Origin of the sequence: Klebsiella sp. D-Nf1 (assembly GCF_002810515.1) — a bacterium.
Lineage (GTDB): Bacteria > Pseudomonadota > Gammaproteobacteria > Enterobacterales > Enterobacteriaceae > Klebsiella > Klebsiella variicola.
This window is the reverse complement of record NZ_PIOK01000001.1, coordinates 1,537,395-1,593,572: the sequence shown is the minus strand read 5'-3', so window position 1 is coordinate 1,593,572 and position 56,178 is coordinate 1,537,395. Positions and strand designations below refer to the sequence as shown.

Genomic DNA, 56,178 nt, shown 5'->3' with positions numbered 1-56,178 from the left:
TGGATGTGGCTCAGCAGGCGGCGCTGGATCGGCTGTTACGTGAGCTGAGCGCGGCGGGTATTGCGGTGGTGATGAGCAGCCACGATCTCAACCATACCCTGCGCCATGCCGGACAAAGCTGGTTGCTCTGCCAGGGCGAAACCATCGCCTGCGGAGAGACCGCCGAGGTGCTGAATGAGGAAAATTTAACCGCTGCCTATGCGATCCCGTTCCAGCGCGTGGAGGTGGCCGGTCATATTATGCTCATCGCGTCACAGTAGCACGCAGTCACCTTGTCAGTGTATTGATAAACAAGCTAAATTATTGCGATAAAGAGACTAGGGACAGAGGGATCATCTGAAATGCGCTTCTGGTTCATGTTGGCGGCGGCGTTAATTTTAGCCGGCTGCAGCAGCCATCGGGCACCGCCGCCGAATCCTCGGCTGGCTGACTCCATCACGGTGGTGGCGAATCTGAACGAGCAGTTGCGTAGCTGGCGTGGCGCGCCGTATCGCTACGGCGGCATGACGCCGCGCGGCGTTGACTGCTCCGGCTTCGTGGTGCGCACGTTTCGCGATAAATTTGCCCTCCAGCTGCCGCGTGAAACCCGCGAGCAGGCGGAAATCGGCACCCGTATCGATAAGCGCGATCTGCTGCCCGGCGATCTGGTGTTCTTCAAAACCGGCTCAGGGGAGAGCGGTTTGCACGTTGGCATCTACGATACCGACAACCAGTTTATCCATGCCTCCACCAGCCAGGGCGTCACCCGTTCCTCGCTGGATAACGTCTACTGGAACAAAAAGTTCTGGCAGGCGCGGCGTATCTGACGTCATTCAGAAGCAAGAGGGAAGCGAGCGCTTCCCTTTTTTATGCCGATAACCCTGCACTCCGCCCGTGTTAATCCGCTGTTCGAGGCACTACACTGAAGGAAGGAGGAACCATGACCCTTTCTTTTACCACCCACTGGCGGGATGAACTGCCGGATTTTTACACTTCCCTGTCACCGACGCCGCTGGATAACGCCCGACTCATCTGGCGCAACGCCCCACTGGCGCAACAGCTGGGGGTGCCCGACGCCCTGTTTGCGCCTGAAAGTGGGGCCGGCGTCTGGGGCGGCGAAGCGCTGCTTCCGGGCATGTCGCCGCTGGCGCAGGTTTACAGCGGCCATCAGTTTGGCGCCTGGGCCGGCCAGCTGGGCGACGGACGCGGGATCCTGCTCGGCGAGCAGCAGCTGGCGGATGGCCGCCGTTACGACTGGCATCTGAAAGGCGCTGGCCTGACCCCCTATTCGCGGATGGGGGACGGCCGCGCTGTGCTGCGCTCGACGATCCGGGAAAGTCTGGCGTCAGAGGCGATGCACGCGCTGGGGATCCCGACGACGCGCGCCCTGGCGATGGTGACCAGCGATACGCCGGTCTACCGCGAGCGCGTGGAGGCTGGCGCGATGTTGATGCGGGTGGCCGAGAGCCATGTCCGCTTCGGCCATTTCGAACACTTTTACTATCGCCGTGAGCCGCAAAAGGTCCAGCAATTGGCCGACTATGTCATTCGCCACCACTGGCCGCAGCTGCAGGATGAGGCAGACAAGTATCTGTTATGGTTCCGTGACGTTGTCACGCGTACCGCACAGACCATCGCCAGCTGGCAAACCGTGGGCTTTGCCCATGGGGTGATGAATACCGACAATATGTCAATTCTCGGTCTGACCATCGACTACGGCCCGTATGGCTTCCTTGACGATTTTCAGCCGGACTTCATCTGCAACCACTCGGATTACCAAGGGCGCTACAGTTTTGAAAACCAGCCGGCGGTAGGGCTGTGGAATCTGCAGCGTCTGGCCCAGTCGCTGTCGCCGTTTATCAGCGCCGAAGCGCTGAACGCGGCGCTGGATGATTATCAGCACGCCTTGCTGACCACTTATGGCCAGCGGATGCGCGATAAACTCGGCCTGTTCAGCCAGCAGAAAGGGGATAACGACCTGCTGGACGGGCTGTTTGCCCTGATGATCCGTGAGAAGAGTGACTATACCCGAACGTTCCGCCAGCTGAGCCACAGCGAACAGCTCAGCGCCGCCTCGCCGCTGCGCGACGAGTTTATCGATCGGGCGGCTTTCGACAGCTGGTTTGCCGAGTATCGTGCGCGCCTGCGTGATGAACAGGTGGATGACGCGCAGCGCCAGCAGCGGATGCAGGGCGTAAATCCGGCGCTGGTGTTACGCAACTGGCTGGCGCAGCGGGCGATAGAGCAGGCCGAGGCGGGCGATATGGGCGAGCTGGAGCGCCTGCATGCCGCGCTGGCTGACCCCTTTACCGATCGCGAGGACGACTACGTCCGCCGCCCACCGGACTGGGGGAAACGTCTGGAAGTCAGCTGCTCGAGCTAACTCGCCTCGCCCCGCGCTCAGCGGGGCGCTTACTTGGTCAGAATTAACTTCCCGGCATGGGTCTGGCGCAGCAGATAGCGCTGGCCGCCATGTTCGATGACTACCCGTCCTTCGCTACCTAACAGCACCCGACTGCTAATCTGCCTGTCCGTCGCCACGGGATAGGGGGCATTGTCTTTTGGTTTTTCAGCTGTGGCAGTGTTATCCATACGCGTCATAGCTCTCAAAATAAAAATCAAAGCAACAATGATAATCATTATCAATAATGTTGTTTTTGACGGCAAGCGTTATTTATCGTGTTACCGGATTTGGTAGGGGAGTCACCGAAGGAAATTGCCCGCCGCAGGCGCGACGGGCGGAGCGGTTACAGACGGGTAGCGGTGGCGGCGGCCAGCTCGCTCAATAACCTTTCGCTGTCATCCCAGCTCAGGCAGGGGTCGGTGATCGACTGGCCCCAGGTCAGCGGCTGGCCGGGGACCACTTTCTGGGTGCCTTCCTGCAGGAAGCTCTCTGCCATAATCCCGGCGATGGCGGTGGAGCCCGCGCGAATTTGCTGACAGATATCGGCGCACACCTCCAGCTGACGGCGGTGCTGCTTCTGGCAGTTGCCATGGCTGAAATCAACGACCAGCTGTTCCGGCAGATCGAATTCACGCAGCGCCTCGCCAGCGGCAGCGATATCCTCGGCATGATAGTTTGGCTGTTTGCCGCCGCGCATAATGATATGCCCGTACGGGTTGCCGCTGGTCTGGTAAATCGTCATCTGCCCCTGCTTGTCCGGGGAGAGGAACATATGGCTGGCGCGGGAGGCGCGGATGGCGTCCACCGCGATGCGCGTATTGCCGTCGGTGCCGTTTTTAAACCCGACCGGGCAGGAGAGCGCTGAGGCCATCTCACGGTGGATCTGGCTTTCGGTGGTGCGCGCCCCGATGGCACCCCAGCTGATGAGATCGGCGATAAACTGACCGGTCACCATATCGAGAAACTCGGTGGCCGTCGGTACCCCCAGCTCATTAACCTGCAGCAGCAGGCGCCGCGCCAGCTCGATCCCGTGGTTGACCCGGTAGCTGCCGTTGAGATCCGGATCGGAGATTAAGCCTTTCCAGCCCACCACGGTACGCGGTTTTTCAAAATAGGTGCGCATCACGATCTCCAGCTGCGGCTGGTAGCGCTCGCGCATGCCCTGCAGGCGGCGGGCATATTCCATCGCCGCGTCGGTATCGTGAATGGAGCAGGGGCCGATAATCACCAGCAGGCGGCGGTCTTCGCCGTTGAGGATTTTTTCAATTCGGCGGCGGGAGGCCGAGACGTGGGCGGCCACGTCGGCCGTGACGGGATGGCGCTGGGCCAGTTCCGCGGGCGTTACCAGGCTTTCAATGCGCGCGGTACGCAATTCGTCTGTTTTATTCATTGGGGTCTCAAAAATCTGTTTCTTCCGCGGCGAAAATGCCGGGAAGTGATGCGCATCACGATAAACCAATCCCTGCTTATTGCAAGAGCAGGGCATGATCCTGTATAGGCCACGGGTGATAGCATAAACAAATTTTTAATAATGTACTAGTGTGTTAGTACATTCTGCGATTCAGCCCCATGATGTCCATGATTTTTGTCGCAATTTCCTCAACAGAATAATTGGTACTGTTCAGGCACGGGATTTTATTTTTGCGATACAGGGCCTCCACTTCGGTCACTTCCATTCGACACTGACGCAGAGAGGCGTAGCGGCTGTTTTCCCGACGCTCTTCGCGGATCGCCGCCAGCCGTTCGGGGTTGATGGTCAGGCCGAACATCTTATGCTGCAGGGGTTTCAGCGACGCCGGCAGCACCAGATTGTCCATATCGTCGGCGATAAACGGATAGTTGGCGGCGCGAATTCCGTACTGCATGGCGAGGTACAGACTGGTGGGCGTCTTGCCGCAGCGCGACACGCCGAGAAGGATCACCTGGGCCTGATCGAGGTTACGCAAGGAGATGCCATCGTCGTGGGCGAGGGTGTAATCGATGGCGGCGATACGCGCATCGTATTTGATCAGGTTCCCGGGGTTCAGGCCGTGAGTACGGTGGGCCACTGGCGTCGGGTCGAGGTTGAGCTCCTGCTGCAGCGGGGCCACCAGCGCCTGCACGATGTCCTGACAAAAACCTTCGCTTTGCAGGATAATGTCGCGGATTTCCGGGATGACGATGGAATAGAACACCAGCGGACGAATGCCCGTTTGCTGATAGATGGCGTCGATCTGCTCCTTCACCGCCCGCGCGCGGCTGACGTTTTCGACAAACGGCAGAGTCACGCTGCTGATGGCGACCGGGAATTGCGACATCACGGCATGCCCCAGCACTTCTGCCGTAATGGCGGTACCGTCAGAAATATAAAATACGTGGCGATCTACAGCACTTTCCATTTTGACCATCCGGTATAATGAGTTTAATTGCCTGAATACGGATATTAAATTTAAGCATATCCCTGTTTGATTTGTCTCTTGTTAAAATTGAAACGCTATTTTTGTTTTTTATGAAAAGGGTGGTTCATTTTCTTTTTTTTGCCGTTATTTCCAGCGTTTTTCGTCATAATTCCTAAAAATCATTAAGTTAACTATATCGCGGGAACAGTCCGAAAATTGAAAAAATAATTTGCTTGAACGATTCACCGTTTTTTTCAGCACCATAAATATGTCAGGATAATCCTGCAGTCGATCGTGAAATTTTTTTCACTGGTATTAAATCACAAAAGGATTGTCTCGATGTCCAACAATGGCTCGTCACCGCTGGTGCTTTGGTATAACCAACTCGGCATGAATGATGTAGACAGAGTTGGGGGCAAAAATGCCTCCCTTGGTGAAATGATTACAAACCTGTCCGGTATGGGTGTCTCCGTGCCTAACGGGTTTGCCACCACCGCTGATGCTTTTGATCAGTTCCTGGACCAAAGCGGTGTTAACCAGCGCATTTATGCACTGCTGGATGAAACCGACATTGACGACGTTTCCGCATTAGCGAAAGCGGGCGCGCAGATCCGTCAGTGGATCATCGACACCCCTTTCCAGAGCGAACTGGAAAACGCGATTCGCGATGCTTATGACCTGCTGTCCGCCGATGACGCCGAGGCCTCATTTGCCGTGCGCTCTTCCGCCACTGCGGAAGATATGCCGGACGCCTCCTTCGCCGGGCAGCAAGAGACATTCCTCAACGTGCAGGGCTTTGACGCCGTGCTCGTTGCCGTGAAGCACGTGTTTGCCTCACTGTTTAACGATCGCGCGATCTCCTATCGCGTGCATCAGGGTTACGATCACCGCGGCGTGGCGCTTTCCGCCGGGGTACAGAGGATGGTCCGTTCCGATCTGGCCTCCTCCGGCGTCATGTTCTCTATTGATACCGAGTCCGGCTTCGACCAGGTGGTGTTTATCACCTCGGCGTGGGGCCTCGGCGAGATGGTGGTGCAGGGCGCGGTGAACCCGGACGAATTCTACGTCCACAAGCCGACGCTGGCCGCTGGCCGCCCGGCTATCGTGCGCCGCACCATGGGGTCGAAAAAGATCCGTATGGTTTACGCGCCGACCCAGGAGCACGGCAAGCAGGTGCGTATCGAAGATGTGCCGCAGGCGCAGCGCGATGTTTTCTCGTTAACCAACGAGGAAGTCGAAGAGCTGGCGAAGCAGGCGGTGCAGATCGAGAAGCACTACGGCCGTCCGATGGATATCGAGTGGGCGAAAGATGGCCACACCGGTAAGCTGTTTATCGTCCAGGCGCGTCCGGAAACTGTGCGTTCCCGCGGCCAGGTGATGGAGCGTTATACCCTGCACGCTCAGGGGCAGATTATCGCCGAAGGGCGCGCCATCGGCCACCGTATCGGCGCCGGCCCGGTGAAGGTGATCCACGATATCAGTGAGATGAACCGCATTGAGCCAGGCGACGTGCTGGTTACCGACATGACCGACCCGGACTGGGAACCGATCATGAAGAAAGCCTCGGCGATCGTCACCAACCGCGGCGGACGTACCTGCCACGCGGCGATTATCGCCCGTGAGCTGGGGATCCCGGCGGTGGTCGGCTGCGGCGATGCCACCGATCGCATTCAGGAAAACCAGAACGTGACCGTCTCCTGCGCCGAAGGCGACACCGGCTATGTTTACGCCGAGCTGCTGGACTTCAGCGTCAAGAGCTCCAGCGTCGGCGAGATGCCGGATCTGCCGCTGAAGGTGATGATGAACGTCGGCAACCCGGATCGTGCGTTCGACTTCGCCTGCCTGCCGAACGAAGGCGTGGGGCTGGCGCGGCTGGAATTTATCATCAACCGTATGATTGGCGTTCATCCGCGCGCGCTGCTGGAGTTTGACGACCAGGAGCCGGGCCTGCAGAACGAAATCCGCGAGCTGATGAAAGGCTACGATTCGCCGAGAGAGTTCTACGTCGGCCGTCTGACTGAAGGGATCGCTACCCTTGGCGCCGCCTTCTACCCGAAACGGGTGATCGTGCGTCTTTCGGACTTTAAATCTAACGAATACGCCAACCTGGTGGGCGGCGAGCGTTATGAGCCGGAAGAAGAGAACCCGATGCTCGGCTTCCGCGGCGCCGGACGCTACGTTTCCGAAAGCTTCCGCGATTGCTTCGCGCTGGAGTGTGAAGCGATGAAGCGCGTGCGTAACGACATGGGGCTGACCAACGTTGAAGTGATGGTGCCGTTTGTGCGTACCGTCGCCCAGGCGAAAGCGGTGGTCGAAGAGCTGGAGCGTCAGGGGCTGAAGCGCGGCGAGAACGGGCTGAAGATCATTATGATGTGTGAGATCCCATCGAACGCCTTGCTGGCCGAGCAGTTCCTCGAGTACTTCGACGGCTTCTCCATCGGTTCGAACGACATGACCCAGCTGGCGCTCGGTCTGGATCGCGACTCCGGCGTGGTCTCTGAGCTGTTTGATGAGCGCAACGACGCGGTGAAAGCCCTGCTGTCGATGGCGATCCGCGCAGCGAAAAAACAGGGCAAATACGTCGGCATCTGCGGCCAGGGGCCGTCTGACCATGAAGATTTTGCCGCCTGGCTGATGGAAGAAGGGATCGACAGTCTGTCCCTCAACCCGGATACTGTGGTGCAAACCTGGTTAGGTCTGGCGGAACTGAAAAAATAAGTTCGCCCTGACAGCACATCCCCGGCAGCGATGCCGGGGATTTTTTTTGCCTGTTGCAGGCTGTCCGCTGTGGCGATGCGCAGGACAAAAAAAAGCCCATCGTGGGAGATGGGCAAAGACTACACACAGCAATTCGTTGTTTCACTCAGGGGATTTCCATGCTTATAAATCAAGGTGTTGATTTATAACCGTGAGCTAATAGTAGGCAGCGGGGCCTTTGCCGTCGATCAGATTCCTCTCAATAGTTAAATTGTTGTGAAGGACCGGGGGAGGAAAGCGAGGGGAATGGCGCTCAGGGCCAGCGCGTTGCCGGCGATCAATAAATTTTGCTTAACAATAGGCGGGCAAGGAAACAGGCGGGTCTCCCCGCCTGCCAGGGCATTACTTGCGCCCAGCCTCCAGCTCGCTGAGTTCTGCGAGGACGACGTCAGGGTCTTTCGGCGGCGGCGGCACTTCGTGTACCCAGGCGTCATACAGACGCCAGGAGACGGCCAGCAGCACCGGGCCGATAAACAACCCGATCATGCCGAAGGCGATCAGTCCGCCAATGACGCCGGTGAGGATAAGGATCATCGGCAGATCGGCGCCCATACGGATAAGCACCGGACGGATCACGTTGTCCATGGTGCCGACCACGCAGCTCCACACCAGCAGCACGGTGCCCCAGGTGGTGTCCCCGCTCCAGTAAAGCCAGATAATCGAGGGCACCAGAACCAGCAAAGGCCCGAGCTGGACCAGACAGGTAAAGATCATCACCACGGTCAGCAGGGCGGCGTAGGGCACGCCGGAGATGGCAAGACCAATCCCGCCCAGCACCGCCTGAGTGAGGGCCGTCACCACCACGCCCAGCGCCACGGCGCGTACGGCCTGGCCGGCCAGCAGCACCGCGGCATCGCCGCGTTTGGCCGCGAGGCGTGTAGCGAAATAGCGGAAACCGTAGGCCACCTGCTCGCCGCGCCAGTAGAGCAGCGCGCTGAACAACAGCATCAGACCGCAGTAGACCAGCAGCTTGCCGATGTGCGCCGCCTGACCGACGAACCAGCTGGTGGTGGTGCCAATATACGGGCGAACCTTGGCCATAATCGCTGAGCCGCCCATATCCAGCAGGCCGTGCCAGGCGGAGTACAGCTTATCGCCGACCAGCGGCACGCTGTTCAGCCAGGCGAAATCCGGCAGCGTCACATTTCCACTGCTGATAAGTTTGATCAGCGGGACGCTGTTATCCACCAGGCTGTTGACCAGCAGAGCGATAGGAATAACGAATAGCAAAAACAGCAGCAGGGTCATCGCCAGCACCGCCAGCATCCGTTTGCCGAACAGCACGCGCTGCAGACGCAGCAGCACCGGCCAGGTGGCGATCACCACCGTACCGGCCCAGGCGAAGGACAGAATAAACGGCTGCACAACCCACAGGCAGGATATGATAATCAGGGCCAGGAACAGCACCGACAGCAGTATTTGCGGAATGTCCCGAGGCTGATGGGGGTTTATCATAGAGAAATTTTACCTTTCCAGTCGCGCCAAAAAGCTGGCGCCGCGTAAATCCATGTACTGATAATAATATCAATAATATTGCCGGGCTGATTTTGCACAGAAAACACGTGGGCGCATATGAAAAAAATGTGATAAAAAGTTGAATGCGCTACGCAAACGTTTAGTTAGCACCAACACAATATTTTCAAACACAACATAGTCAGGCAGGGTCAAGTGTGATGATCCCACAAATTTCTCAGGCACCAGGGGTAGTTCAGCTGGTGCTGAATTTTTTGCAGGTACTGGAGCAACAGGGTTTTACCGGCGATACCGCCACCAGCTATGCCGACAGGCTGACGATGGCCACCGACAACAGCGTCTATCAGCTGCTGCCGGATGCGGTGCTTTTTCCGCGTTCTACGGCGGACGTGGCCTTGCTGGCGCGCGTCGCCGCCGAACCGCGCTTTACATCGCTGGTCTTCACGCCGCGCGGCGGTGGCACCGGCACCAACGGCCAGGCGCTGAACGGCGGGATTATTGTCGATATGTCCCGCTATATGAATCGCATCATTGAGATTAACCCCGAAGAGGGCTGGGTGCGCGTTGAAGCCGGGGTCATCAAAGATCAGCTGAACCAGTTTCTTAAACCCTATGGTTACTTCTTTGCACCTGAGCTTTCCACCAGCAACCGCGCCACGCTGGGCGGGATGATAAACACCGACGCGTCCGGACAGGGATCGCTGGTGTACGGTAAAACGTCGGATCACGTGCTCGGTCTGCGAGCGGTGCTGATGGGCGGCGATATCCTCGATACCCAGGCGGTGCCGGTGGCGCTGGCGGAGACGCTGGGCAACACCCCATCGACGATTGGCCGGATCTATAACACGGTCTACCAGCGCTGCAAGACGCAGCGTGAACTGATCATTGATAAGTTTCCTAAACTTAACCGCTTCCTCACCGGGTACGATCTGCGTCATGTCTTTAACGATGAGATGAGCGAGTTCGATCTGACCCGTATTTTAACCGGTTCGGAAGGCACGCTGGCGTTTATTACCGAAGCGCGGCTGGATATCACCCGCCTGCCGAAGGTGCGCCGCCTGGTCAACGTCAAATATGACTCCTTTGACTCTGCGCTGCGTAACGCGCCCTTTATGGTGCAGGCGAAAGCGCTGTCGGTGGAGACTGTCGACTCCAAGGTTCTGAATCTGGCGCGCGAGGATATCGTCTGGCACTCGGTAAGCGAACTGATCACCGACGTGCCGGATAAAGAGATGCTCGGGCTCAATATCGTCGAGTTTGCCGGGGATGACGCTACGCTGATTGACCAGCAGGTCACCGCCCTGTGCCAGCGGCTGGATGAGCTGATGGCCGGCAGCGAGGCGGGCGTCATCGGCTGGCAGGTCTGTCACGATCTCGATGGCGTAGAGCGTATCTACGCCATGCGCAAGAAGGCCGTCGGCCTGTTGGGCAATGCCAAAGGCGCCGCCAAGCCTATTCCTTTCGCTGAAGACACTTGCGTACCGCCTGAGCATCTGGCGGATTACATCGTCGAGTTCCGCGCGCTGCTCGACAGCCACGGGCTGAGCTACGGCATGTTTGGCCACGTTGATGCCGGGGTGCTGCACGTGCGTCCGGCGCTGGACATGTGCGATCCGCAGCAGGAGGTGCTGATGAAGCAGATCTCTGACGACGTGGTGGCGCTGACGGCGAAGTATGGCGGCCTGCTGTGGGGCGAACACGGCAAAGGCTTCCGCGCGGAGTACAGTCCGGCCTTCTTTGGCGAGACGCTGTATGCCGAGCTGCGGAAGATCAAAGCGGTCTTCGATCCCGATAACCGCCTGAACCCAGGGAAAATCTGTCCTCCGGAAGGCGTCGATGCGCCGATGATGAAAGTCGATGCGGTGAAGCGCGGCACCTGGGATCGGCAGATCCCCATCGCGGTGCGCAGCAGCTGGCGCGGGGCGATGGAGTGTAATGGTAACGGGTTGTGCTTCAACTTTGACGTCAAGAGCCCGATGTGTCCGTCGATGAAAGTCAGCAACCAGCGCATCCACTCGCCGAAAGGGCGCGCGACGCTGGTGCGTGAATGGCTGCGCCTGCTGGCCGACCGCGGCGTCGATCCCAACCAGCTGGAGAAGGCGCTGCCGGAGCAGGGCGTCAGCCTGCGTTCGCTGGTGGCGCGCACGCGGAACAGCTGGCATGCGCGTAAAGGGGAATATGACTTCTCGCACGAGGTCAAAGAGGCGATGTCCGGCTGTCTGGCCTGTAAAGCCTGTTCGACCCAGTGCCCGATTAAAATCGATGTGCCTGAGTTCCGTTCGCGCTTCCTGCAGCTGTACCACAGCCGCTATCTGCGCCCGGTACGCGATCATCTGGTGGCGTCGGTCGAATCCTATGCGCCGCTGATGGCGCAGGCGCCGAAGACCTTTAACTTTTTTATTAACCAGCCGTGGCTGAAAAAGCTGTCGGAGAAGCACATTGGGATGGTCGATCTGCCGCTGCTCTCGGCGCCGTCGCTGAAGCAGCAGATGGCCGGCCACCGCTCCGCCAACATGACGCTTGAGCAGCTCGAAACGCTGAGCGACGAGCAGAAAGCGAAGAGGGTGCTGGTGGTACAGGATCCCTTCACCAGCTACTACGACGCCCAGGTGGTGGCCGACTTTATTCGCCTCGTCGAAGCGTTAGGCTATCAGCCGGTGCTGCTGCCGTTCTCTCCAAACGGCAAGGCGCAGCATATTAAAGGATTCCTCACCCGCTTCGCGCGCACCGCGCAGAAGACGGCGGACTTCCTCAATCGCGTGGCGCAGCTTGGCATGCCGCTGGTCGGCGTCGATCCGGCGTTGGTGCTCTGCTACCGCGATGAATATAAGCAAACACTCGGCGATAAGCGCGGCGATTTCCAGGTGCTGTTAGTCCATGAGTGGTTGCCGAAGGCGCTGACGACCGCCGCCCGTCCCGATCAGGGAGGCGAGCCCTGGTACCTGTTCGGTCACTGTACGGAAGTGACCGCGCTGCCGGCGGCGACAAAGCAATGGGCAGATATTTTTGCCCACTTTGGCGCGAAGCTGGAAAACGTCAGCGTCGGGTGTTGCGGGATGGCAGGGACCTATGGTCATGAAGTGAAAAACCATGCCAACTCGCTGGCCATTTACGCGCTCTCCTGGCAGCAGGCGATGCAGCGGCTGCCGCGTAACCGCTGTCTGGTGACGGGCTACTCCTGCCGCAGTCAGGTGAAGCGCATTGAAGGCAGCGGCGTTCGCCACCCGCTGCAGGCGTTACTGGAGATAATAGGATGATTTGGAAACGTCAGGCCACGCTGGAGCAGCTTAACCGGCTCGGTGAGGGAAATATGGTAGGGCTGCTCGATATTCGCTTTGAGACCTTTACCGACGATACGCTGGAGGCCACGATGCCGGTGGATGGCCGTACGCAGCAGCCGTTTGGCCTGCTGCACGGTGGGGCGTCGGTGGTGCTGGCGGAGACCCTGGGGTCGGTAGCGGGTTATCTGTGCAGCGAAGGCGAACAGAAGGTGGTGGGCCTGGAGGTTAACGCCAACCACATTCGTTCGGCGCGCGGGGGCCGGGTGCGGGGTGTCTGTAAAGCGTTGCACGTCGGTACTCGCCATCAGGTCTGGCAAATCGAAATCTTCGACGAACAGTCGCGATTGTGCTGTTCATCGCGGCTAACCACCGCAGTAATATAAGCAGTGACCGGGAGGCGAATAGCCTCCCTTTTTTCAGGGTAATAAGCGGAAACAGGTTTGTCAGAACCAGAGATTTTGTCACAAGGACCACCCTGCAGCGGCAAGGAATTATCTAATAAATATATTATTGCCGATCCACTCTCGTTATATATGCTACTCTTTTCAATACTAAATGCTTAAAGGTAACAAGAGGACGGTTAACCATGGGTATTCTTTCCTGGATCATTTTTGGACTTATTGCCGGTATTTTAGCCAAGTGGATTATGCCGGGGAAAGACGGCGGCGGGTTTATTGTCACCGTTATTCTGGGGATCATCGGCGCCGTGGTCGGCGGCTGGATCAGTACCCTCTTTGGTTTTGGCAAGGTCGACGGGTTTAATTTCGGCAGCTTCGTGGTCGCGGTTATCGGTGCGCTGGTCGTGCTGTTTATCTACCGGAAAGTGCGCAGCTAATTCTCTGCCATTCTGTTTCATTCAAGTTAACAAAGCTGCCGCGATAAGCGGCAGCTTTTTTTATTGCAGGCCCCAGATCAGGCGACCCGCGCAAGGGCTATTGCCCGTCGGCATCCCCGGTAACGGGCACCACCTCAACATGAACTTCGTAGTGCTTCGCCGGGCTGGCCGGGATCAGCGCGGTCAGTTTGTTAATGGTTTCTGCCGGCGTATCGGTCGCTACCGTGGCCGAAAAGAGCACCGGTCTGTGCGGCGGAAGCTGCGGCGGGAACGGCGGCAGGGGGCCACGGCCCATCTCCAGCGGGGGGCGGGCTCCGTTATCAACGGCGGGTGCCGGGCCGTCGGTTTTATCGGCCGCAAAGGCGCTGGCGGCGGCAACCGCGGCGATAGCGAACAGGGCAGTCAAAGCTTTTTTCATCTGGTATTCCTCGATTAGCAAGTACCAAAAGAGTAGAGGGCGGCGGCAGGCGGGACAATCCCATGCGACGCGAATCCTCTGAATCTCCTTTTTTCTTCGCGAATGTGAAGGTCAGATGAGAGCTTGTGTCATTGGGGAAGCATTTTAGTTCAGCAGTACGCTCATAATCAGCAGCACAGCCATGCACATCGACATAATACTGATATCAACAATCATTCTTTACGACAAAAGCTCCAGCAAACGGGTACGGCACGGCGGCGACGTCAAAGCACGTATTATAGTGGTTAAAGATTGTACCCTGGCATACATTCACTGGACAAATGATTATTCGCCAGACGTTGCCTGAGTTGCCCGCGCCTGACCATAGCGCCATAACCACGACCTGTTCCACACCTTGCAACCAGCGCTCAGCGGAGCAACATGAGGATGGCTCATGTTGCAATGAATTTAAGTCGCTTTCCCTCCACCGCCGACTCTGGCAAAAATAGACTCATTAACGAATCAACAACATTTACCGGTTGAAGCGCGCCAGGCCTGACCCCGCGTTGCTTGTGGAATGGCAATCTGCTCATTCAGCTTCATACCCAACACCAGAATGGACAATCGCCATGACTAACGAATTTACCTATACGATTAAGCGCAGTCGTTTTGATGAAAACTATAACCCCGCGGAAAATACGCGTATTACCACCAACTTTGCCAATTTAGCCAGAGGGGAGAACCGTCAGGAAAATCTGCGCAATACGTTAATCATGATGAATAACCGGTTTAATACCCTGGCGCACTGGGATAATCCTCATAACGATCGCTATGCGGTGGAACTGGATATTATTTCTGTCGAGATGAATATTGCTCAGGATGGCGCCAGCTTCCCGGTGATAGAGATCCTGCAAACGCATATTGTCGATAAAAAGAGCGGTGAGCGTCATGCCGGTATCGCCGGTAATAACTTCTCTTCCTATGTGCGGGATTATGATTTTAGCGTGCTGCTGCTGGAGCATAATAAAAATCGGGGTAGCTTTAGCGTGCCCGATAACTTTGGCGAGCTGCATGGCAATATCTTTAAGGATTTCGTGCAATCCAGCGCCTATAAGGCCAGCTTCAGCAAGGCGCCGGTGATTTGTCTGAGCGTCTCCAGTAAAGATGTTTACCGGCGTACCGGCAATGAACATCCGGTCCTCGGCATTGAATATGCTCAGGATGGCGTGTCGCTGACGGAGCGCTATTTCAGCAAAATGGGCCTGCAGGTGCGCTATTTTATGCCGAAGCACAGCGTCGCGCCGTTAGCCTTTTATTTTACCGGCGATCTGCTCAGCGATTACACCAGCCTGGAGCTGATCGCGACCATCAGTACGATGGAGACGTTTCAGAAAATATACCGCCCGGAGATCTACAATGCCAATTCCGCGGCGGGGCAATACTATCAGCCCAATCTCAGTCACCTGGATCATTCATTAACAAAAATTGTTTATGACCGGGAAGAGCGCAGCCTGTTGGCGATAGAGCAGGGTAAGTTTACACAACAACATTTTATCAACCCGCACAAGACGTTGCTTGAGCAATGGTCTGCTAACTTCGCGCTTTGCTAAACCAAAATAAAAGGCTACTTATTATGAAAACATGGCTTCCGACATCGACCGCCGGCAGTTTACCGAAACCGTCCTGGCTGGCGCAGCCAGAGACCCTGTGGTCGCCCTGGAAACTGTCCAGCGACGAATTACTGGCCGGCAAGCGCGACGCCCTGCGTTTGTCCCTCGACGACCAGCTGCGTGCCGGGATCGATATTGTCAGCGACGGAGAGCAAACGCGGCAGCACTTTGTCACCACCTTTATTGAGCACCTCAGCGGCGTTGATTTTGCCAAACGTGAGATCGTGAAAATTCGTAACCGCTATGAGGCCAGTGTTCCAACCGTGGTGGGCGCCGTGGAGCGCCAGAAACCGGTCTTCGTGGAGGACGCGCGCTATCTGCGTCAGCTCACCAGTCAGCCGATCAAATGGGCGCTGCCGGGCCCAATGACGATGATCGACACGCTGTATGACAACCACTATAAAAGCCGGGAAAAGCTGGCCTGGGAGTTTGCCAAAATCCTCAATCAGGAAGCGAGAGAGTTAGAGGCCGCCGGGGTCGATATTATTCAGTTCGATGAGCCGGCCTTCAACGTCTTCTTTGATGAAGTCAACGACTGGGGGATCGCCGCCTTAGAAAGAGCGACCGAAGGGCTGAAGTGTGAAACGGCGGTCCATATCTGCTACGGCTATGGCATCAAGGCCAATACCGACTGGAAAAAAACGCTGGGCTCCGAGTGGCGCCAGTATGAAGAGGCCTTCCCTCAGCTGCAGAAATCCTCCCTCGATATTATCTCTCTCGAGTGCCACAACTCGCGGGTGCCGATGGATCTGCTGGAACTGATCCGCGGTAAAAAGGTGATGGTCGGGGCGATCGATGTCGCCAGTCATGCTATCGAAACGCCAGAAGAGGTGGCTGGAACCCTGCGCAAGGCCCTGGCGTTCGTCGATGCCGACAAACTCTATCCGTCCACCAACTGCGGTATGGCGCCGCTGCCGCGCCATGTCGCGACCGGCAAACTGCATGCCCTGAGCGCCGGCGCTGAGATCGTTCGCCGCGAGCTGGCGGCAAAGTAAGGCGGGGCGCGTTCCCGTTATCTTCCCCTGGCGGTGTCACTCATCGCCGGTTCACCTCCTGAGCGGGCTGTTGCCCGCTCAGCGTCATGTTGCCGCCAGCGGGCGGCAGATCGCCCGCAGGGCGACGGCACTGCACAGTGGAAACAGCGCCAGCAGGAGCCAGGGATAAACCGCCTGCGACGAGGGGGTGAGCGCCTGGTCAAGCAAATGACCGAGCAGCAAATTCCCGGCTAACACCGCGCAACCCCCCGCGGTGGCGAGCGCCCCGTAGTGGGCGCCCAGCGTCGACTCCTCGGCGAACAGCGGGATGAGATCCTTGGCTGAGGGCACCAGTAGCATCTGGCCGAGGGTGAGCAGCGTGACAAAGCAGGCCGACGGCAATAATCGCAGCCAGCCTTCGGCGGGCGGGGTAGCGGCGAATAACGCCACGCTGGCAAAAGATGCCGACAGCAGCAGAAAGCCCACTGGCAGGATGCGCACGGCGCCAATTCGTCGGGCGAAGCGGGCGAGAGGGAGCTGCAGGGTGATAATCAACAGCGAGGCCAGCATAAAGAGCGGCGCCAGATCCTGCTCACGACCGCCGGAACGTTGGATCTCCACCGGCAGGGCGAGATACAGCTGGTTGTAGCTCAACAGCCATGAGCTGTAGGCGAGAATAAACGCGACAAAGCGCGGCTGGCGCAAAGGCGTCCACCATGGGACTCGTCTGCGCGTTGTTGTCGTGTGCCCGTCGGCGGGCAGACAGAAAAAGAGCACCAGCAGCGCCAGGAGAAATATTCCCGCGCCGGCGAGGGCGATATGCCGAAAACCGATCCCGCTCATCAGCCCACCCGCTACGGGTCCGATAACCGCCCCCAGCTCACCGCACACCGCAAACAGCGCAAACCACTCGGCGCGGCTGCGTTTCCCGTTGGCCTGGCTGTGGGTACCGGTCCGCGCCAGCAGAGCCTCGATCGACGGGGAAAACAGAGCGCCGCCGACGCCGGTCAGGCAGGCGCCGAGGATAATGGGCCACAGCGACGTAGCGCACGCCAGCAGCAGATAACCGGCGACGCGAACGATGCAGCCGGCGAGGATGATGGCCTTAGCGCCATAGCGGTCGGCCAGCGTCCCGCCGATGATAAACATGCCCTGCTGAGAGAAGGTGCGCAGCCCGAGGATCAGGCCGATAAGTCCCCCCGAGAGCAGCATGTCGTCGCGCAGGAAGAGGGCGAGGAAAGGAACGACCGCGTAAAAGCCAATATTAAAAACGAACTGGCTTCCCAGTAACACGGGAGGCCAGAGGGTTGCCGCAGGGCGCAGGGAGAAGAGAGGCATATCCGCCCAACCTAAACGATGAAATGAATGTGTTTTTTACCGTGGTAAGGGGAGATCTCGATTTTGGTTTTCACCCGGAAAACGTCCCACAGCAGCGCTTCGGACAAAATCTCCTCCGACGTCCCGCTGGCGAGGATCTGCCCCTGCTGCATCACGATCAGCGAATCGCAGAACATCGCGGCATGGTTAAGATCGTGAATGGCCACAATGCTGGTCACCGGCAGCTCGCTGATCAACTGCATTAACTGCATCTGATGGTGTATATCCAGATGGTTGGTGGGCTCATCCAGCAGAATTTCGCTCGGGCTCTGCGCCAGCGCGCGGGCGATATGCACCCGCTGCCGCTCGCCGCCGGAGAGGCTTAACCATCCCTGTTCGCTTTTCTCCAGCATCGCTACCCGCTGCAGCGCGGCGGTGATCGCCTCGTCATCCTGAGCGCTCCAGTTTGAGAACGGAGAGTGGTGGGGAATGCGCCCCAGGCGTACGACGTCGCGCACCCGCATATTGGCCTCGGTCATGCCGTGTTGCTCGACGAAAGCCACGCGGCGGGCGAGCTGCTTTTTCGCCATCCGGGTAATGTCCTGGCCGTCGAGGGTGACGCGACCCACATCCGGGCGGCGCAGGCCCGCCAGAACGCGCAGCAGCGAGGATTTGCCGCAGCCGTTGGGCCCCAGCAGTCCGACCGTTTCGCCGCGCGACACCCGCAGCGAGACATTATTGACGATGACCTTTTTGCCTGCCTTCCAGGTGATATTTTCAGCGCAAATACTCATCACTTATTCCTTGAGCGGTAGATAATCACGGCAAAGAAAGGCACCCCAACCAGGGCGGTTACCACCCCAACGGGCAGACTCTGCGGGGCAATCAGCAGGCGCGACGCAATGTCCGCCAGCACCATCAATATCGCCCCTGCCAGCGCGCTGGCGATCAGCAACGTCCGGTGTAGCGGGCCAAAGAAGAAACGCATCACGTGCGGCACCACCAGGCCGACAAAGCCGATCGAGCCGGCCATACTGACGATGGTGGCGGTGATCAGCGCCGCGGTGGTGAAGAGGATCAGGCGTACCTTTGGCACGGCAATCCCCAGCGAGGCGGCGGCATCATCGCCGAAGGTGAATGCATCCAGCGCCCGGGCATACCACAGGCAGACCGCCAGGCCCGCGAGCACCACCACGATGACCAGCTGGAATTCGGGCCAGCGGACGCCGCTGAAGCTGCCCAGCAGCCAGAACATCACATCGCGCGCCTGCTGCGCGCTGGCGGAGGTGCTGATGGTGTAAGCCGTGATGGCGTTAAATAACTGCGACGCGGCAACGCCCGCCAGAATCGTACGCTCATTGCCGCCGCGCGCGCCGTTAGTCAGCAAGGCGACAAAGGCGAAGGCAGCGAAGGCCCCGGCAAAGGCGCCTGCCGAGAGGGAAATCGCGCCAGCGCCAAGGCCCAACACCACGATCGACACCGCGCCGGTGGAGGCCCCGGCGGAGACGCCGAGGACGTAGGGTTCCGCGAGGGCATTTTTCAGCAGGCTTTGCAGCACGACGCCGCAGATAGCGAGGCCTGCGCCGCAGCAGGCGGCGACCAGCGCGCGGCTGAGGCGGAAATCCCAGATCACGCTCTCATAGATACGGTTGAGAGGCTCAGCGGTTAAGCCGGTTCTGTTGCTGATAGCGTAAAAGACATTCTGCAGCGGGATGGCCAGCTCGCCGACGCTGACGCCCACCGCTATCACCAGCGCCAGCACGATCATGGCCAGTAAACACCAGCCGGTGAGCAGCATGCTGCGGCGCGTCTGAAGCACGGCGATGCTCATCAATTCAGCCCCATTTTTCTCAGCTGTTCGCCCACCTGTTCCGCGCCATAAAGCGTGCGAATGGTCGGATTCATCGCCTGACCGTCCATGACCACGATATGGCCTTTTTTCACGGCCTCCAGCTGGCTGACGGCGGGATCGCTTTTGAGGAATTTGATCTTCTCCTCGGCCTTATCCAGCGCCCAGCGGTTACGATCCAGGCTGGAGACCACGATCACATCCGGGTTGGCGGCAATAATGCTCTCCCAGCTCACCGTGGGCCACTCGGTTTCGGAGGTAATCGCATTATGTCCGCCCAGCACGCTGGCGATAAATCCGGAGGCGCTGTTTTTGCCGCCAACATAGGCATCGGCCGAAGGTGAGGCGCTGGAGAACCAGAAGACGAAGGAGAGATCCTTTTTGCTTTTACCAAACTCCTGGCGCAGGTCGGCTTCACGTTTTTTGAAATCGGCAATCAGTGCCTGACCACGATCTTCGACGTTGAAAATGCGAGCAAAATCGCTAATTTCCTGATACAGCCAGGTCATATCCCACAGCTTTTGCCGGCTGCCATACATATCGCCGGTGGCCTTTTTGGTAGCGCACATCCCCGGTGAGACGTAGCTGTTTACGCCGACGGTAGCGAGATCTTCACGCTTAGCGACTTTGCTTTCCGGCCCCAGCAGCAGCGGCAACTGGGCGGGAACGAAATCGGGATTTTGCGCCAGCACGGATTCCAGGCTCGGAATTTCCACCGTCAGGGTTTTTATCTTCGCGTTTTGCTCAGCCAGCTGCGGTAAAACGCTGGTCGGCCAGAAGGCGCTGGCGACCACCTGCTTTTGCAGCCCGAGCAGCAGCAGAATTTCGACCGTATTTTGCCCCAGCGCGACCACGCGCTCCGGCGGCCGAGTGAAGGTCTCCTGATAGCCACAGTTTTCAATCGTCAGGGGGTAGGTTGTTGCCAGCGCGGAACTGACGGCGGTGAACATCAAGCCTAACGCGCAGAGGACCTTCTTCATTAAACGCTATCCTTGTAAACAGGCGAGTGGATGACCAGCAAATGGGAGTAATGCAAATGAAACTCATTATTGGGGCGGGGTTTTATACAATGCCATATTTACAGTGTCAATGAGTGACAATTTCAGCAGGCAATGAAATGCCCGCGCGATGGGGCGGGTCAGCTCGCCAGTGGGCCGCGAATGTATGCCTGCAACCCCTGGGCGAGAAAATCAAATACCCGCTTACAGGCGGGACTGTGGCGCAGGTCCTCATGCATCACCAGCCAGGTATCGAGATTCAGGGAAAAGTCGGCCGCCAGCACTCGCTGCAGGGGAATAATGCCATCCGCAAGGGGGACCTGGCAGATGCCGATCCCCGCCCCGGCGCGGATCAGGCTCAACTGGGCGAGGTCGCTATCGGTCCGCATCGCGAAGGCTTCGCGCTGAAAGCGGGGGTAAGCCTGCAGGGCCCGGCGAACGAGTGGGGTGGCGCTATCGAAACCAATCAGCGCGTGGCCGGCCAGATCGTCGAGGGTAGCGGGCAGCCCCTGGCGTGTCAGGTAGGCGGCGGTGGCATGTAACCCAAGCTCGATCCTGCCGAGACGGCGGGCGATTAGCTGCTCCTGCTGCGGGGCGACCATCCGCACCGCAATATCCGCCTCCCGGTGAAGCAGATCCTGAAACCGATTGGAGAGCATCAGTTCGATGACGATATTCGGGCACGCTTGTCTGAGCCGGGCAACCAGCGGCGGCAGCACCTCGGCGCCGACCACCTCGCTGGCTGCCACCCGCACCACACCACGCAGATCGGTTTTGTCGCGACTGAAGTTGGCCGCCGTGCGTTCCAGCGCCCGGGCGGTATTGTCCATTGCCTCGGCGTGCACCCGCAGCGCCAGCGCCGCGTCGGTCGCCAGCAGACCGTTCTGCGAGCGGGTAAATAAGGTCTGGCCGAGCGCGGTCTCCAGCCCGGCAATATGGCGCCCCGCCGTCGGCTGGGTGATGTTCAGGCTGCGCGATGCGCCCGATAAGGAGCCTTCCTTCAGCACGGCGAGAAAGGTTCGGTACCACTCCCAGGGAATAGATGTATTCATACAAAAATGTATAGCTGCTCGATGATGGTATGCAATTTCATTTGATATGAGCGGCAGGTAGGCTGTCAAGCATCCATTAGCGAACGGGGAAAGACAATGAACAGCAGCGGCAAGGTACTTATTCTGGGAGCAAGCGGGGGCATTGGCGGGGAAGTGGCGCGCCGGCTGGTGGCGGACAACTGGCAGGTTCGGGCGCTGAAGCGCGGCGCTCAGATTCGCGGTCCCGCAGATGGCATGCAGTGGATAGCCGGCGACGCGCTGGATGCCGGACAGGTCGCGGCGGCAGCTGTCGGTTGCGACGTTATCGTCCATGCGGTCAATCCTCCGGGCTACCGGCACTGGCGGCAACAGGTACTGCCCATGCTGCACAACACCCTGCAGGCTGCCGAACAGCAGCAAGCGTTAGTTGTTCTGCCCGGCACGGTCTACAACTATGGACCGGATGCGTTTCCGCTGATTGATGAAGCGGCCCCTCAGCAACCGGTGACCCGTAAAGGCGCTATTCGGGTGGAGATGGAGCAGGCGCTGGAGGATTACGTTCAGCGTGGTGGCCGGGCGTTGATTGTTCGGGCGGGCGATTTTTTTGGTCCGCGCGCTGGAAATAACTGGTTTTCTCAGGGGCTGGTCAAGCCTGGTCAGCTTCCCCGCGTCATTAGCCGCCCGGGGGCGATCGGCGTGGGGCATCAGTGGGCTTATCTGCCCGACGTCGCCGACACCATCGCCGCGCTGCTGGCCCGCAGGCATGAGCTTGAGCCGTTTGCTCGCTTTCATATGCAGGGCCACTGGGACCCGGACGGCAGCGAAATGAGTCTGGCGATCCAGCGGGTGGTCGCCCGCTATGGCGGCCGAGCGGCAGTGAAGTCTTTTCCCTGGTGGCTGGTAAAGCTGGCGGCGCCCTTTAACGCCACCCTGCGGGAAATGGTCGAGATGCACTATCTCTGGCGTCTGCCGGTACGCCTGCGCAACGATAAACTGGTTGATTTTTTAGGCGCGGAGCCGCATACCCCACTCGACAGCGCGGTGCTTCAGACGCTGCAAGGCCTGGGTTGTCTGCCCACCGGCGCGATAAACACCGAGGTGCGCGAGGCGTGACGCGGCGAGAGGATCACAGAACGGGCGTTATTGTGACCAAATCATAATAACGTCACTCGTTGTCAAACGACAACGATCGCATTAAGCTAAACGGATGACGAAAAATACCCCCACCCCTGCAAGCCGTGGTCCCCATGACCACAGCGTTCGGGACCAGATTCTTGACGCGGCCATGGCGCACTTTAGTCGCTATGGCTATGAGAAAACGACGGTCACCGATCTCGCCAAAGCGATAGGCTTTTCTAAAGCCTATATCTACAAGTTTTTCGACTCCAAGCAGGCGATTGGCGAGGCGATTTGCGCCAGCCGGCTGGAGAAGATCATGGTAGCCGTCAGCGCGGCTATCGCCGATGCGCCGTCCGCCAGCGAGAAACTGCGCCGCCTGTTCCGGGCACTGACCGAGGCCGGCAGTGAACTGTTTTTCGAGGATCGCAAACTGTACGACATCGCCGCCGTCGCGGCGCGCGATAAATGGCCTTCAACGGAACAGTATGCCGGTCATCTGCAGCAACTGATTGGTCAAATCCTTGTCGAAGGCCGCCAGGCGGGTGAGTTCGAGCGCAAAACCCCGCTGGATGAGGCGACCCTGGCGGTCTATATGGTGATGTGTCCTTTCATCAACCCGGTGCAACTGCAATACAATCTCGACACTGCGCCCACCGCGGCGGTGCTGCTTGCCTCCCTGATCCTGAGAAGCCTCTCCCCCTGATTAGTGACTATTGACTTTATTGGTCACTCGTCTGAGAATGCGGTCACTGTCCGGTCTTTTCATTAAGGTTACCCATGCTCAGGCTCAACGCCGTCCATTTTGCCGTTTGCCTCCTGCCGCTGGCCCTCGCGGGCTGCGGCGAACCTGCCGATCATGACGATCCCCGCACCCGGCCGCCGCTGGTCAGGGTGGCGACTGTCGAGCGCGCGGAGGCCAGCTCGCGGGCCTTTACCGGCGTGGTGGTCGCTCGTACCCAAAGCGATCTTGGCTTCAGGGTGTCGGGAAAAATCCTTGCCCGGCTGGTGGAGACCGGGCAGAGCGTCAAGCGCGGTCAACTGCTGCTGCGCCTGGATCCGGCTGATTTAACCTTGCAGGCGCAGTCTCAACAGCGGGCTGTGGATGCCGCGCGGGCGCGAGCCAAAAAGGCGACCAACGATCTGGCCCGCTATCGCGGCCTGGTGGCGAGTGGCGCCGTCTCGGCCGCGGAATTCGACCAGGTTAACGCAGCGGCAGAGGCGGCGAGAGCCGACCTCAGCGCGGCCCAGGCGCAGGCCAATGTGGCGCAAAACGCCACCGGCTATGCCGGGCTATTGGCGGACGCTGACGGCGTGGTGGTGGAAACGCTTGCCGAACCGGGGCAGGTGGTCAGCGCCGGGCAGGTAGTGATCCGCCTGGCGCGGGCGGGGCAGCGCGAAGCGCTGGTGCAGCTTCCGGAGACGCTGCGCCCGGCGGTCGGCAGCGAGGCGCTGGCGACACGCTATGGCAGCGAATCTCAGCCGGTCACGGCGACCCTACGACTGCTTTCGGACGCGGCTGATGCCACCACCCGCACCTATGAAGCGCGCTATGTGCTGAACGGCGCGCTGGCGAACGCCCCGCTGGGGTCTACCGTGACCCTGCGTATCGGCAGCGACCAGGCGCCAGGCCTGGTGCTGGAGGTGCCCCTGGCGTCGCTCTACGATCCGGGCAACGGCCCTGGCGTCTGGCGCATTGCCTCCCGTCCGGCCACCGTCTCGTGGCAACCGGTGACCGTGCTTGGCCTGAATGATGAAACGGCGCGGGTGACCGGCCCGCTGAAGCCCGGCGAGCCCATCGTCGCCCTGGGCGCCCATCTTCTGCACCAGGGCGAGGCGGTGCGTCTGGCGGAACGACGCGAGCATAATGCCGCCGGGAGCCAGCCATGAGCGCCGGGCGTTTTAATCTCTCCGCGCTGGCCGTCCGCGAGCGGTCGGTGACCCTGTTTTTAATTATCCTTATCTCCGTCGCCGGGCTGGTGGCGTTCTTCGGACTCGGGCGGGCGGAAGATCCGCCCTTCACGGTCAAGCAAATGACGGTCATTACCGTCTGGCCCGGCGCCACCGCGCAGGAGATGCAGGATCAGGTCGCCGAGCCGCTGGAAAAACGGCTCCAGGAGCTGAAGTGGTACGATCGCACTGAGACCTATACCCGCCCTGGTATGGAGTTGATCACGTTATCGCTGCAGGATCAGACTCCGCCGTCCGAGGTGCCGGAGCAGTTTTATCAGGCGCGCAAAAAGCTCGGGGATGAGGCGAAAAACCTGCCTGCCGGCGTCTCCGGCCCGATGATGAATGACGAATTCGCCGATGTCACCTTTGCCCTCTTTGCTCTGAAAGCGCGGGGAGAGCCGCCGCGGCAGCTGGTGCGTGACGCCGAAGCCCTGCGCCAGCAGCTGCTGCATGTTCCCGGGGTGAAAAAAGTGAATATCCTCGGCGAACAGGCGGAGCGCATTTATCTCTCGTTTTCTCATGATCGTCTCGCCACCCTGGGCCTTTCGCCAGAGGCGATTTTTGCCGCGCTGAACAGCCAGAATGTGCTGACCGCCGCCGGGGCTATCGAGACCCGGGGCGGGCAGATCTTTATCCGCCTCGACGGGGCGTTCGACCGCCTGCAGCAGATCCGCGACACGCCGATTATTGCCGGGGGCAAAACGCTGAAACTGGCCGATGTCGCCACGGTTGAGCGGGGATATGAAGATCCCGCGACCTTCCTGATCCGCAATCAGGGCGAACCGGCGCTGCTGTTGGGGGTGGTGATGCGCGAGGGCTGGAATGGTCTGGCGCTGGGGAAAGCGCTGGACGCCGAAACGGCCAGTATCAATCAGAGCCTGCCGCTCGGCATGTCGTTGACCAAAGTGACCGATCAGTCGGTGAATATCAGCGCCGCGGTCGATGAGTTCATGATCAAATTCTTTGTCGCCCTGCTGGTGGTGATGGCGGTGTGCTTTGTCAGCATGGGGTGGCGCGTGGGCGTGGTGGTCGCGGCGGCGGTGCCTCTAACCCTGGCCGTGGTGTTTGTGGTGATGGAGGCGACCGGCAAAAACTTCGACCGCATCACTCTCGGTTCGCTGATCCTCGCCCTGGGGCTGCTGGTGGATGATGCCATCATTGCCATCGAAATGATGGTGGTCAAAATGGAGGAGGGGTACGACCGCCTCAAAGCCTCCGCCTATGCCTGGAGCCATACCGCGGCGCCCATGCTGGCCGGTACCCTGGTAACGGCCGTAGGCTTTATGCCCAATGGATTTGCGCAGTCCACCGCCGGGGAGTACGCCAGCAACGTGTTCTGGATCGTCGGTATCGCGCTGATTGCCTCCTGGATTGTGGCGGTGATTTTTACCCCCTGGCTGGGGGTGCACCTGTTGCCGGACAGAAAGCCCGCGGCGGCAGGCCACGCCGCGCTGTATGACACCCCGCGCTATCAGCGCTTCCGTCGGCTGCTGACCCGGGTTATCGCCCGCAAATGGCGCGTGGCCGCCAGCGTGGTGGTGCTGTTTATCGTGGCGATACTGGGAATGAGCGCGGTGAAAAAGCAGTTTTTCCCCACCTCCGATCGCCCGGAAGTGCTGGTTGAAGTGCAGATGCCCTACGGGTCGTCGATTATCCAGACCAGCGCCGCGACGGCGAAAATTGAGCACTGGCTGCAGCAGCAGCCGGAGGCGAAGATTGTCACCAGCTATATCGGCCAGGGCGCGCCGCGCTTTTACCTGGCGATGGCCCCGGAGTTGCCCGACCCCTCCTTTGCCAAGCTGGTGGTATTGACCGACGGTCAGGACGCCCGCGAGGCGCTCAAGCTGCGGCTGCGGGAGGCGGTGGCCAATGGCCTGGCGCCGGAAGCGCAGGTGCGTGTCACTCAGCTGGTCTTTGGCCCTTATTCGCCCTATCCGGTTGCCTGGCGGGTGATGGGACCCGATCCGCACACCTTGCTCGACATCGCCGAACGGGTTAAATCGGTGCTGCAGGCCAGTCCGCTGATGCGTACCGTCAATACCGACTGGGGTTCGCGGGTGCCGGTGATGCATTTCAGCCTCAATCAGGATCGGCTGCAGGCGAGCGGACTCAGCTCCCAGTCCGTCGCCCAGCAGCTGCAGTTCCTGCTGTCAGGGATCCCCATCACCACCGTTCGGGAAGATATCCGCGCCGTGCAGGTCATCGGCCGCGCGGCGGGCGATATCCGTCTGGATCCGGCGAAAATCGCCGACTTCACCCTGGTGGGCAGCGGTGGGCAGCGGGTTCCCTTGTCACAGATTGGCGACGTGTCGATCAGAATGGAGGACCCGCTGCTTCGCCGTCGCGATCGCACGCCGACCATCACCATTCGCGGAGATGTCGCGGATAACCTGCAGCCGCCGGATGTCTCCAGCGCGCTGATGAAACCGCTGCAACCCATTATCGACTCGCTGCCGCCGGGGTATCGCATCGAGACGGCGGGGTCGATCGAGGAGTCAGGCAAAGCCACCCGGGCGATGATGCCGTTATTTCCGATCATGATCGCCCTCACGCTGCTGATCATTATCCTGCAGGTGCGTTCGTTGTCGGCAATGGTCATGGTTTTCCTGACTGCGCCGCTGGGGCTGATTGGCGTGGTGCCGACGTTGCTGCTGTTCAATCAGCCGTTTGGCATCAATGCCCTTGTGGGCCTGATCGCCCTGTCGGGGATCCTGATGCGGAATACGCTGATCCTGATTGGCCAAATCCATCATAACGAACAGGCAGGGCTCGATCCGTTCCATGCGGTGGTGGAGGCGACGGTGCAGCGAGCCCGCCCGGTTCTGCTGACCGCGCTGGCGGCGATCCTGGCGTTTATTCCGCTCACCCATTCGGTCTTCTGGGGAACGCTCGCCTATACGCTGATTGGCGGGACGCTGGGGGGAACCATCATGACCCTTATTTTCCTGCCGGCCATGTACGCGATCTGGTTCCGCATCCGACCTCAGCACCCGGCTGACGCAGTGCAACAACCGGTGCTGCACCCGCAGGGGTAATTCCCCCTTGCCGGACCTGGCCGATAAACGCGGTCAGGCCCGGCCCCGGGCAGCGTCAGGCGGGTAAGGATACCGGCACCGCATGGGTGCGGTGTTGATCCTGTTCGAGGCGGTCAAGGCAATCGAGGCTGATGGCCGATGGCGAGGTCGCGCCGGTGAGGGTCATGGTGACCTTCATATCCTCGGCAAATAAGCGCAGCAGATGCGCCACGCCCGCTTCGCCCGCCGCGGCCAGGGCATAAATATAGGCCCGACCGAGCAGCACGCCCTTCGCGCCGAGGGCGAGCAGGCGAATGACGTCCACGCCGGAGCGCACCCCGGAATCAGCAAGCACCGTCAGATCGTCGCCGACCGCATCCACCACCCTTGGTAGCGCCCGGGCAGTGGGGATGGCGCCATCGAGCTGTCTGCCGCCATGATTCGACACCACAATGCCATCGGCGCCGAGGCGCACGGCATTGCGCGCATCGTCGGCATCGAGGATCCCTTTGATGATTAATTTCCCTTGCCAGCTATCGCGGATCCACTCCAGATCGTGCCAGGCGATGGAAGGGTCGAAATTGTTGCTGATGAACCCCATATAGTCGTCCATGGTCATTTTGTGTCCGGTGTAGGCTTCGATATTACCAAACGACAGGGGCCTGCCCGCCAGACCGACGTCCATCGCCCAGCGCGGATGGGTGCAGGCCTGGAGGTATTGTCGCAGGGAGGCGTGCGGCCCGGACATGCCTGAGCGATTATCCCGATACCGCGAGCCGGGGATTGGCATATCGACGGTGAATACCAGGGTTTTCATGCCGGCGGCCCACGCGCGCTCCAGCGCGTTACGCATGTAGCCGCGATCTTTCAGCACGTACAGCTGGGACCAGAGCGCGCCGCTGGCCTGGCTCGCGACCTCTTCAATCGAGCAGACCGACACCGTGGACAGGGTGTAAGGGATCCCGGCGTGGGAGGCGGCACGGGCCGCCTGAACTTCGCCGCGGCGGGCGTACATCCCGGTGGCGCCGACGGGCCCCAGCGCCACGGGCATCGCCCATGAGGCATCAAGGATCGTCGTGGCCAGCGTCGGTTCGCCCGCCCCGCACAGCACGCGCTGGCGAAGGGCTACCGAGGCAAGCTCGCTGGCGTTGGCGTTCATGGTATTTTCCGCCACCGCGCCACCGTCAATATAATCAAAAAGGAAGCGGGGCAGACGGCGACGAGCGGCTTCGCGATAATCGCTGGGGGCTGAAACAATCATTATTATGTCCTTATGTCTTTTAACCTAAGTGGATGTTCTGCAGGCAAAAAAACTATAGGCTTCTAAAAACCGGTGGGGAAATGAAATATTAGCATCCCAGCCATTCCCTGATGGAATAATCTGGATTTATCGCTGAGGTTGTTATTTCCTTTTTTTACACTTCGGCGCGCGCGTTATTTTTATTTATTTCCGCGCAACGTGAATTCGGCAAAATAAAGACCCGGTATGAGGCGACAGCGCTTTGCGCCATCGCCACCAGGGGGAAGGAGAGGTCAGCGCGGCGCCTGCTTTTCCGGGAGGTGTAAAGAAGATGAATTTGAAATTGAGCTGATGGTATCTTTTGCTAGCCTTTCTCTGGAGGACAGACGGAGCGATAGCATGAAAGATAAAGATGAACAAACGGCATTGATTGGCATGGCCATCGGCGCGGCGGTCATTAGCTTAGTGGCTACGCAGAAGCAGATTAATCAGGGGAGTATCGTGGATGAACTGGTGAGGCTGGGCAGACAGAAGGGGGACGGGGTGGAAGATGAGGTATTTGTTCAGGCCGCCCGCCTGGTCAGAAAAGGCACCTAGCCAGCCGCGACCCTGCCTGGCAATCCCTTTACCCGTGTCATCACGGTTTTCATTCCCCTGATCGCGGCCTGGCGAGCGGCGATTGTTCCTTTCCGAAAGCGTCACGGGCTGGCGCTTTCTCATCCTGAACCACAGAACCTGCGCCTTCTCCGGCCTTGCTGCCCAGATGTGTGACAATGTCACTTATTCCTCCCGGCTCACGCGATAAACAGGAATCGGGTCATCTGCTATTGCATAAATCGGTATTTTCGATACATCTTTACCATTGCGTGCGGATATAGAACGATTTCAGAATAACATATTAAAAATCAAAAGATTAACTTCACCTTGCGCACCCTGATATTCCCCGGGCGAGGGTCTATGCTTATAAAAAGCGCTAAATGGGGCAATACCCCTGCTGCAGATGGGTTGAAGTGATAATCATTATCACTAACATGGCGGTATGCCTTGATGGCGCCAACCTGGAGGTCTATCGATGGAAGTACAAGCAGGAACCTTTAATCCCGCCGATTTTAGCTGGCAGGGACTGACCATGACGCCGGCCGCTGCCGCGCATATTCGCGATCTGATGCGCAAGCAGCCGGACAAAAAAGGGCTGCGGCTGGGGATCAAAACCAGCGGCTGCGCCGGTTTTGGCTATGTGCTCGAAATGATTGCCGAGCCGGCCACCGACGATCTGCTCTTTGAACATGACGGGGCGAAACTGTGGGCGCCGCTGCAGGCGATGCCGTTCATTGACGGCACGGAGCTCGATTACGTCCGTGAAGGTTTAAATGAAATCTTTAAATTTCATAACCCGAAAGCGCAGCACGAGTGCGGCTGTGGTGAAAGTTTTGGGGTGCAGGCGGAGTAACTATGTCGCGTAATACTGAAGCAACTGACGATGTCAAAACCTGGACCGGCGGCCCGCTCAACTATAAAGAGGGCTTTTTCACCCGGCTGCAGACCGATGAGCTGGCCAAAGGGATTAATGAAGAGGTGGTCCGGGCCATTTCCGCCCGTCGCAATGAGCCGCAGTGGATGCTGGAGTTTCGGCTTAATGCTTTCCGGGCATGGCTGGAGATGGAGGAGCCGCACTGGCTGAAGGCGCATTACGATAAGCTGAATTATCAGGATTACAGCTACTATTCTGCGCCCTCCTGCGGCAACTGCGATGAGACCTGCGCTTCAGAGCCGGGCGCGGTGCAGCAGACCGGGGCCAACACCTTCCTGACCAGCGAGGTGGAAGAAGCCTTTAACCAGCTGGGCGTGCCGGTACGTGAAGGGCGCGAGGTGGCGGTGGACGCCATATTCGACTCGGTGTCGGTGGCGACCACCTACCGCGAAAAGCTGGCGGAGCAGGGGATCATCTTCTGTTCTTTCGGCGAGGCGATCCACGACCACCCGGAACTGGTGAAAAAATATCTGGGTACCGTGGTGCCAGGCAATGACAACTTCTTCGCCGCGCTGAACGCCGCAGTGGCTTCGGATGGCACCTTTATCTATGTGCCGAAGGGCGTCCGCTGCCCGATGGAGCTGTCGACCTATTTCCGTATCAACGCCGAAAAAACCGGGCAGTTTGAACGCACCATTCTGGTGGCCGATGAAGGCAGCTACGTCAGCTATATTGAGGGCTGCTCGGCGCCGGTGCGCGACAGCTATCAGCTGCATGCGGCGGTCGTTGAAGTCATCATCCATAAAGATGCGGAAGTGAAATACTCCACGGTGCAGAACTGGTTCCCCGGCGATAACAACACCGGCGGCATTCTCAACTTCGTCACCAAGCGTGCGCTGTGCGAAGGGGAGAACAGCAAGATGTCATGGACCCAGTCGGAAACCGGCTCGGCCATCACCTGGAAATACCCCAGCTGCATTCTGCGCGGCGATAACTCGATCGGCGAATTTTTCTCGGTAGCGCTGACCAGCGGTCACCAGCAGGCGGACACCGGGACCAAAATGATCCATATCGGCAAAAATACCCGCTCGACCATCATCTCGAAAGGGATCTCCGCCGGGCACAGCCAGAACAGCTATCGCGGGCTGGTCAAAATCATGCCGACCGCCACTAACGCCCGGAACTTCACCCAGTGCGATTCGATGCTGATCGGCCCGGACTGCGGGGCGCATACCTTCCCGTATGTGGAATGCCGCAACAACAGCGCCCAGCTGGAACATGAAGCGACCACTTCGCGGATTGGCGAAGATCAGCTGTTCTACTGTTTGCAGCGTGGGATCAGCGAAGACGATGCCATCTCGATGATCGTCAACGGTTTCTGTAAAGACGTCTTCTCCGAACTGCCGCTGGAGTTCGCCGTCGAAGCGCAAAAATTGCTGGCCATTAGCCTTGAACATAGCGTCGGCTGATAATTAAGGAAAAAAGATGTTAAGTATTCAAGATTTACATGTCGCCGTCGAAGATAAAGCGATCCTGCGCGGGCTGAACCTTGAGGTGCGCCCGGGGGAGGTCCACGCCATTATGGGGCCAAACGGCTCGGGGAAAAGTACGCTTTCGGCCACCCTGGCCGGGCGTGAGGATTACGAGGTGACCGGCGGCCACGTCGAATTTAAGGGTAAAGACCTGCTGGAACTCGCCCCGGAAGATCGCGCCGGGGAAGGCATCTTTATGGCCTTCCAGTATCCGGTGGAAATTCCCGGCGTCAGCAACCAGTTCTTCCTGCAGACCGCGCTGAATGCCGTGCGCAACTATCGCGGCCAGGAGCCGCTGGATCGCTTCGACTTCCAGGATCTGATGGAAGAGAAAATCAGGCTGCTGCAGATGCCGGAAGATCTGCTGACCCGCTCGGTGAACGTCGGCTTCTCCGGCGGTGAGAAAAAGCGTAACGATATTCTGCAGATGGCGGTGCTGGAGCCTGAGCTGTGCATTCTCGATGAATCGGATTCGGGGCTGGATATCGATGCCCTGAAAATCGTCTCCCAGGGGGTAAATGCTCTGCGCGACGGTAAACGCGCTTTCATCATTGTTACCCACTACCAGCGCATTCTTGACTATATCAAGCCGGATTACGTCCATGTGCTGTATCAGGGGCGGATTGTGAAGTCGGGGGATTTCACCCTCGTCAAACAGCTGGAGGAGCAGGGCTATGGCTGGCTTACCGAACAGCAGTAACGCGCTGCAGCAGTGGCACCACCTGTTTGAAGCGCAGGGCGGCCAGCGTACGGCGGAGGCCACCCAGCATCTGCAGCAGATGCTGCGCCTGGGGCTGCCGACGCGCAAGCAGGAGGACTGGAAATACACCCCGCTGGACGCGCTACTGAACGGCCACTTTGTCGCCGATGAGGGGGCATCTCTTAGTGCTGAACAGCGTGATGCGCTGGCGCTACCGCTGGACGCCTGGCGGCTGGTGTTTATCGATGGACGCTATCATCCTGAGCTGAGCGACGATCTCGCCGCCAGCGGCGTGGAGGTCAGCGTCGATAACCAACGCCAGCATCTGCCGGATGCTTTGCAGCCGGAGGTGTTTCTCCATCTGACCGAAAGCCTGGCGCAGACGGTGACCCGCCTTCGCGTACCGCGCAACCGCCGCCTGGATAAGCCGCTGCTGCTGATGCATATCACCCGCGGCCTGGCCGGCGATGCGCTGAATACCGCCCACTATCGCCATCACCTGGCGCTGGAGAGCGGGGCGGAGGCGACCCTGGTCGAACATTACCTCAGCTTTAATGAGCAGCCGCACTTCACCGGCGGGCGACTGACCATGACGGTGGCCGATAACGCGCACCTCCAGCATATCAAGCTGGCGTTTGAGAACGCGCTCAGCTACCACTTCGCCCATAACGACCTGCTGCTGGGCCGCGACGCCTCGGCCTTCAGCAGCAGTTTCCTGCTCGGCGGCCAGGTGCTGCGTCATCATACCAGCACGCGCCTGGGCGGTGAAAACAGCAACCTGCGCCTCAATTCGCTGGCGATGCCGGTGAACAATGAGGTCTGCGACAGCCGCACCTGGCTCGACCATCAGGTCGGCTACTGCAACAGCCGTCAGCTGCACAAAACCATCGTCAGCGATAAGGGCCGGGCGGTATTTAACGGGCTGATCAACGTCGCGCCGCACGCGCTGAAAACCGACGGCCAGATGACCAACAACAATCTGCTGCTTGGGCGACTGGCGGAGGTCGACACCAAACCGCAGCTGGAGATTTACGCCGATGACGTGAAATGCAGCCACGGGGCGACCGTCGGGCGCATTGATGAAGAACAGCTGTTCTATCTGCGCTCGCGCGGTATCGAACAGCAGGCGGCGCAGCAGATGATCCTCTACGCCTTCGCCGCCGAGCTCACCGAGGCTATCCGCAGCGACGCGCTCAGAGAACAGGTGCTGGCGCGGATTGGACAGCGTTTGCCGGGAGGCACAGTATGACATTTTCAGTTGAACGCGTTCGCGCCGATTTTCCGGTACTGAACCGGGAGGTCAACGGTCAGCCGCTGGCCTATCTTGACAGCGCCGCCAGTGCTCAGAAACCGGAGGCAGTGATCGGCGCCGAAGCGGAATTCTATCGCCATGGCTACGCGGCGGTGCACCGCGGGATCCACACCCTCAGCGCGGAAGCTACCGCGCGGATGGAAGCGGTGCGCCAGCAGGCGGCCGCCTTCATCAACGCCGGGTCGGCGGAGGAGCTGGTATTTGTCCGCGGTACCACCGAGGGCATCAACCTGGTGGCCAACAGTTGGGGGAATGCCAACGTCGGCGCCGGGGATAACATCATCATCAGCGAGATGGAGCACCACGCCAACATTGTGCCGTGGCAGATGCTCTGCGCCCGCGTCGGGGCTGAGCTGCGGGTGATCCCCCTGAACCCGGACGGCACCCTGCAGCTGGACGTTATTCCGCGACTGTTTGACCCGCGCACTCGCCTGCTGGCGATTACCGAGGTCTCCAACGTGCTGGGGACGGAAAACCCGCTAGCGGCGCTGATTGCCCTTGCGCATCAGCATGGCGCGAAAGTGCTGGTGGATGGCGCCCAGGCGGTGATGCACCACCCGGTAGATGTGCAGGCGCTCGGCTGCGATTTCTACGTCTTCTCCGGACACAAACTGTATGGCCCGACCGGGATCGGCGTGCTCTATGGTCGGTCCGAGCTGCTGCAGGCGATGGCGCCGTGGGAAGGCGGCGGGTCGATGATCGCCACCGTCAGCCTGACGGAAGGCACCACCTGGAACCGGGCGCCGTGGCGCTTTGAGGCCGGTACGCCGAATACCGGGGGGATCATTGGCCTCGGCGCGGCGCTGACCTACGTCAGCCAGCTGGGGCTGACGCAGATCGCGGAGTACGAGCAGACCCTGATGCGCTATGCGCTGGAGGCCCTGCGCGCCGTGCCGGATCTGATCCTCTACGGGCCGGCGCAGCGCAAAGGGGTGATCGCCTTTAACCTCGGCCAGCATCACGCCTATGACGTCGGTAGCTTCCTCGACAACTACGGTATCGCCGTGCGGACCGGGCACCACTGCGCGATGCCCCTGATGGCCTGGTACCAGGTACCGGCCATGTGCCGGGCGTCGCTGGCGATGTACAATACCACGGAAGAGGTGGACCGCCTGGTGGCTGGCCTGCAGCGGATCCACAAATTATTAGGGTAAAGGACGTGACGATGGCGGCACTACCGGACAAAGACAAACTGTTGCGCAATTTTAGCCGTTGCGCCAACTGGGAAGAGAAGTATCTCTATATCATTGAGCTGGGCCAGCGGCTGGCGCCGCTAAGCCCGGAAGAACACAGCGTGCAGAACATTATTCAGGGGTGTCAAAGCCAGGTGTGGATCGTGATGGCGCAGGACCCCTCCGGCGTTATCACCCTGCGCGGTGACAGCGATGCGGCGATCGTCAAAGGGCTGATTGCGGTGGTGTTTATCCTTTATGATCGGATGACCGCCCAGGATATCATCGAGTTCGACGTGCGCCCGTGGTTTGAAAAAATGGCGCTCACCCAACACCTGACTCCCTCCCGCTCGCAAGGGCTTGAAGCCATGATCCGTGCGATCCGCGCGAAAGCCGCAAATATTAGCTAGAATAAACAGGTAGATTTCATTCTGTTACGTCCGGTAGGGGTTCTGCTCCTGCCGCCGTTCAGTCTCCTGGCGTTTTATCAGCGAAAGAAGGAATCTCAGTATGAAACGCAAAACGATGATCACCTTAGCCCTTCTCAGCGCGCTTGGCGCCTCCTCGGCCGCCTGGGCCGTCGACTACCCGCTTCCTCCCGCCAACAGCCGGCTGATTGGCCAGAACCAGTACTGGACCGTACAGGAGGGAGACCGCAACCTGCAGGCGATCGCCCGCCATTTTGATACCGCGGCGATGCTGATCCTCGAAGCCAACGATACCATCGCGCCGGTGCAGCCGAAGCCCGGTACTCAGGTCCTGATCCCCTCCCAGATGCTGCTCCCCGACGTGCCGCGAGAGGGCATCGTCGTCAACCTTGCAGAACTGCGGCTGTATTACTTCCCACCGGGAGAGAATCAGGTGCAGGTCTATCCGCTGGGTATCGGCCAGTTAGGGCTGGAAACGCCTGAGATGACCACCCGCGTCGGGCAGAAGATCCCCAACCCGACCTGGACGCCCACCGCGGGCATTCGGGCGCGTTCGCTGGAGAAAGGGGTGACGTTACCGGCGGTGGTCCCGGCCGGGCCGTACAATCCGCTGGGGCGCTACGCGCTGCGTCTGGCCTATGGCAACGGCGAATATCTGATTCATGGCACCAACGCGCCGGACAGCGTCGGTTTACGCGTCAGCTCAGGCTGTATGCGAATGAACGCCGATGACATCAAAGCGCTGTTCAACCAGGTGAAAACCGGGACGCCGGTACGGATTATCAATCAGCCGGTGAAGTTTGCCGTCGAACCGGATGGTAAACGCTATGTCGAGGTCCACAGGCCGCTTTCGCAGACGGAAGAGGAAAACACCCGGACCATCGCTTACACGCTGCCTGCAGCGTTTCACGCCTTCGCAGAGGATAAGGCGGTCGATGATGTACAGCTGAAAAAAGCGATGTCGAGAAGGGCGGGATATCCGGTGGTGGTGTCCACGGGGACGGGGAGTGCTGCAGCAACGCTGTCGGCGCAGAACACGCCGTCTGACAACAGCCTGCTTACCCAGTAGCCCTCATGCTGAGGGCAAAAAAAATGGCGCACAGAGTGCGCCATTTTTATTACCAGAACTCTTACTTACGGTAAGAGTGAGCCTGGTTGTCCAGACGCTGGTTAGCGCGAGCTGCGTCGTCTTTAGCAGCCTGAACGTCGGAACGCATTGCGTTCACGTCGTTGCTCAGCTGGTCAACTTTAGCGTTCAGAGTCTGAACGTCAGAAGACAGCTGATCGATTTTAGCATTGCTGGAGCAACCAGCCAGCAGAGTAGAACCCAGGATTACCGCGCCCAGTACCAGTTTAGTACGATTCATTATTAATACCCTCTAGATTGAGTTAATCTCCATGTAGCGTTACAAGTATTACACAAAGTTTTTTGGGATGAGAATATTTTTTTTACCTGAACGCACTTATTTTTGATCGTTCGCTCAAAGAAGCATCGAATTGGACAAAATCGCTGAAAAAGGCGAGTGAAAACAGCGCGCTTCCATCGGATTCATCTTAGATAATCTCTTATTAAATAGTAAATTCCGATTTGCATTTTTAATAGGAAGAGCTAATCAATGAATAAAAAAAAGCGCCCCGAGAGGCGCTTTATTAAAAAAAACCAATTAACCTGTAAATTATTACAGCACGTGTACGGAAGCCGTATTAGTGGTACCACTCGGCACTAATGCGCCGGAAACCATCACCACCACGTCGCCTTTGCGCGCGAGGCCGCTTTTCAGCGCCAGATCTTTGCCCAGATGATAGAAGTCATCGGTAGAGGCAATCTCTTCCACCAGCTGCGGCACAACGCCTTTGCTCAGCACCAGCTGGCGAGCGGTGGTTTCGTTGGTAGTCAGGGCCAGGATGGTGGCATCCGGGAAGTATTTGCGTACAGCGCGCGCGGATTTACCGCCCTGGGTGGCGACAACGATCAGCGGCGCTTCCAGTTTCTCAGCGGTTTCTACCGCGCCGCGGCACACCGCTTCGGTGATGCGCAGTTTACGGTTGTCGTTGTTGAAGTCCAGACGGCTGGTCATTACGCGGTCAGTACGTTCGCAGATGGTGGCCATGATGGTGACGGCTTCCAGCGGGTATTTACCTTTCGCGGATTCGCCGGACAGCATCACTGCATCGGTACCGTCGAGGATGGCGTTGGCCACGTCGCCGGCTTCAGCGCGGGTCGGACGCGGGTTCTTGATCATGGAGTCCAGCATCTGAGTCGCGGTGATAACCACTTTACGCGCGCGGATACATTTTTCGATGATCATTTTCTGGGCGAAGATAACTTCTTCAACCGGGATCTCAACGCCCATGTCGCCACGAGCAACCATGATGCCGTCAGAGGCTTCGAGGATTTCGTCGAAGTTGTTCAGGCCTTCCTGGTTTTCGATTTTGGAGATGATCTGGATGTTTTCGCCGCCGTGGGCTTTCAGGTGCTCACGGATCTCGACGACGTCGGAACGTTTACGGATGAAGGAGGCCGCGACAAAGTCCACGCCCTGTTCGCAACCGAAGATCAGGTCCTGTTTGTCTTTCTCAGCCAGCGCCGGCAGGGCGATGGAGACGCCCGGCAGGTTTACGCCTTTGTTCTCGCCAAGGTCGCCGTTGTTCAGCACTTTACAGATAACTTTGTTGCCTTCGATAGCCGTCACTTCCATGCCGATCAGGCCATCGTCCACCAGAACGGTGTTGCCGACGGTGAGGTCAGACGTGAAGCCTTCGTAGGTCACTGCAACGATTTCGTTGTTGCCGACGACGGATTTATCGGTGGTGAAGGTGAAGGTCTGGCCTGCTTTCAGTGAGACGTCGTTGCCGCCTTCCAGCTTGATGGTACGAATTTCCGGGCCTTTGGTGTCCAGCAGAATAGCGGCTTTCTTACCGGTTTTGCTCATCACATTGCGCAGGTTCTGGATGCGCTGACCGTGTTCCGCATAGTCACCGTGGGAGAAGTTCAGACGCATCACGTTCATGCCGGCTTCCAGCATTTTGGTCAGCATCTCTTCAGATTCGGTTTTCGGACCGATGGTGCAAACAATTTTGGTCTTTTTCATGACAGTTTTAGTCTTTAAGTTGTGAAGGATATGGAATTCTCGCTCCGCGGGCGCACTGCCGGGGAGCCAAACCTGTATTACGAAAGTTGCTAAGCCACGCCCTAAGGATAGGTGACAACCCCGGAGCGTGCAGAAGAATGTGTGCTGGCGGTTCAGCCCATGAAATGTGGCAAGGTGTTATGCGTTTTATCATGCAGTCCAATGCGCTGAAACCATTCAAGAAAGAATCGAAGCGCATTATACGCTGCCGAAATCAAAAAGGAAAATAAAAACCTCGTTTCAAATTATGGACAAAACGCGTAACAAAACCGGCACGTTATGCATAAAAGTACGCAACACATTTTTTCATCACCAGGCAGGCAAAGGGGCAGCAGAACGCGCTTTTTCTCGCATTATGAGCCAGTAAAACGCGCCATTGACCCTTTCTGTCGGGGATGATTTGCGTTGCGGAAAAAATCTATCAATAATGAATTGATTGATAATAATAAAGTGTGAGCAAAACCGGATGGGAAATAAAGCGAAAGACGACGAGCTGTACCAGGAAATGTGCCGCGTGGTGGGTAAAGTGGTGCTGGAAATGCGTGACCTGGGTCAGGAGCCGAAACACATTGTCATTGCCGGCGTACTGCGCACCTCGCTGGCGAATCCCAAAATTCAGCGTTCGCCCCTCACCGAAGAGGCCATGGCGAAAGTCATTCACGCCCTTTCCGGGCATTAACGTCTTTCGCCGGCGGGTCAGGAAATCACGAAGCGGATCACCGCCCGGACGGCAATGTCACAGTGGTGGGCCACCATCGCTTCGTCGTCGATGGCGGGCAGCGGATCGTCAAGGTACAGGCTGCTGAAGGTGTAGAAATTCGACACCTGATAAAAGCTGAAGCTGCTGATTAACCGGTGCACATCGCGCGCTTCGAGTCCCGCCTGAAAGACGCCTTGCTGCTGGCCGCGCTGTAAAATGTCTTCCAGAATCGACAGGGCGGTACGATTCAGCGGTTTCAGTTCACCCGAGGTTTGTAACCACTTGCCGCGCTGCATATTCTCCATGCAAATCACCCGCATATAGTCCGCGTGGGTGGCGTGATAACGCACGCTCCAGCGCACCAGCCGCACCAGCGCCTCCACTGGCGGCACATTCTCCAGCCCCAGCTGCTGCTCGGTTTCGCGGATCCGCGCATACACATACTGCAGCACCTCCTGATAGAGCTGCTCTTTGCTTTTGAAGTAGTAAACCACCATGCGCTTGGTGGTCTGCGCCTCGGTGGCGATCTGCTCCATGCGGGCGCCTGACAGCCCGTGTTCAGCAAAGACAGCGATAGCGGCGCTGAAAATCCGCGCCTTCAGGGATTGTGCTTCATCATGAGCAACGACGGTCATGGCAACTCCTTTTTCTTGGGTGACAAAAAATACACATAATGATCACAATTTAGCAACCTAGTATGGCGCAAATGAACCAAATGATACATATTCAAGGCTCACGTCAGTTGTTGACCCGAGGACCTTATGCTGCGCTCTATCGCCACCGTTTCGATTTCCGGCACCCTGCCTGAGAAGCTGCACGCTATTGCGGCGGCGGGCTATCAGGGTGTGGAAATTTTCGAGAACGATCTGCTCTATTATACGGGGACGCCGGCGGAAATCCGCCAGCTTGCCGCCGATTTAGGGTTGAAAATCACGCTTTTTCAACCCTTTCGCGATTTTGAAGGCGCCAGCCGGGCGCAGTTTGCGGCGAATATGACCCGCGCTCGGCGCAAGTTTGCCCTGATGCACGAGCTGGGCTGCGACACGCTGCTGCTGTGCAGCAATGTGCAGCCGGACTGCTCGGCGGATAGCGAATTGCAGGTCGCGGACCTGCGGGCGCTGGCAACGCTGGCGGAAGAAGAGGGGATCACCATCGGCTATGAGGCCCTGGCCTGGGGAACCCATGTGAACCGCTGGCAGCAGGCCTGGGAGCGGGTGCGGCGGGTGGACAGCCCGGCGCTGGGCCTGGTGCTCGACAGCTTCCATATTCTGGCCCGCGGCGACACCCTGGATGCGCTGCTGTCAGTGCCGGTGGAGAAAATCACCTTTGTTCAGCTCGCCGATGCGCCGTACATGAAAATGGATCTCCTCGAGTGGAGTCGCCACTTCCGCTGCTTCCCCGGGCAGGGCGAGCTGCCGCTGGAGGCGTTTGCCGAGCAGATCACCCGCTGCGGCTATCGCGGCCCCTGGTCGCTGGAGATCTTCAATGACGGTTTTCGCGCCTCGCCGAACGGCGCGACGGCTAAAGATGGTTACCGTTCGCTGCTGTGGCTGGAGGAGCAAACCCGCCGTCGGCTCCCGACGTGCAATGCCGATCTGTTTTCACCGCCGCCGCTGCCGGTCTATCACGGGCTGGAGTTTATCGAGTTTGCCGCCAGCGCTGCCGAGGCGCAGCGCCTGGGGCAGCATCTGCAGGCGCTGGGTTTTCAGCACGAGGGAAGCCACCGCTCCAAACAGGTGACGCTGTGGCGCAACGGCGGGGCGCGGATCGTCATCAACCATCAGCCCCACAGCTGGGCCGATCATTTCTATCAACGCCACGGCGTTTCGCTCTGCGCCATGGCGCTGCGGGTCGATCGCAGTGCGCCGATTGTTGCCCGCGCCCGCGCGCTGGGGTATGCCACCTGGCAGGGCGATGCCGGGCCGAACGAAACGCCGATCCCGGCGATCTGCGCCCCGGACGGTAGCCTTATCTATCTCATCGACGCCGGGGAGGCGATCTATGAGCGCGATTTTCATCTGCGCGACGGGCTGACGGTGCGCGAGGATTATCTCGGTATCGACCATCTGGCGCTGGGGATGGAGGCCGACAGCCGCGACAACTGGGTGATGTTCTTCCGCACCGTGTTTGGTTTTACCCTTGAGCATGAGCAGACGCTGCCGGACCCGTATGGACTGGTGCGCAGTCTGGCGGTGCGCAGCCCGCAGGGCGATATTCGTCTGGCGCTGAATATTTCGCAGAGCCGGGCGACGCAGATCGCCCGCTCGGTCGCCTGCTACCAGGGGGCGGGGCTGCAGCATGCGGCCTTTGCCTGCCGCGATCTGCCGGCCACCTGCGACCAGCTTGCCGAGGTTGCCCGCCATGCGCTGCCGATCCCGGCCAACTATTATGACGATCTGCTGGCGCGCTTCGGCGGCGAGCTGGACGTTGGGCAACTGCAGCGGCGGCAGCTCCTCTACGACCGCGATCCGCAGGGCGGGGCCTTCCTGCATCTTTATACCCGCCCCTTTACCGCCGGGCGCTTTTTCTTTGAGTTAACCGAACGACGGGCCGGCTACGCGCTCTATGGCGCGGCGAATGCCGCCGTCCGTCTGGCGGCGATGCAGTATTGTTAGCCCGAATCAAATGGTTCATTATGCCTTAAACACAATAACAACATCCTCTGTACCCGAGACAGGAACTGACTATGAGCTCATATAGCCCTAACCCGACGGCTGCCGCCCAGCCTGCCGTCACCGTGCGCCGCTCCCGGCGGCGCATCGGCATCCTTGCGCTGTTGGCCGTTGGTACCATGATCAACTACCTCGATCGCACCGTGCTGGGGATCGCCGCCCCAAAGCTCACCGGTGAGCTGGGGATTGACCCGGCGATCATGGGTATCCTTTTTTCCGCCTTCGCCTGGACCTATGCCCTGGCGCAGATCCCCGGCGGGCTGTTTCTTGACCGCTTTGGCAACAAAGTGACCTATTTTCTGTCGCTGACCCTGTGGTCGCTGTTTACCCTGTTCCACGGCATGGCGGTGGGGTTGAAAACACTGTTGCTGTGTCGCTTCGGACTCGGCATTAGTGAAGCGCCGTGCTTTCCGGTCAACAGCCGGGTGGTCAGCGCCTGGTTCCCGCAGCATGAGCGAGCGAAAGCCACAGCGGTGTACACCGTAGGGGAATACCTCGGGCTGGCCTGCTTTGCGCCGCTGCTGTTCTGGATCATGGACGGCTTCGGCTGGCGGGTGTTGTTCGTCAGCGTCGGCGCGGTCGGTATTCTGTTTGCCCTGGTGTGGTGGCGCTGCTACCGCGAACCGCATGAAGATCCGCGCCTCAGCCAGCAGGAGCGCGAGCATATCGAAAACGGCGGCGGCCTGAGCGCCCCGACGGACCAGCAGGTGGCGTTCAGCTGGCCGCTGGTCCGCCAGCTGCTGAGCAAACGGCAGATCATCGGCGCCAGTATCGGCCAGTTTGCCGGCAATACCGTGCTGGTATTCTTTCTCACCTGGTTCCCGACCTGGCTGGCCACCGAGCGGCATATGCCGTGGCTGAAGGTCGGCTTCTTCTCCATCCTGCCGTTTGTCGCCGCCGCCGGTGGGGTGATGTTTGGCGGCTGGATCTCCGACAAACTGCTCAAGGCCACCGGATCGGCCAACCTTGGTCGTAAGCTGCCGATCGTCGCCGGTCTGCTGATGGCCAGCTGCATTATCACCGCCAACTGGCTGCAGAGCGACGTGGCGGTGATCCTGGTGATGTCGTTTGCCTTTTTTGGTCAGGGAATGGTGGGGCTTGGCTGGACGCTGATCTCCGATATTGCCCCGAAGGGGCTGGGCGGCCTGACCGGCGGCCTGTTTAACTTCTGCGCCAACCTCGCGGGGATCCTCACCCCGCTGGTGATCGGCTTTATCGTTGCCGGGTTCGGCAATTTCTTCTACGCGTTGATCTACATCGGCGGTGCCGCGCTGCTGGGCGTGGTGGCCTATCTGTTTATCCTCGGCGACGTCAAACGTATCGAGTTATCGCAGTAAGCAAAGGAGCAAGGCATGGTGATTAGTGGAAATACGCGGCTGATAGCGCACCTTGGCTATCCGACCGCCAGTTTTAAGGCGCCGATGATCTATAACCCGTGGTTCGTCGACCAGCAGGTGGACGTAAAGGTGGTGCCGATGGGGGTCAGGCCGGAGGACTACGCCGCGTTTATTCCGCCGCTGTTTACGATGACCAACATCATCGGCGCGCTGGTGACGATGCCGCATAAAATCGCCACCTGCGATCTGGTGCAGCGCCTGAGCCCGACGGCGGCTATCGCCGGCGCCTGCAACGCCATCCGTCGCGAGGCCGACGGCAGCCTGAGCGGGGATATGTTCGATGGCGACGGCTTTGTGCTGGGCCTGCGCCGTAAAGGGTTTAACCCGCAGGGGACGCGGGCGCTGGTGGTCGGCAGCGGCGGGGTGGGATCGGCTATCGCCGCCTCCCTCGCGGCGGCGGGAGTCAGCGCCCTGACCCTGTACGATACCCGGCCCGAGGTGGCGCACGCCCTCGCCGGACGGCTGCATCAGCACTATCCGCAGCTCGATATCACCCTGATGCAGCCCGATCCTGCCGGACACGAGCTGGTGGTCAACGCCACCCCGCTGGGGATGAAGGCCAGCGATCCGCTGCCGCTGGACGTTGACCGTCTGGCGCCAGGCACCTGGGTGGGGGAGGTCGTCATGACCCAGGAGTACACCCCGCTGCTGAGGGCCGCTCAGGCGCGACAGTGCCATATCCAGCGCGGGACTGACATGTTGTTTGAAATGATCCCCGCCTATCTGCGCTTTTTCGACCTGCCGGTAGCCACCCCCGAGCAGCTGCGTGCGCTGGCAGAAATTCGCTACTGACGCGACGGCAAACCGGGTAATATAGCGTTATATTATCCGGTTTATAGCGACTCTCTATGATGTCCACTCCTCTCACGCTGCTGGCGGCGGGAAGCCTGAGAAGCGCTTTCCTGCCGCTGGTGGCGCACTTTCAGCAGCACACTGGCCTGGCGGTCGATGCGCAGTTTGGCCCTGCCGGCCTGCTGCGCGAGCGGATCGAGGCCGGGGCGCCGTGCGCGGTTTTTGCGTCCGCCAACGCGGCGCACCCGCAGGCACTGCTGCAGGCCGGTCTGGCGCAGGAATGCCAGGGATTTGCCGGCAACCAGCTGATGCTGACCGCCCGGCGGTCGCCGGACAACGATGGCCTGGACTGGCTGGCACTGCTCTGCACACCCCGCCTGCGGCTGGCGACCTCCACGCCGGGATGCGATCCGTCGGGAGATTATACCTGGCAACTGTTTGCCCGAATTGAGGCGCATTATCCTGGGTTGGGCACTGCGATAGCCGGGCGAGCGCAGCCGCGGGTCGGCGGCAGAGACTCACTGAGCGTGCCGCCGGGCGAGATAGCCGGCGCGTGGCTTATTCGCCAGAACCTGGCAGATCTGTTTATCGGCTACGCGCACTATGGCCCCGTGCTGGCCGCCAGCGACGATCTGCGTACCCTGACCATCCCGGCGCCGTGGAATATTCGCTGCGATTACCAGCTGGCGCGCCTCAGGACGGATCCCGCCGCGCTGGCCCTGTATCGCTTTATCCTCGGCGACGTTGGCCAGAAGTATCTCCGGCAAGCGGGTTTTATGCCGTTCAGCGACGCAGAGTAAACCCCGGCGCCAGCAGAGGGGACGCGGAGGCGGCATGGTGGATCAGACGTACCGGCAGGCCGTACGCTTGCCGGAGGTGCGTTTCGCTCAGCACGTCGGCGGTCTCGCCTGCCAGCCACTGGCCCTCCGGCAGAAGAAGCAGCGTATGGCTGGCCACCTGCAGCGCATGGTTTGGATCATGGGTGGTGAACAGGACTGTGCGCGCCTGGCGGTGGGCGAGGTCGCCGATCAGCTGCAGCACCACCTGCTGATTCGCGAGGTCCAGCGCCGAGCAGGGCTCATCCAGCAGGATATTCTGGCTGGCGCTGACCAGCGCGCGGGCAATCAGCACCAGCTGCTGCTGGCCGCCGGAGAGGGCGCCGAAGTCATCTCCGGCCAGGGCGGCAATCCCCAGCTGCGCCAGCGCGTTCTCAACCCGCCGGGCATCCTCCTCGCCCGGCTGGGCAAAGAGATCCACATGACGGGCGCGGCCCATCAGCACGACATCGCTCACGCGCCAGCGAAAAGCGGGACGAAACGACTGCGGGACCAGGGCGACGCCGCCCTCACACTGCACCTGGCCGCCCAGCGGCGGCAACACGCCGGTCAGGGTGTCCAGCAGGGTACTTTTTCCCCGGCCATTGGCGCCCAGCACCGCCCAGATCTCACCGGGCCGGCAGGCCAGCGTGAGCGGGGCGAAGAGCGGCTGACGGTGGCCGTAGCGTAGCGCTTCCAGCGATAATGAGCTGTTCATCGGGCGGTACTCCGGCGCCGGGATTGCACCAGCAACGCGGTAAACAGCGGCGCCCCGAGCAGGGCAGTGATGATCCCGATCGGGATTTCCGCCTGGGTCAGCGTGCGCGCCAGATCGTCCACCACCAGCATCAGGGCGGCGCCAAGCCAGAAGGCGGTAGGCAGCAGGCGACGATGGTCAGCGCCCACCAGCAGGCGGGCGAGGTGCGGGACCACCAGACCCATCCAGGCGATGCTGCCGCTGACCGCCACCTGGGCTGCCACCAGCACCGCACAGCACACCAGCACGCCGCGACGCAGCGCGGCCACCGGTACGCCAAGACTGCGGGCATCGCGTTCCTCCAGGGCCAGCAGGTTGATTCGCCAGCGCAGCTTCCACAGCACTCCGGCGGCCACCGCCATGGGCAGGAACATAAGCAGTACCTTATGCCAGCTGGCGGTCGCGAAGCTGCCGAGCAGCCAAAAAACAATGTTCGGTAACGTCTCTTCGCTATCGGCGAGGTACTGCATCAGGCTGACCAGCGCGGCGAAGAAGCCGCTGAGAATGATCCCGGACAGAATCAGCCCCAGCGTGCTGTCCCGCCCCTGCAGGGCGGCGAGGGCGTAAATCAGCCCCAGCGCGACGAGGCCGAAGAAAAAGGTCGAGGCCATCATCAGCAGACTGCCGACGCCCAACAGGATCGCCAGCGTACCGCCGAAGGCGGAGCCGGCGGTCACCCCGATGATGTGCGGGTCCACCAGCGGGTTCTGGAACACGCCCTGCAAGGTGGCGCCGCACAGCCCCAGCGCGCCCCCGGCCAGCAGGGCCATGACCACGCGCGGCAGGCGAACCGACCAGACGATCTGCCCGATCACCCCTTCACCTGGCGGCAGATGGACCAGGGTGTGCCCAACGGCGCGCAGGCTTAACGGGTACTGGCCGAAACAGAGCGAGACGACCGCGATCGCCAGCGTCGCCAGCGCCAGGCTACCCTGCAACCGCCAGGGATGGAGGTTAGCGCGCATCTGGCGTCCACGCCACGCGGTAAAAACGCTGATAGTAATCCCTGGCTTTACTGTCCACATCGATGTTCTGATAGCGCGAAGGATAGAGTTTTTTCGCCATCCACAGCTCGCCCAGCGCCAGGGCCTCCGGCATCGGGTAACCCCAGGCTTTGGCGTACTCCGGCATCAGCCACACGCGGTGGTGTTTCACCGCATCGATCGCCTGCCACTGCGGATCGTTCTCTATCTGTTTGACCACCTGCGGATAACGGTCCTGGACGAAGATCACTTGCGGGTTCCACTCCAGCACCTGCTCCAGCGACACCTGACGGGCGCCTTTTACGCTGGCGGCCGCCACGTTCAGCGCCCCGGCGTGCGCCATCATCAGCCCGGTGTATTTACCGGCGCCGTAGGTATTCAGATCGGGGTTGGCCATATACACCCGCACCCGCTGGTTCGGTGGAATATCGGCCACCGGCGCATTGGCTTGTTTGCGCGCCTCGAAGGTGTAGTGAATCAGCGCCTCGGCCTCGGGCTGGCGTTCGACGACCTCGCCGATAAGGCGGATCCCCTCCACCAGCCCGGCGTTATAGGCCTGCTCTTCGTCTGCCATGGCGGGGTTCATTTTATTTTTTTCACTCGCGGCGTCCTGGCGCAGCGAGATGGCCACCACCGGGATCCCGGCCTGTTGGATCTGCGCGATCATCGCCGGCGGCGCATAGTTGGCGACAAAAACCACCTGCGGACGCAGCGCCAGCAGGCTTTCAATATTGACCTGGGTGAGATCGCCCGGCGTCGCCAGTTGCCCGATCTCGGGCATAAAGCGGGCGAACTGCGGCCCGAGCTGTTTTTTCCAGCTGCTTAAGACGCCGACGATATCCTCGGCGGCATGCAGTTGCACCAGCAGGTTGAGCGTCTGATGCTGCAGAACCACGACGCGGGTGACGTGGTCTGGGAGGGTGACCTGGCGACCCAGCTGGTCGGTGACGGTGCGGTCGGCAAAGGCCTGGCCGGTGAACAGGCTGGCGCTGAGCAGCGTCAGGCCCAGCAGTAAGGGGTGTTTTGACATGGTGTGGCCCGAATGGCGTGAAAAATTCGTTATGTATTAAATTATATAACGTAGCCGGGCGCAATGGTTGATCGCATTTACCCTCATCACGATCAAGGCATTTCGTACCACACTTCTTCCTCTTCCATGCGGGCCTCTATCTGCCTCGCCACCCTCTGCAGCGCAGGGAGATGCTTCTGCGCCGCCTGCTCAATGGTCATTGCGCTGGCGATATAGACCAGGTTCAGGCAGCCGATAACCCGCTGCTGGCTGCAGACCGGCACGGCGATGGAGGCGATTTTCTCCTCCTGCTGCCAGCCGCGGAAGTTTTCACCGTAGCCGTTCTGGCGGGTGCGGGCGAGGATCGCCGCCAGCCGTTCCGGTTCGCGGGCCAGCTGATACTCAGCTTCCGGACACGCGGCCAGCATGCTGACAATGGCGTCGCGCTCTGCGTCGGGGGCAAAGGCCAGCCACGTCAGCCCGGAGGCGGTGAGCAGCAGCGGCAGCCGCCGTCCGACCATCGCGCGGTGAAACGACAACCGGCTGAAGCGGTGGGTGGTCTCGCGCACCACCATGGCGTCGACGTCGAGGGTGGTGATGTCTGTCGGCCATTGCACCTCGCGTAGCAGCTCGCCGAGCAGCGGCGTGGCAAGGGCAGAAATCCAATGTTCGTCACGAAATCCATCGCTCAGCTGGCGGACGTTAATGGTCAACCGGAAGCTGTCATCGGAGCGGCTGCGGCGGACAAAACCCTCCTCCTGCAGCGTCTCCAGCAGCCGGCGCACGGTGGTGCGATGCAGGCCGCTAAACTCCGCCAGCAGGCCCGGCGTCGCGCCGCCGTCGAATTTATTTAACAATTTTAATAACAATAAACCCCGGCTTAACCCGCGCACCGTTTTGTACTCAGTGGACCCATCGTCACGCATAAATCCTTCCTTAAAATGCTTTATAAACAGAGTCGTGCACCTGGTGCACATTCGGTGATGTTTTGATTGTAGCCGAAAACCCCCGCCCTATACTCAGCCCATTATAAAAATACGTTTACACATGATTAACAAATTGCCTGTCAGCCGGGCAGTTTCCGAGTCGTGAGGTCGCTGAGAATGACAACATCTACACCCGATATTCAACCCGCCGTGCAGCATACCGCTCAGGTCGCCATCGCCGGCGCCGGTCCGGTTGGCCTGATGATGGCCAACTACCTTGGCCAGATGGGCATCAGCGTGCTGGTGGTGGAAAAGCTCGACACACTGATCGATTACCCGCGGGCCATCGGCATTGACGATGAATCCTTGCGGGCGATGCAGGCGGTGGGACTGGTGAATGACGTGCTGCCGCACACCACGCCGTGGCACGCCATGCGCTTTCTGACCCCGAAGGGGCGCTGCTTTGCCGATATCCAGCCGATGACCGATGAGTTTGGCTGGTCGCGGCGCAACGCCTTCATTCAGCCGCAGGTCGATGCGGTGATGTATCACGGTCTGCAGCGTTTCCCGCAGGTCCGCTGCCTCTTCTCCCGCGAAGTGGAAGCCTTTAGCCAGAACGGTGACGGTGTCACGTTAAATATCAAAGGGCCCGATGGCGAGCGGGAGACGGTGCGCGCGGACTGGCTGGTGGCCTGCGACGGCGGCGCCAGCTTTATTCGTCGTACGCTGAACGTCCCCTTCGAAGGCAAGACCGCGCCGAATCAGTGGATCGTCATCGATATCGCCAACGACCCGCTGGCCACCCCGCACGTTTACCTGTGCTGCGACCCGGTGCGACCCTACGTTTCCGCCGCGCTGCCCCATGGCGTGCGCCGCTTTGAATTTATGGTGATGCCCGGAGAAACCGAAGCCCAGCTCAGCGAGCCGCACAATATGCGTCGTCTGCTGAGCAAAGTACTGCCGGACCCGGACCGCGTCGAGCTGATCCGCCAGCGGGTCTATACCCATAACGCCCGCCTTGCCGAACGCTTTCGCATTGACCGGGTGCTGCTGGCCGGCGATGCGGCGCACATCATGCCGGTCTGGCAGGGCCAGGGGTACAACAGCGGCATGCGCGACGCCTTCAACCTGGCGTGGAAGCTGGCGCTGGTGGTCAACGGTAAAGCGGGAGAGGCGCTGCTCGACAGCTACCAGCAGGAGCGCCGCGACCACGCGAAAGCGATGATTGATCTGTCGGTCACCGCCGGCCACGTGCTGGCGCCGCCGAAGCGCTGGCAGGGGGCCGTGCGCGACGGCCTCTCCTGGCTGCTGAACTACCTGCCGCCGGTGAAGCGCTACTTCCTCGAAATGCGCTTTAAGCCGATGCCGCAGTACCGCGAGGGGGCACTGCTGATCGACGCCGCCGGCAAGACCTCGCCGGTGGGCAAAATGTTTATTCAACCGCAGGTGACGCTGGAGAGCGGCGAGAGCGTGCTGCTCGACGACGTCATCGGCGCGAATTTCGCCATTATCGGCTGGGGCTGCAACCCGCAGTGGGGGCTCGACGCCGGGCAGATCGCCCGCTGGCGCGCGGCCGGAGTGCGCTTTATCCAGGTGGTGCCGGAGGTGCAGATCCATCGCGAGCAGGATAACGCCCCCGGCACGTTGCGGGTGGGCGATACGCAAAACCGCCTGAAGAGCTGGTTTGCTCAGCATAACACCGCCATTGCCGTGGTCAGACCGGACCGCTTTGTCGCCGCTCTCGCCATCCCGCAGACCCTCGGCGCGCAGCTGACCGCGCTGGCGGAAAAAATGACTCTCGCGGTCGGAGACACCGCCCACGCTGAAGAGAAGGTGGCCTGATATGCATGCCTATTTGCACTGTCTCTCCCACACTCCGCTGGTGGGATTCGTCGACCCGGAGCAGGCGGTCCTTGATGAAGTGAACGGGGTGATTGCTGACGCCCGGCGGCGGATCGCCGCCTTCGATCCCGAGCTGGTGGTGCTCTTCGCCCCCGATCACTACAACGGTTTTTTCTATGACGTGATGCCGCCGTTCTGCCTCGGCGTCGGCGCCACCGCCATCGGCGACTTCGCCAGCGCCGCCGGCGACCTGCCGGTGCCGACCGAGCTGGCGGAAGCCTGCGCCCACGCCGTGATCAACAGCGGTATCGATCTGGCGGTGTCGTACAACATGCAGGTGGACCATGGCTTCGCCCAGCCGCTGGAATTTCTGCTGGGCGGCCTGGATCGCCTGCCGGTGCTGCCGGTGTTTATTAACGGCGTCGCCACGCCGCTGCCGGGTTTTCAACGTACCCGGCTGCTGGGCGAGGCGATGGGCCGCTTCCTCAACACCCTCAATAAGCGGGTGCTGATCCTCGGCTCGGGCGGACTCTCGCACCAGCCGCCGGTGCCGGAGCTGGCGAAAGCCGACGCCCATCTCCGCGATCGCCTGCTCGGCGGCGGCAAACAGCTGCCGCCGGACGAACGCGAACTGCGCCAGCAGCGGGTGATCAACGCCGCCAGGCGGTTTACTGAAGACCCGCACTCGCTCCATCCCCTCAACCCGGTCTGGGACAACCGCTTTATGAGTCTGCTGGAGCAGGGGCGGCTGGCGGAACTGGATGCGATCGGCAACGACGAGCTGTCGGCGATGGCCGGCAAATCGACGCACGAAATTAAGACCTGGGTGGCCGCCTTTGCCGCGCTATCCGCTTTTGGCCGCTGGCGCAGTGAAGGCCGCTATTACCGACCGATCCCCGAGTGGATCGCCGGGTTCGGCTCGCTGAGCGCCACCACCGAGATTTGATTAACCGGGAGACTAACATGAGCTATCAACCGCAAACCGAAGCCGCCACCAGCCGATTCCTCAATGTCGACGAGGGGGACCGCGCGCTGCGCATCCATATCAATGACTGCGGCGACGGGAAAGAGACTGTGGTCATGCTGCACGGATCCGGGCCGGGAGCCACCGGCTGGGCCAACTTCAGCCGCAATATTGACCCGCTGGTCGAGGCGGGCTATCGCGTGCTGCTCCTCGACTGTCCGGGGTGGGGAAAGAGCGATTCGATCGTTAACAGCGGCTCGCGTTCGGATCTCAACGCCCGCATTCTGAAAAGCGTGGTCGATCAGCTGGGGATCGATAAAGTCCATCTGCTGGGCAACTCGATGGGCGGCCATAGCGCGGTGGCCTTCACTCTGAGCTGGCCGGAGCGGGTGGCTAAGCTGGTGCTGATGGGCGGGGGGACCGGCGGCATGAGCCTGTTCACGCCGATGCCGACGGAGGGCATCAAGCTGCTGAACGCCCTGTACCGCGAGCCGACCATAGAAAACCTGAAGAAGATGATGAGCATCTTCGTCTTCGACACCCGCGACCTCACCGAGGCGCTGTTCGAGGCGCGTCTCAACAATATGCTGTCGCGCCGCGATCATCTGGACAACTTCGTCAAAAGCCTCGAAGCCAACCCGAAGCAGTTTCCTGACTTTGGCCCGCGGCTGGGCGAAATCAGCGCGCCAACCCTGATCGTCTGGGGACGCAACGACCGCTTCGTGCCGATGGACGCCGGGCTGCGCCTGCTCGCCGGGATCGCCGGTTCGGAACTGCATATTTACCGCGACTGCGGCCACTGGGCGCAGTGGGAACATGCCGACAGTTTTAATCAGCTGGTGCTCAATTTCCTCGCACGGGCTTAAGGAGTTAATGATGACTTTTTCTCTTGACGCGCTGGCCCGGCAGTTGCGCGATGCCGAACAGACCGGCCAGGCGATCGCCCCGCTGCGCGATATCCTCGGCGTCGACAACGCCGACGCTGCCTACGCCATCCAGCGTCTGAACGTTCAGCATCACGTGGCCCATGGCCGGCGGGTGGTGGGCCGCAAGGTGGGCCTGACCCATCCCAAAGTGCAGCAGCAGCTGGGCGTCAATCAGCCGGACTTCGGCACTCTGTTTGCCGACATGTGCTACGGCGACAACGCCGAGGTGCCGTTTGGTCGCGTGCTGCAGCCCAAAGTGGAGGCCGAGATCGCCCTGGTGCTGAAGCAGGATCTGCCGCATGCCGATACCACTTTTGATGAACTGTATAACGCCATCGAATGGGTGCTGCCAGCGCTGGAGGTGGTGGGCAGCCGCATTCGCGACTGGTCAATCGGCTTTGTCGACACCGTCGCCGATAACGCCTCCTGCGGCCTGTACGTCATTGGCGGCCCGGCGCAGCGCCCGGCGGGACTGGATCTGAAGCAGTGCGCCATGCACATGACCCGCAACCAGGAGCTGGTCTCCAGCGGTCGCGGCAGCGAGTGCCTGGGACATCCGCTGAACGCCGCAGTCTGGCTGGCGCGCAAGCTGGCCAGCCTTGGCGAACCGCTGCGGGCGGGAGATATCGTGCTGACCGGGGCGTTAGGCCCGATGGTGGCGATTAACGAAGGGGACAGCTTTGTCGCCCATATCGAAGGTATTGGCTCAGTCGCGGCACGTTTCGTCGCCGCCGGAGAAGGACATCATGATGCGTAAACGTAAAGTCGCCATTATCGGCTCCGGGAATATCGGCACCGATTTAATGATTAAAATCCTGCGCCACGGCCAACATCTGGAGATGGCGGTGATGGTCGGCATCGACCCGCAGTCGGATGGCCTGGCCCGCGCCCGGCGCATGGGCGTCGCGACCACCCACGAAGGGGTGGGCGGCCTGATGCAGATGGCGGAATTTGCCGACATCGATTTTGTTTTTGACGCCACCAGCGCCGGGGCACACATCAAAAACGATGCCGCGCTGCGCGAAGCGAAGCCGGGGATCCGCGTCATCGACCTGACGCCGGCGGCGATTGGCCCGTACTGCGTACCTGTGGTCAACCTCGCGGCCAATCTCCATCAGGGCAACGTCAATATGGTGACCTGCGGCGGGCAGGCGACCATCCCGATGGTCGCCGCGGTCTCGCGAGTGGCGAAGGTGCATTACGCGGAGATCGTGGCCTCGATCGCCAGCCAATCCGCCGGGCCGGGCACGCGGGCCAATATTGACGAATTCACCGAAACCACCTCGCAGGCGATTGAAAAAGTCGGCGGCGCGGGCAAGGGCAAAGCGATTATTGTGCTGAACCCGGCGGAGCCGCCGCTGATGATGCGCGATACCGTCTATGTCCTGAGCGAGCTGGCGTCGCAGGAGGCCATTGCCGCCTCGATCGCCGAAATGGCGGCGGCAGTGCAGGCTTACGTCCCAGGCTACCGGCTGAAGCAGCAGGTGCAGTTTGAGGTTATCCCCGAGGATAAGCCGGTCAACCTGCCCGGCGTCGGCTGTTTTTCCGGCCTGAAAACCGCGGTTTACCTCGAAGTGGAAGGGGCGGCGCACTATCTGCCAGCGTACGCGGGCAACCTCGATATTATGACCTCGGCGGCGCTGGCGACGGCGGAACAAATGGCCGGGGCAATGCACAGCGCGGCGGGAGCGACAGCATGAACGGTAAAAAACTTTATATCTCGGACGTGACGCTGCGCGATGGCATGCACGCCATTCGTCACCAGTATTCCCTGGCGCAGGTGCAGCAGATCGCCGGCGCGCTGGATAAGGCTGGGGTCGACTCCATCGAAGTGGCCCATGGCGATGGCCTGCAGGGATCCAGCTTCAACTACGGCTTTGGCGCTCACAGCGACATCGCCTGGATTGAAGCGGCGGCGGAGGCGGTCAGCCAGGCGAAAATCGCCACCTTACTGCTGCCGGGCATCGGCACGCTGCACGATCTGAAAGCGGCGTATCAGGCCGGAGCGCGGGTGGTGCGGGTCGCCACCCACTGCAGCGAAGCGGACGTCGCGGCGCAACATATTGCCTATGCCCGCGAGCTGGGAATGGACACCGTCGGTTTTCTGATGATGAGCCATATGATCTCCCCGCAGGCACTGGCGCAGCAGGCGCTGAAGATGGAATCTTATGGCGCGACCTGTATCTATGTGGTGGATTCCGGCGGGGCGATGAACATGAACGACATTCGGGACCGTTTCCGTGCCCTGAAGGCGGTGTTGAAGCCGGAGACCGCCACCGGGATGCATGCCCACCATAACCTGAGCCTCGGGGTGGCGAACTCTATCGCCGCGGTGGAAGAGGGGTGCGATCGCATTGACGCCAGCCTGGCCGGGATGGGCGCGGGGGCGGGCAATGCGCCGCTGGAGGTGTTTATTGCCGCCGCCGACAAGCTCGGCTGGCAGCATGGCACCGATCTCTACGCCCTGATGAACGCGGCCGATGATCTGGTGCGGCCGCTGCAGGACCGTCCGGTGCGTGTCGACCGCGAAACGCTGGCGCTGGGCTACGCCGGGGTCTACTCCAGCTTCCTGCGCCACAGCGAAGCGGCGGCCGAGCGCTATGGCCTCAGCGCGGTGGATATTCTCGTCGAGCTGGGCAAGCGGCGGATGGTCGGCGGTCAGGAGGATATGATCGTCGACGTCGCGCTGGATCTGCTTAACCGTAATAAATAACGAAAAACGTGCGGCTGACAAAGCATCAGCCGCCAGTCACCTGCTCCGTTTGTTCGGCTATCGCCAAGGTACCCTATGACCAAGATAACGACTGCAAACCCCTCGCGCCTGGTGGTCACCATCGGGCTCTGTTTTATGGTGGCCCTGATGGAAGGGCTGGATCTGCAGGCGGCGGGGATTGCCGCCGTCGGCATGGCGCAGGCCTTTGCGCTGGATAAAATGCAGATGGGCTGGATCTTCAGCGCCGGGATCCTCGGCCTGCTGCCCGGCGCGCTGGTGGGCGGCATGCTGGCGGACCGCCACGGGCGCAAGCGCATTCTGCTGGGGTCGGTGCTGCTGTTTGGCCTGTTCTCGCTGGCCACCGCGGTGGCATGGAGCTTCCCGACGCTGCTGCTGGCGCGCCTGCTCACCGGCGTCGGGCTCGGGGCGGCATTGCCGAACCTGATTGCCTTAACCTCGGAAGCCGCTGGCTCACGCTTCCGCGGCCGGGCGGTAAGCCTGATGTACTGCGGCGTGCCCATTGGCGCCGCGCTGGCGGCGGCGCTGGGCTTTTCCGGTTTCGCCGCGGCCTGGCAGACTATTTTCTGGATTGGCGGCGTGGTCCCGTTACTGCTGATCCCGCTGCTGATGCGTTGGCTACCGGAGTCGCAGGCGTTTCAGCGCGCGGAGGCCAGCGTGCCGCTGCGCACTCTGTTTGCCCCGGGCCAGGCCGCCGCCACCCTGCTGCTGTGGCTGGGTTATTTTTTCACCCTGCTGGTGGTCTATATGCTGATCAACTGGCTGCCGATGCTGCTGGTGGGCCAGGGATTCCGCGCCAGCCAGGCGGCGGGGGTGATGTTCTCTCTGCAGATCGGCGCCGCCTGCGGCACGCTGCTGCTGGGAGTGCTAATGGATAAGCTCACCCCGCTGCGGATGTCGCTCCTGATCTACAGCGGGATTCTGGCTTCCCTGCTGGCGCTGGGCAGCGCGTCGTCGCTGAACGGAATGCTGCTGGCGGGGTTTGTCGCCGGGCTGTTTGCCACCGGCGGCCAGAGCGTACTCTATGCCCTGGCGCCGCTTTTTTACCCCGCAGCGATCCGCGCCACCGGGGTCGGCACCGCCGTGGCGGTGGGCCGTCTTGGGGCGATGAGCGGCCCGCTGCTGGCCGGCAAGATGCTGGCTCTCGGCACCGGCACCGTCGGGGTGATGGCGGCCTCGGCGCCCGGCATTGTGCTGGCCGGCGTGGCGGTGTTCTGGCTGATGCATCGCCAGCAGCGCGCCGCGATTGTCT

The 56,178-nt window shown here is 60.3% G+C and carries 53 protein-coding genes, 1 other RNA gene and 1 pseudogene (2 of these 55 running past the window's edge); 34 read left to right on the top strand and 21 right to left on the bottom strand.

The genetic code is table 11. From position 1 onward, the window contains the following. The 3 genes from btuD to selO form a co-directional block, all read left to right on the top strand. On the top strand, positions 1-260 hold the 3' portion of the coding sequence (btuD, locus tag CWM54_RS07850; RefSeq protein WP_100696685.1) for a vitamin B12 ABC transporter ATP-binding protein BtuD. It extends 490 nt beyond the left edge of the window; the window shows 260 of its 750 coding nt (coding positions 491-750); its start codon lies off the left edge, out of view; its stop codon occupies positions 258-260. Between the two features lie 81 nt (positions 261-341). Then, positions 342-806 carry an NlpC/P60 family protein gene (locus CWM54_RS07845; RefSeq protein ID WP_002909082.1) on the top strand — a complete coding sequence of 155 codons (465 nt, stop codon included), beginning with the start codon at positions 342-344 and terminating at the stop codon, positions 804-806. A 113-nt stretch (positions 807-919) separates the two neighbouring features. After that, positions 920-2,362, top strand: a complete 1,443-nt coding sequence (selO, locus tag CWM54_RS07840) for a protein adenylyltransferase SelO (protein ID WP_100680526.1) — start codon at positions 920-922, stop codon at positions 2,360-2,362. 29 nt (positions 2,363-2,391) lie between these two features. Here the strand turns inward: selO and hemP are convergent, their stop codons facing one another. The 4 genes from hemP to CWM54_RS28460 all read right to left on the bottom strand — a co-directional run bounded on the left by hemP (position 2,392) and on the right by CWM54_RS28460 (position 5,025). Then, complete coding sequence (gene hemP / locus CWM54_RS07835; RefSeq protein WP_023290103.1) at positions 2,392-2,571, bottom strand: hemin uptake protein HemP; 180 nt, start codon at positions 2,569-2,571, stop codon at positions 2,392-2,394. Positions 2,572-2,726: 155 nt separating this feature from the next. Then, the gene (gene aroH / locus CWM54_RS07830; RefSeq protein ID WP_061156355.1) at positions 2,727-3,773 is read right to left on the bottom strand and encodes a 3-deoxy-7-phosphoheptulonate synthase AroH; all 1,047 of its coding nucleotides are present in this window, start codon (positions 3,771-3,773) and stop codon (positions 2,727-2,729) included. Between the two features lie 154 nt (positions 3,774-3,927). Further along, positions 3,928-4,761: a pyruvate, water dikinase regulatory protein gene (locus tag CWM54_RS07825; protein WP_044612763.1), complete on the bottom strand. Its 834-nt coding sequence runs from the start codon at positions 4,759-4,761 to the stop codon at positions 3,928-3,930. A gap of 144 nt (positions 4,762-4,905) precedes the next feature. Next, positions 4,906-5,025 carry a hypothetical protein gene (locus CWM54_RS28460; protein ID WP_077274676.1) on the bottom strand — a complete coding sequence of 40 codons (120 nt, stop codon included), beginning with the start codon at positions 5,023-5,025 and terminating at the stop codon, positions 4,906-4,908. 75 nt (positions 5,026-5,100) lie between these two features. Between CWM54_RS28460 and ppsA the strand changes: the two genes are divergently transcribed. Beyond that, positions 5,101-7,479, top strand: coding sequence for a phosphoenolpyruvate synthase (ppsA, locus tag CWM54_RS07820; RefSeq protein ID WP_008804447.1), 2,379 nt, complete (start codon positions 5,101-5,103; stop codon positions 7,477-7,479). A gap of 84 nt (positions 7,480-7,563) precedes the next feature. Here the strand turns inward: ppsA and rprA are convergent. Beyond that, positions 7,564-7,671, bottom strand: an RNA gene (gene rprA / locus CWM54_RS07815) — antisense sRNA RprA. 189 nt (positions 7,672-7,860) lie between these two features. Further along, the gene (gene ydiK / locus CWM54_RS07810; protein ID WP_100696683.1) at positions 7,861-8,973 is read right to left on the bottom strand and encodes an AI-2E family transporter YdiK; all 1,113 of its coding nucleotides are present in this window, start codon (positions 8,971-8,973) and stop codon (positions 7,861-7,863) included. A gap of 218 nt (positions 8,974-9,191) precedes the next feature. On the opposite strand from ydiK, the gene CWM54_RS07805 reads away from it, so the two are divergent. The 3 genes from CWM54_RS07805 to CWM54_RS07795 all read left to right on the top strand — a co-directional run bounded on the left by CWM54_RS07805 (position 9,192) and on the right by CWM54_RS07795 (position 13,107). Then, entirely contained in the window at positions 9,192-12,248 is a 3,057-nt protein-coding gene (locus tag CWM54_RS07805; RefSeq protein ID WP_100696681.1) for an FAD-binding and (Fe-S)-binding domain-containing protein, read from the top strand. Beyond that, positions 12,245-12,655, top strand: a complete 411-nt coding sequence (gene menI / locus CWM54_RS07800; protein WP_023290099.1) for a 1,4-dihydroxy-2-naphthoyl-CoA hydrolase — start codon at positions 12,245-12,247, stop codon at positions 12,653-12,655. The genes CWM54_RS07805 and menI overlap by 4 nt, the downstream gene beginning before the upstream one ends. A gap of 203 nt (positions 12,656-12,858) precedes the next feature. Continuing rightward, positions 12,859-13,107, top strand: coding sequence for a GlsB/YeaQ/YmgE family stress response membrane protein (locus CWM54_RS07795; RefSeq protein WP_002909014.1), 249 nt, complete (start codon positions 12,859-12,861; stop codon positions 13,105-13,107). Positions 13,108-13,204: 97 nt separating this feature from the next. Here CWM54_RS07795 and CWM54_RS07790 read toward each other — a convergent pair whose 3' ends face one another. After that, positions 13,205-13,525, bottom strand: a complete 321-nt coding sequence (locus CWM54_RS07790; RefSeq protein ID WP_061154234.1) for a hypothetical protein — start codon at positions 13,523-13,525, stop codon at positions 13,205-13,207. A gap of 608 nt (positions 13,526-14,133) precedes the next feature. Between CWM54_RS07790 and CWM54_RS07780 the strand changes: the two genes are divergently transcribed. Further along, positions 14,134-15,114 (top strand): DUF1852 domain-containing protein, encoded by a 981-nt coding sequence (locus CWM54_RS07780; RefSeq protein WP_061154235.1) that lies wholly within the window; start codon positions 14,134-14,136, stop codon positions 15,112-15,114. 23 nt (positions 15,115-15,137) lie between these two features. Then, positions 15,138-16,169, top strand: a complete 1,032-nt coding sequence (locus tag CWM54_RS07775) for a methionine synthase (protein WP_100696679.1) — start codon at positions 15,138-15,140, stop codon at positions 16,167-16,169. An 84-nt stretch (positions 16,170-16,253) separates the two neighbouring features. Here the strand turns inward: CWM54_RS07775 and CWM54_RS07770 are convergent, their stop codons facing one another. From CWM54_RS07770 to CWM54_RS07750, 5 genes are all read right to left on the bottom strand, one after another. Further along, positions 16,254-17,441: an MDR family MFS transporter gene (locus tag CWM54_RS07770; RefSeq protein WP_165785914.1), complete on the bottom strand. Its 1,188-nt coding sequence runs from the start codon at positions 17,439-17,441 to the stop codon at positions 16,254-16,256. A gap of 56 nt (positions 17,442-17,497) precedes the next feature. Then, positions 17,498-18,259 (bottom strand): ABC transporter ATP-binding protein, encoded by a 762-nt coding sequence (locus CWM54_RS07765; protein ID WP_100696675.1) that lies wholly within the window; start codon positions 18,257-18,259, stop codon positions 17,498-17,500. Beyond that, the gene (locus tag CWM54_RS07760; protein WP_100696673.1) at positions 18,259-19,296 is read right to left on the bottom strand and encodes a FecCD family ABC transporter permease; all 1,038 of its coding nucleotides are present in this window, start codon (positions 19,294-19,296) and stop codon (positions 18,259-18,261) included. The genes CWM54_RS07765 and CWM54_RS07760 overlap by 1 nt, the downstream gene beginning before the upstream one ends. Next, a complete protein-coding gene (locus CWM54_RS07755; RefSeq protein ID WP_012967850.1) occupies positions 19,296-20,294 on the bottom strand; it encodes an ABC transporter substrate-binding protein in 999 nt (332 codons plus the stop codon). The genes CWM54_RS07760 and CWM54_RS07755 overlap by 1 nt, the downstream gene beginning before the upstream one ends. A gap of 158 nt (positions 20,295-20,452) precedes the next feature. Further along, positions 20,453-21,364, bottom strand: a complete 912-nt coding sequence (locus CWM54_RS07750) for a LysR family transcriptional regulator (RefSeq protein ID WP_100696671.1) — start codon at positions 21,362-21,364, stop codon at positions 20,453-20,455. 96 nt (positions 21,365-21,460) lie between these two features. On the opposite strand from CWM54_RS07750, the gene CWM54_RS07745 reads away from it, so the two are divergent. The 4 genes from CWM54_RS07745 to CWM54_RS07730 all read left to right on the top strand — a co-directional run bounded on the left by CWM54_RS07745 (position 21,461) and on the right by CWM54_RS07730 (position 27,447). Next, on the top strand, positions 21,461-22,456 hold the full coding sequence (locus CWM54_RS07745) for an NAD-dependent epimerase/dehydratase family protein (RefSeq protein WP_100696669.1): 996 nt from the start codon (positions 21,461-21,463) through the stop codon (positions 22,454-22,456). Between the two features lie 94 nt (positions 22,457-22,550). Next, positions 22,551-23,165, top strand: coding sequence for a TetR/AcrR family transcriptional regulator (locus CWM54_RS07740; protein ID WP_004143215.1), 615 nt, complete (start codon positions 22,551-22,553; stop codon positions 23,163-23,165). Positions 23,166-23,239: 74 nt separating this feature from the next. Beyond that, positions 23,240-24,349 carry an efflux RND transporter periplasmic adaptor subunit gene (locus tag CWM54_RS07735; protein WP_100696667.1) on the top strand — a complete coding sequence of 370 codons (1,110 nt, stop codon included), beginning with the start codon at positions 23,240-23,242 and terminating at the stop codon, positions 24,347-24,349. Further along, entirely contained in the window at positions 24,346-27,447 is a 3,102-nt protein-coding gene (locus CWM54_RS07730) for an efflux RND transporter permease subunit (RefSeq protein WP_100696665.1), read from the top strand. The genes CWM54_RS07735 and CWM54_RS07730 overlap by 4 nt, the downstream gene beginning before the upstream one ends. Positions 27,448-27,502: 55 nt before the next feature. Here CWM54_RS07730 and lldD read toward each other — a convergent pair whose 3' ends face one another. Together lldD and CWM54_RS29235 are read right to left on the bottom strand one after the other, a co-directional pair. Beyond that, positions 27,503-28,687 (bottom strand): FMN-dependent L-lactate dehydrogenase LldD, encoded by a 1,185-nt coding sequence (gene lldD, locus CWM54_RS07725; protein WP_100696663.1) that lies wholly within the window; start codon positions 28,685-28,687, stop codon positions 27,503-27,505. 290 nt (positions 28,688-28,977) lie between these two features. Continuing rightward, positions 28,978-29,067: pseudogene (locus CWM54_RS29235) on the bottom strand (hypothetical protein); the annotation flags it as partial. Between CWM54_RS29235 and CWM54_RS07720 the strand changes: the two are divergent. The 8 genes from CWM54_RS07720 (at position 29,066) to ldtE (ending at position 36,350) form a co-directional block, all read left to right on the top strand. Continuing rightward, positions 29,066-29,263 (top strand): hypothetical protein, encoded by a 198-nt coding sequence (locus tag CWM54_RS07720; protein ID WP_004203090.1) that lies wholly within the window; start codon positions 29,066-29,068, stop codon positions 29,261-29,263. The pseudogene CWM54_RS29235 and the gene CWM54_RS07720 sit on opposite strands and share 2 nt — an antisense overlap. A 475-nt stretch (positions 29,264-29,738) precedes the next feature. Beyond that, on the top strand, positions 29,739-30,116 hold the full coding sequence (gene sufA / locus CWM54_RS07715) for a Fe-S cluster assembly scaffold SufA (protein ID WP_061154246.1): 378 nt from the start codon (positions 29,739-29,741) through the stop codon (positions 30,114-30,116). Positions 30,117-30,118: 2 nt separating this feature from the next. Then, the gene (sufB, locus tag CWM54_RS07710; RefSeq protein WP_008804465.1) at positions 30,119-31,606 is read left to right on the top strand and encodes a Fe-S cluster assembly protein SufB; all 1,488 of its coding nucleotides are present in this window, start codon (positions 30,119-30,121) and stop codon (positions 31,604-31,606) included. 16 nt (positions 31,607-31,622) lie between these two features. After that, positions 31,623-32,369, top strand: coding sequence for a Fe-S cluster assembly ATPase SufC (gene sufC / locus CWM54_RS07705; protein ID WP_100680516.1), 747 nt, complete (start codon positions 31,623-31,625; stop codon positions 32,367-32,369). Next, positions 32,344-33,618, top strand: coding sequence for a Fe-S cluster assembly protein SufD (gene sufD / locus CWM54_RS07700; RefSeq protein ID WP_100696661.1), 1,275 nt, complete (start codon positions 32,344-32,346; stop codon positions 33,616-33,618). The genes sufC and sufD overlap by 26 nt, the downstream gene beginning before the upstream one ends. Further along, a complete protein-coding gene (gene sufS / locus CWM54_RS07695) occupies positions 33,615-34,835 on the top strand; it encodes a cysteine desulfurase SufS (protein ID WP_100696659.1) in 1,221 nt (406 codons plus the stop codon). The genes sufD and sufS overlap by 4 nt, the downstream gene beginning before the upstream one ends. Before the next feature lie 11 nt (positions 34,836-34,846). Beyond that, on the top strand, positions 34,847-35,263 hold the full coding sequence (sufE, locus tag CWM54_RS07690; protein WP_008804468.1) for a cysteine desulfuration protein SufE: 417 nt from the start codon (positions 34,847-34,849) through the stop codon (positions 35,261-35,263). Between the two features lie 100 nt (positions 35,264-35,363). After that, on the top strand, positions 35,364-36,350 hold the full coding sequence (gene ldtE / locus CWM54_RS07685; RefSeq protein WP_100680513.1) for a L,D-transpeptidase LdtE: 987 nt from the start codon (positions 35,364-35,366) through the stop codon (positions 36,348-36,350). Positions 36,351-36,411: 61 nt separating this feature from the next. Here the strand turns inward: ldtE and CWM54_RS07680 are convergent, their stop codons facing one another. Together CWM54_RS07680 and pykF are read right to left on the bottom strand one after the other, a co-directional pair. Then, the gene (locus tag CWM54_RS07680; RefSeq protein WP_002908860.1) at positions 36,412-36,648 is read right to left on the bottom strand and encodes a major outer membrane lipoprotein; all 237 of its coding nucleotides are present in this window, start codon (positions 36,646-36,648) and stop codon (positions 36,412-36,414) included. Positions 36,649-36,960: 312 nt separating this feature from the next. Continuing rightward, a complete protein-coding gene (pykF, locus tag CWM54_RS07675) occupies positions 36,961-38,373 on the bottom strand; it encodes a pyruvate kinase PykF (protein ID WP_012541397.1) in 1,413 nt (470 codons plus the stop codon). A 137-nt stretch (positions 38,374-38,510) separates the two neighbouring features. Between pykF and CWM54_RS28455 the strand changes: the two genes are divergently transcribed. Both CWM54_RS28455 and fumD read left to right on the top strand, forming a co-directional pair. Further along, the gene (locus CWM54_RS28455) at positions 38,511-38,642 is read left to right on the top strand and encodes a hypothetical protein (protein ID WP_004217210.1); all 132 of its coding nucleotides are present in this window, start codon (positions 38,511-38,513) and stop codon (positions 38,640-38,642) included. A 236-nt stretch (positions 38,643-38,878) separates the two neighbouring features. Continuing rightward, complete coding sequence (gene fumD / locus CWM54_RS07670) at positions 38,879-39,091, top strand: fumarate hydratase FumD (RefSeq protein ID WP_061154252.1); 213 nt, start codon at positions 38,879-38,881, stop codon at positions 39,089-39,091. A gap of 17 nt (positions 39,092-39,108) precedes the next feature. Here fumD and CWM54_RS07665 read toward each other — a convergent pair whose 3' ends face one another. Beyond that, positions 39,109-39,747 carry a TetR/AcrR family transcriptional regulator gene (locus tag CWM54_RS07665; RefSeq protein ID WP_008804472.1) on the bottom strand — a complete coding sequence of 213 codons (639 nt, stop codon included), beginning with the start codon at positions 39,745-39,747 and terminating at the stop codon, positions 39,109-39,111. 126 nt (positions 39,748-39,873) lie between these two features. Between CWM54_RS07665 and CWM54_RS07660 the strand changes: the two genes are divergently transcribed. The 4 genes from CWM54_RS07660 (at position 39,874) to CWM54_RS07645 (ending at position 44,773) form a co-directional block, all read left to right on the top strand. After that, positions 39,874-41,727 carry a bifunctional sugar phosphate isomerase/epimerase/4-hydroxyphenylpyruvate dioxygenase family protein gene (locus tag CWM54_RS07660; protein WP_100696657.1) on the top strand — a complete coding sequence of 618 codons (1,854 nt, stop codon included), beginning with the start codon at positions 39,874-39,876 and terminating at the stop codon, positions 41,725-41,727. Positions 41,728-41,798: 71 nt separating this feature from the next. After that, the gene (locus CWM54_RS07655) at positions 41,799-43,121 is read left to right on the top strand and encodes an MFS transporter (protein WP_061154254.1); all 1,323 of its coding nucleotides are present in this window, start codon (positions 41,799-41,801) and stop codon (positions 43,119-43,121) included. Between the two features lie 15 nt (positions 43,122-43,136). Beyond that, on the top strand, positions 43,137-43,973 hold the full coding sequence (locus tag CWM54_RS07650; protein WP_100680511.1) for a shikimate dehydrogenase family protein: 837 nt from the start codon (positions 43,137-43,139) through the stop codon (positions 43,971-43,973). 56 nt (positions 43,974-44,029) lie between these two features. Next, the gene (locus CWM54_RS07645) at positions 44,030-44,773 is read left to right on the top strand and encodes a substrate-binding domain-containing protein (protein ID WP_100696655.1); all 744 of its coding nucleotides are present in this window, start codon (positions 44,030-44,032) and stop codon (positions 44,771-44,773) included. On the opposite strand, the gene CWM54_RS07640 is transcribed toward CWM54_RS07645, so the two are convergent. From CWM54_RS07640 to CWM54_RS07625, 4 genes are all read right to left on the bottom strand, one after another. Then, positions 44,757-45,506 carry an ABC transporter ATP-binding protein gene (locus CWM54_RS07640; RefSeq protein WP_061154256.1) on the bottom strand — a complete coding sequence of 250 codons (750 nt, stop codon included), beginning with the start codon at positions 45,504-45,506 and terminating at the stop codon, positions 44,757-44,759. The genes CWM54_RS07645 and CWM54_RS07640 overlap by 17 nt on opposite strands. Then, positions 45,503-46,510: a FecCD family ABC transporter permease gene (locus CWM54_RS07635; protein ID WP_100696653.1), complete on the bottom strand. Its 1,008-nt coding sequence runs from the start codon at positions 46,508-46,510 to the stop codon at positions 45,503-45,505. Before CWM54_RS07635 ends, CWM54_RS07640 begins: the two co-directional genes overlap by 4 nt. Beyond that, positions 46,500-47,558, bottom strand: a complete 1,059-nt coding sequence (locus CWM54_RS07630; RefSeq protein WP_100696651.1) for an ABC transporter substrate-binding protein — start codon at positions 47,556-47,558, stop codon at positions 46,500-46,502. The genes CWM54_RS07635 and CWM54_RS07630 overlap by 11 nt, the downstream gene beginning before the upstream one ends. Positions 47,559-47,650: 92 nt before the next feature. After that, positions 47,651-48,463, bottom strand: coding sequence for a DNA-binding transcriptional regulator (locus CWM54_RS07625; protein ID WP_100696649.1), 813 nt, complete (start codon positions 48,461-48,463; stop codon positions 47,651-47,653). Positions 48,464-48,640: 177 nt separating this feature from the next. Between CWM54_RS07625 and CWM54_RS07620 the strand changes: the two genes are divergently transcribed. From CWM54_RS07620 to mhpT, 7 genes are all read left to right on the top strand, one after another. Continuing rightward, the gene (locus tag CWM54_RS07620; protein ID WP_100696648.1) at positions 48,641-50,305 is read left to right on the top strand and encodes a bifunctional 3-(3-hydroxy-phenyl)propionate/3-hydroxycinnamic acid hydroxylase; all 1,665 of its coding nucleotides are present in this window, start codon (positions 48,641-48,643) and stop codon (positions 50,303-50,305) included. A 1-nt stretch (position 50,306) separates the two neighbouring features. Next, on the top strand, positions 50,307-51,251 hold the full coding sequence (mhpB, locus tag CWM54_RS07615) for a 2,3-dihydroxyphenylpropionate/2,3-dihydroxicinnamic acid 1,2-dioxygenase (protein ID WP_100680505.1): 945 nt from the start codon (positions 50,307-50,309) through the stop codon (positions 51,249-51,251). Positions 51,252-51,268: 17 nt separating this feature from the next. After that, entirely contained in the window at positions 51,269-52,135 is an 867-nt protein-coding gene (mhpC, locus tag CWM54_RS07610) for a 2-hydroxy-6-oxonona-2,4-dienedioate hydrolase (RefSeq protein WP_100680504.1), read from the top strand. Between the two features lie 10 nt (positions 52,136-52,145). Next, positions 52,146-52,952: a 2-keto-4-pentenoate hydratase gene (mhpD, locus tag CWM54_RS07605; protein ID WP_100680503.1), complete on the top strand. Its 807-nt coding sequence runs from the start codon at positions 52,146-52,148 to the stop codon at positions 52,950-52,952. Next, positions 52,945-53,895 (top strand): acetaldehyde dehydrogenase, encoded by a 951-nt coding sequence (gene mhpF, locus CWM54_RS07600; protein ID WP_023297812.1) that lies wholly within the window; start codon positions 52,945-52,947, stop codon positions 53,893-53,895. Before mhpD ends, mhpF begins: the two co-directional genes overlap by 8 nt. Next, positions 53,892-54,908 (top strand): 4-hydroxy-2-oxovalerate aldolase, encoded by a 1,017-nt coding sequence (gene mhpE / locus CWM54_RS07595; RefSeq protein ID WP_100696646.1) that lies wholly within the window; start codon positions 53,892-53,894, stop codon positions 54,906-54,908. The genes mhpF and mhpE overlap by 4 nt, the downstream gene beginning before the upstream one ends. A 75-nt stretch (positions 54,909-54,983) precedes the next feature. Continuing rightward, positions 54,984-56,178, top strand: partial view of a 3-(3-hydroxy-phenyl)propionate transporter MhpT gene (gene mhpT / locus CWM54_RS07590; protein WP_100696644.1) — the 5' portion only. It continues 2 nt past the right edge of the window; only the first 1,195 of its 1,197 coding nucleotides appear in the window; it begins with the start codon at positions 54,984-54,986; the stop codon is cut by the window's right edge — 1 of its three bases falls inside, at position 56,178.

Excerpts from the sequence above, each read along its gene's own strand:
- CWM54_RS07845 (WP_002909082.1), top strand. The coding sequence starts at position 342 with ATGCGCTTCTGGTTCATGTTGGCGGCGGCGTTAATTTTAGCCGGCTGC.
- selO (WP_100680526.1), top strand. The coding sequence starts at position 920 with ATGACCCTTTCTTTTACCACCCACTGGCGGGATGAACTGCCGGATTTT.
- hemP (WP_023290103.1), bottom strand. The coding sequence starts at position 2,571 with ATGGATAACACTGCCACAGCTGAAAAACCAAAAGACAATGCCCCCTAT.
- aroH (WP_061156355.1), bottom strand. The coding sequence starts at position 3,773 with ATGAATAAAACAGACGAATTGCGTACCGCGCGCATTGAAAGCCTGGTA.
- CWM54_RS07825 (WP_044612763.1), bottom strand. The coding sequence starts at position 4,761 with ATGGAAAGTGCTGTAGATCGCCACGTATTTTATATTTCTGACGGTACC.
- CWM54_RS28460 (WP_077274676.1), bottom strand. The coding sequence starts at position 5,025 with ATGGTGCTGAAAAAAACGGTGAATCGTTCAAGCAAATTATTTTTTCAA.
- ppsA (WP_008804447.1), top strand. The coding sequence starts at position 5,101 with ATGTCCAACAATGGCTCGTCACCGCTGGTGCTTTGGTATAACCAACTC.
- ydiK (WP_100696683.1), bottom strand. The coding sequence starts at position 8,973 with ATGATAAACCCCCATCAGCCTCGGGACATTCCGCAAATACTGCTGTCG.
- CWM54_RS07805 (WP_100696681.1), top strand. The coding sequence starts at position 9,192 with ATGATCCCACAAATTTCTCAGGCACCAGGGGTAGTTCAGCTGGTGCTG.
- menI (WP_023290099.1), top strand. The coding sequence starts at position 12,245 with ATGATTTGGAAACGTCAGGCCACGCTGGAGCAGCTTAACCGGCTCGGT.
- CWM54_RS07795 (WP_002909014.1), top strand. The coding sequence starts at position 12,859 with ATGGGTATTCTTTCCTGGATCATTTTTGGACTTATTGCCGGTATTTTA.
- CWM54_RS07790 (WP_061154234.1), bottom strand. The coding sequence starts at position 13,525 with ATGAAAAAAGCTTTGACTGCCCTGTTCGCTATCGCCGCGGTTGCCGCC.
- CWM54_RS07780 (WP_061154235.1), top strand. The coding sequence starts at position 14,134 with ATGACTAACGAATTTACCTATACGATTAAGCGCAGTCGTTTTGATGAA.
- CWM54_RS07775 (WP_100696679.1), top strand. The coding sequence starts at position 15,138 with ATGAAAACATGGCTTCCGACATCGACCGCCGGCAGTTTACCGAAACCG.
- CWM54_RS07765 (WP_100696675.1), bottom strand. The coding sequence starts at position 18,259 with ATGAGTATTTGCGCTGAAAATATCACCTGGAAGGCAGGCAAAAAGGTC.
- CWM54_RS07760 (WP_100696673.1), bottom strand. The coding sequence starts at position 19,296 with ATGAGCATCGCCGTGCTTCAGACGCGCCGCAGCATGCTGCTCACCGGC.
- CWM54_RS07755 (WP_012967850.1), bottom strand. The coding sequence starts at position 20,294 with ATGAAGAAGGTCCTCTGCGCGTTAGGCTTGATGTTCACCGCCGTCAGT.
- CWM54_RS07750 (WP_100696671.1), bottom strand. The coding sequence starts at position 21,364 with ATGAATACATCTATTCCCTGGGAGTGGTACCGAACCTTTCTCGCCGTG.
- CWM54_RS07745 (WP_100696669.1), top strand. The coding sequence starts at position 21,461 with ATGAACAGCAGCGGCAAGGTACTTATTCTGGGAGCAAGCGGGGGCATT.
- CWM54_RS07740 (WP_004143215.1), top strand. The coding sequence starts at position 22,551 with ATGACGAAAAATACCCCCACCCCTGCAAGCCGTGGTCCCCATGACCAC.
- CWM54_RS07735 (WP_100696667.1), top strand. The coding sequence starts at position 23,240 with ATGCTCAGGCTCAACGCCGTCCATTTTGCCGTTTGCCTCCTGCCGCTG.
- CWM54_RS07730 (WP_100696665.1), top strand. The coding sequence starts at position 24,346 with ATGAGCGCCGGGCGTTTTAATCTCTCCGCGCTGGCCGTCCGCGAGCGG.
- lldD (WP_100696663.1), bottom strand. The coding sequence starts at position 28,687 with ATGATTGTTTCAGCCCCCAGCGATTATCGCGAAGCCGCTCGTCGCCGT.
- CWM54_RS07720 (WP_004203090.1), top strand. The coding sequence starts at position 29,066 with ATGAAAGATAAAGATGAACAAACGGCATTGATTGGCATGGCCATCGGC.
- sufA (WP_061154246.1), top strand. The coding sequence starts at position 29,739 with ATGGAAGTACAAGCAGGAACCTTTAATCCCGCCGATTTTAGCTGGCAG.
- sufB (WP_008804465.1), top strand. The coding sequence starts at position 30,119 with ATGTCGCGTAATACTGAAGCAACTGACGATGTCAAAACCTGGACCGGC.
- sufC (WP_100680516.1), top strand. The coding sequence starts at position 31,623 with ATGTTAAGTATTCAAGATTTACATGTCGCCGTCGAAGATAAAGCGATC.
- sufD (WP_100696661.1), top strand. The coding sequence starts at position 32,344 with ATGGCTGGCTTACCGAACAGCAGTAACGCGCTGCAGCAGTGGCACCAC.
- sufS (WP_100696659.1), top strand. The coding sequence starts at position 33,615 with ATGACATTTTCAGTTGAACGCGTTCGCGCCGATTTTCCGGTACTGAAC.
- sufE (WP_008804468.1), top strand. The coding sequence starts at position 34,847 with ATGGCGGCACTACCGGACAAAGACAAACTGTTGCGCAATTTTAGCCGT.
- ldtE (WP_100680513.1), top strand. The coding sequence starts at position 35,364 with ATGAAACGCAAAACGATGATCACCTTAGCCCTTCTCAGCGCGCTTGGC.
- CWM54_RS07680 (WP_002908860.1), bottom strand. The coding sequence starts at position 36,648 with ATGAATCGTACTAAACTGGTACTGGGCGCGGTAATCCTGGGTTCTACT.
- pykF (WP_012541397.1), bottom strand. The coding sequence starts at position 38,373 with ATGAAAAAGACCAAAATTGTTTGCACCATCGGTCCGAAAACCGAATCT.
- CWM54_RS28455 (WP_004217210.1), top strand. The coding sequence starts at position 38,511 with ATGTGTGCTGGCGGTTCAGCCCATGAAATGTGGCAAGGTGTTATGCGT.
- fumD (WP_061154252.1), top strand. The coding sequence starts at position 38,879 with ATGGGAAATAAAGCGAAAGACGACGAGCTGTACCAGGAAATGTGCCGC.
- CWM54_RS07665 (WP_008804472.1), bottom strand. The coding sequence starts at position 39,747 with ATGACCGTCGTTGCTCATGATGAAGCACAATCCCTGAAGGCGCGGATT.
- CWM54_RS07660 (WP_100696657.1), top strand. The coding sequence starts at position 39,874 with ATGCTGCGCTCTATCGCCACCGTTTCGATTTCCGGCACCCTGCCTGAG.
- CWM54_RS07655 (WP_061154254.1), top strand. The coding sequence starts at position 41,799 with ATGAGCTCATATAGCCCTAACCCGACGGCTGCCGCCCAGCCTGCCGTC.
- CWM54_RS07650 (WP_100680511.1), top strand. The coding sequence starts at position 43,137 with ATGGTGATTAGTGGAAATACGCGGCTGATAGCGCACCTTGGCTATCCG.
- CWM54_RS07645 (WP_100696655.1), top strand. The coding sequence starts at position 44,030 with ATGATGTCCACTCCTCTCACGCTGCTGGCGGCGGGAAGCCTGAGAAGC.
- CWM54_RS07640 (WP_061154256.1), bottom strand. The coding sequence starts at position 45,506 with ATGAACAGCTCATTATCGCTGGAAGCGCTACGCTACGGCCACCGTCAG.
- CWM54_RS07635 (WP_100696653.1), bottom strand. The coding sequence starts at position 46,510 with ATGCGCGCTAACCTCCATCCCTGGCGGTTGCAGGGTAGCCTGGCGCTG.
- CWM54_RS07630 (WP_100696651.1), bottom strand. The coding sequence starts at position 47,558 with ATGTCAAAACACCCCTTACTGCTGGGCCTGACGCTGCTCAGCGCCAGC.
- CWM54_RS07625 (WP_100696649.1), bottom strand. The coding sequence starts at position 48,463 with ATGCGTGACGATGGGTCCACTGAGTACAAAACGGTGCGCGGGTTAAGC.
- CWM54_RS07620 (WP_100696648.1), top strand. The coding sequence starts at position 48,641 with ATGACAACATCTACACCCGATATTCAACCCGCCGTGCAGCATACCGCT.
- mhpB (WP_100680505.1), top strand. The coding sequence starts at position 50,307 with ATGCATGCCTATTTGCACTGTCTCTCCCACACTCCGCTGGTGGGATTC.
- mhpC (WP_100680504.1), top strand. The coding sequence starts at position 51,269 with ATGAGCTATCAACCGCAAACCGAAGCCGCCACCAGCCGATTCCTCAAT.
- mhpD (WP_100680503.1), top strand. The coding sequence starts at position 52,146 with ATGACTTTTTCTCTTGACGCGCTGGCCCGGCAGTTGCGCGATGCCGAA.
- mhpF (WP_023297812.1), top strand. The coding sequence starts at position 52,945 with ATGCGTAAACGTAAAGTCGCCATTATCGGCTCCGGGAATATCGGCACC.
- mhpE (WP_100696646.1), top strand. The coding sequence starts at position 53,892 with ATGAACGGTAAAAAACTTTATATCTCGGACGTGACGCTGCGCGATGGC.